Genomic DNA, 54,726 nt, shown 5'->3' on the forward strand with positions numbered 1-54,726 from the left:
TAAGTTATAACAGCTTTTTCTTAAAAGAGAAGGACGTTGAGTGATTGATTTCACGATTTTTTAACGTAAATTATTTAATTAATTACGGCTGAAATTTAAGTTAAGGTTAGATTAAATTTATTGCGTCTGCGATTATCTGTTCCTTAAGCCATTATTTGAACCTGTGCCTGGATGATTGAGACCCGCAACGGGCGCAGGTATAGTACATCACTCAGATGTAGCCGGAGGATTTCCATGAACCCTGACGACAAATCACTTTTTCTTGACGCCATGGAGGATGTCCAGCCGCTCAAACGCTGCGCGGATATTCACTGGCAGCAGAGCCGCAACACGCGGGCGCGTCAGGAAATAGATACTGAGCAGCTCGATAACTTTCTGACGCTGGGGTTTCTGGAACTGTTGCCCCTTGCCGAGCCGCTCATGTACCAGCGCGAAGGGGTACAGCAGGGGGTATTTGATAAGCTGCGTTCCGGCAAATATTCCCGTCAGGCCAGCTTAACGCTGTTACGCCAGCCTGCGGAGCAATGCCGCCAGCTGGTCTATTCCTTTATTCGCCAGGCCGGACGTGACGGGCTACGCAACCTGATCATCGTGCATGGTAAAGGGCGTGCACAGCAGTCGCATCCTAACGTGGTGCGCAGCTATCTTGCGCGCTGGCTGACCGAGTTCGACGAAGTACAGGCCTTTTGCGAAGCGCAGCCGCATCACGGCGGCAGCGGAGCATGCTATGTCTCGTTGCGTAAGTCAGAGGATGCGAAGCGAGATAACTGGGAGCGCCACGCCAAGCGCAGCCGCTAATCAGGAAGGCGGGCGAGATGCCCGCCTGTCACTCAGAAGGTTTCCCAGTTCGCGTCAGCTGTATTCGCGCCTGCCGCTGACGGGCGCAGCAGTACGGGCGTTTTCACGTTTTTAGGGCGAGCCGCCAGCGATGCCTGAGCGTTCAGCCGGAATGCCGCCACGGCCTGACGCAGCTGTTCAGACTGATCTTCCAGCGCTGCCGCCGCCGTTGCCGACTCCTGTACCAGCGCGGCGTTTTGCTGCGTGACGCTGTCCATCTGCGAGACCGCCAGGCTGACCTGCTCTATACCGCGGCTCTGCTCGTCAGACGCCGAGGAAATCTCAGCCATAATATCGGTTACGCGCGTCACGGCCGCGACGATCTCTTTCATGGTCGCACCCGCCTCGCTCACCTGTTCCGAGCCGGTATTCACTCGGCTGACAGAGTTCTCGATAAGCCCTTTGATCTCTTTTGCCGCCTGCGCGCTGCGGCTGGCCAGCGTCCGTACTTCACCTGCCACGACCGCAAAGCCGCGACCTTGTTCCCCGGCACGGGCGGCTTCAACCGCCGCGTTGAGCGCCAGAATGTTGGTCTGGAAGGCAATGCTATCGATAACGCCGGTGATATGCGCAATTTGCTGAGAACTGTCGGCAATGTCATTCATGGTACGCACCACGTTATCCACCACCTGACCGCCGCGAGCGGCGGTTTCAGACGCATTCTTCGCCAGCAGCGTCGCCTGACGGGCGTTATCCGAGTTCTGTTTCACCGTGGCAGTCAGCTCTTCCATACTGGCGGCGGTCTCTTCCAGCGAGGCTGCCTGCTGCTCGGTTCGCGCGGAAAGGTCGTTACTCCCGGCGGCAATTTCTCCTGCGCCCGTGTAGATCGAATCGGTGCTGCCGCGCACGGCGCTGACGGTGCTCACCAGCGACTGCTGCATCTCGTGCAGACCAGCAGCCAGCTGGCCCATCTCGTTGCGCCCGGTAATCGCGACATTTTGCGTCAGATCGCCGCTCGCGATGGTGCGAATATGGTTCATGATGGCGTTGAGCGGTTTCAGGAGCAGGTGCTGTAAACCCTGCCAGATCACCACCAGCACGGCGATCACAGTCAGGAAGATCGCCGCCAGCGTCCACTGCATCTGGGTAAAGCTGCTCTGATTCTCTTCGGCGGCGGCTTTCAGAAGCACGTTGTTTTCAGCGCGCCAGCGGGTATAGACCGCCTCCATCTCATCCTGCGCCTGCTGGGCGTCCAGGTCGCCATAGGCCTGATAGTTATCGGCGCGCAGATACTCAATGGACAAGCGCATCACCTCGTGCATTTGCTTCCAGGCTTTCTGCATCTCTTCGGTGAGCGCGGCATTCTGGCCCTTCACCTGCGAAATCGCCTGCCAGTTTTTGTAATAGTCTTCGGCTTTGGTCAGCGAACCGTTCGCGGTGCCCAACAGCGTGTTGATTGCTGCGAGAGAGGCCGGATCGCGCTGGTTTTTCAGGTAGCGGATCGCCACGCGGGTGACGGTAACGCGCGTTTTCACCAGCGTGTTCACGCTGTCGCTCAGGCTCTCCTGTTGGGCATTGAGTAACCCGGAGTTCTGAAAGTTGTGACGATCGTTATTAACGGCAGAGTAGAACAACCCTCCCGTGACAACTTGCAGCAGACAGAATATGGTGAGGGCAAAGATAATACCGGTAATCACGTGCAGATTTTTCAGCATGGCGGTCATCCGTAAGAGAAGAGGCAGGGTTACATCAATACTATCGTCGTAGCGAATTTAAACTTTAATTTTACTATTGCTTAACTAATGGTTTCGTTGCGGAACCTGTTGTAAATCCGGATCATTTTTTATGAGGAAGGTCAGCATGAGCAGCATAGATAAAAGCGGAACGTTCACGCTCGGAACGCGTACGGTTAAACGATTTGGCTATGGCGCGATGCAGCTTGCCGGGCCTGGCGTTTTTGGTCCGCCAAAAGACAAAAATGCGGCGCTGGCGGTGCTGCGTGAAGCGGTGGCGTCGGGTGTGAATCACATTGATACCAGCGATTTTTACGGACCTCATGTGACCAACCAGCTTATCTGCGAGGCGCTTCATCCGTACCGGGACGACCTTACGATTGTGACCAAGATCGGAGCCCGACGCGGCGAGGATGCCTCCTGGCTGCCGGCGTTTTCCGCGCAGGAGCTGACGCAGGCGGTGCATGACAACCTGCGTAACCTGAAGCGGGATGTGCTGGACGTGGTTAACCTGCGGATCATGTTTAGCGCCCATGGACCGGCGGAAGGCTCGATTGCCGCGCCGCTGAGCACCCTTGCGGAGCTGCAACAGCAGGGGCTGGTTCGCCATATTGGGCTGAGCAACGTCACCGCTTCGCAGGTCGCTGAAGCGCAGAAGATGGTTTCCGTGGTGTGCGTACAGAACATGTACAACGTTGTGAATCGCGGTGACGATGCGCTGGTCGATTCGCTGGCGCAGCAGGGGATTGCCTGGGTGCCGTTCTTCCCGCTGGGCGGTTTCACGCCACTGCAATCTTCCGGACTACAGGCGGTGGCGGATTCACTGGGCGCGACGCCGATGCAGGTGGCGCTGGCATGGCTGCTGCAACGCTCGCCAAATATCCTCTTGATCCCGGGAACCTCGTCGGTGGCGCATCTGCGTGAAAACCTGGCGGCAGCCGATCTGGTATTGCCGCCTGAGGCGCTGGAGACGTTAAATTCGCTGGTGGGGTAATCCCGATGGCAGCAAAAGCCCGGAGGATTTTTCGGGCTTTTGCTGTTTATGATCCAATCTGACTTCTTTGGCGGTGAAGCGCTAATGCTTCCGCCACGATTTCCTGCTTACTTTTCCGTGTTTCATACGCAGTAATGCGGATGTACTCCATCAGCGCAGGATCGATGCGCGCGCTTAACATCCTGAGTTCGGCCTCCTTTGCGACACCGCGAGCAACACGCTTATCGGGATAATCACGGGCGGGCATAGAAAACGTCCTCCAAAAATTGTCTTGTTAATTTGTGCTGTAAAATATGCGCCAGTCTAAATAGAAAGTCAACGGATAGTGATTATGCAGTGATGCTAAGTTGTTTTTTGTGTATTTAGAAGTCATTAGTAAGTGATTTGATAGTGATGTTTTATGACGCGTTAAGCTTGCCCATACGTAAAAATTTACAAAGCAAATAATCTTCATTGCTATAGGGGGTTATAAGCGAAGCGGTTAAGGCGTAGCCAGCCGCTTACGCTGACATGGCTTGATCGATACCTCAGTTAAAACTACTGTATATAAAAACAGTGTGGAGGTGTTTATCATGATCTTTTTCAGACCCGCAGAGTTGCGTGAAATCGTTGCTATTCCACTTTTCAGCGACTTAGTACAGTGCGGCTTCCCCAGCCCGGCAGCGGATTATGTAGAGCGGCGTATCGATTTAAACGAGTTATTAGTCGCCCATCCCAGCTCCACTTACTTTGTCAAAGCCGCCGGTGACTCGATGATAGAAGGGGGGATTAATAACGGTGATTTGCTGGTGGTAGACAGTTCCCGCAAGCCTGAGCATGGCGATATCGTGATTGCGGCGGTAGAGGGCGAATTTACCGTGAAGCGCCTCCAGTTGCGTCCCAATATTCAACTCAACCCCATGAACAGCGCCTATTCACCGATTATTGTCGGCAGCGACGATACGCTCGATATCTTTGGTGTAGTGACGTATATCGTGAAATCCGCGAGCTGATCGTGTTTGTGAAGCTTAATTAATAGGCAATAAGTTAATTCTCATCATGCAAAAATCTTACGTTATCCGGGCTGTCTTGTCGGCAAACCTGATATTCATCGCATAAGCCGGAACTGACTGGTCAAATATTCTGGTATTGGCGAATTACAGAGTGATATCCCATTTTTTTATTTTGTTATGTTCCTGCACTTTAGTGAGTTTTCTTTTCTTCCGACAGAATACATTTTGTCTACATTATAATTTTAATTTATGATTCGCACACGAACAATTGATGTTATGCAGGGTTTTAGCATCGTGGCAGTCAATAAAACCCTGCTGTTATAAAGTAATCAGGAGATTCATTTTTATGTCAGACAATAATCCCCGCCCATCCGGCTGGTTAGGCCCGTGGTGCCTGCTGGTGGGTGTGATACTTCTTGTAACGGGGCTCTTTTTTGCCATCGGCGGTTTTAAACTGGTTTCCCTGGGGGGGAGTTGGTATTTTCTCATCGCCGGGGTTATCACTCTGCTCTCTGCGATTCAGTTCTTCCGCCGCAAGTCCTCTGCCGTGGGGCTGTTTGCCCTGGTGTTTCTTGGTACCCTGATTTGGGCATTTTTCGATGCCGGGCTCGACTTCTGGCCGCTGGTTTCCCGTTTAATGGTACCCGCCGGGCTGATGGTGCTGGCAGCCGCCACCTGGCCTGCATTGCGTAAACGTGAAGGAAAACCGTCCTGCGCAAAAGGAGCCGTGGGGGTCTGCGCGGTCCTTATTATCGCCATGGGCGTCACCTTTGTTCAGATGTTTCAACCCCATCCGACCGTGCCGTTTAGCGGTGAAAAACGCCCGCTGGTGCCGGTAAAAGATGATGCGAAACAGCAGAACTGGGATCACTACGGTAATACGGCTGGCGGTAGTCGCTTTGTGGCGCTGGACCAGATAACCCGTGACAACGTGAAAAACCTGAAACCGGTCTGGACCTACCATACCGGTGACGTACCGGAAAGTCCGGACGGCAATGGCGCAGAAGATCAGCAAACGCCGCTACAGGTTGGCGATCGTGTCTTTCTCTGTACGCCGCATAACAACGTGATTGCCGTGGATGCCGATAGCGGGAAAGAGATCTGGAAAGCGGAAATCAACGCCAAGTCTGCAATCTGGATGCGCTGCCGTGGCCTGGCGTACTTCGATGCCACCAAACCGCTGGCACAGCCAACGGTAGCTGGCTCCACGCCGGTCCTGCCAGCGCAGGTGGCACCGGGCGCTGCATGCCAGCGCCGTATCCTGATGAACACCATCGACGGTAAGCTGATCGCGTTAGACGCCGATAACGGCAAGTTCTGCCCGGACTTCGGTACTAACGGCAGCGTTAACCTGCATGAAGGGATGGGCGACGCGTCAGATCCCACCTACGTGCTGACGTCGGCCCCGACGCTGGCGGGTACGACGGTTGTCGTTGGCGGCCGCGTTGCGGATAACGTCAGCACCGATATGCCGGGAGGCGTTATACGTGGTTATGACGTGATCACCGGCCAGCTGCGCTGGGCGTTCGACCCGCGTAATCCGGATCCGAACTATGTTCTGAAGCCGGGCGAACACTACAAACGTAGCTCTGCAAACTCCTGGGCCCCTATGTCCTGGGATGCGTCGATGAATACCGTGTTTATCCCGATGGGAAGTTCCTCTGTCGACCTGTGGGGCGCTGACCGTATTCCGGAAGATCACAAATACGCCACCTCAATCCTCGCGCTGGATGCGACTACCGGGAAAGAGAAGTGGGTATACCAGACCGTGCATAACGACCTCTGGGATTTCGATATCCCGATGCAGCCGAGCCTGGTTGATTTCCCGACAAAAGAGGGCAACAAGCCCGCGGTGGTGGTGGGCACCAAAGCGGGGCAAATTTACATTCTTGATCGCCTGACGGGTAAACCGCTCACTGAAGTGAAAGAGGTTCCGGTAAAACCAGCGGATATTCCACGTGAACAGTACCCGGCAACGCAGCCGCGCTCTGTGGGGATGCCGCAGATTGGCGCGGAAACCCTGAAAGAATCGGATATGTGGGGGGCGACGCCGTTTGACCAGCTGGCCTGTCGTATCAGCTTCAAATCAATGCGTTATGACGGTCTGTACACGATGCCGGGAACCGATATTTCCCTGAGCTTCCCGGGCTCGCTGGGGGGAATGAACTGGGGTAGTCTGTCCACGGATCCGAACAACCAGTACATCTTCGTCAACGACATGCGTCTGGGTCTGTGGGTCCAGCTGATTAAACAAGATCCGCAGAGCGCGGTGGCAAACACAGGCGGTGAAGCCGTGAACGCCGGGATGGGCGCCGTTCCGATGAAAGGAACGCCGTATTCGGTCAACAAAAACCGTTTCATGTCACCGCTGGGCATTCCGTGCCAGAAACCACCGTTTGGTTCCCTCTCCGCCATTGACCTGAAAACGCAGAAAATCGTCTGGCAGGTGCCGGTCGGTACCGTTCAGGATACCGGTCCGTTTGGGGTAAAAATGCGTATGCAGATGCCTGTCGGTATGCCGACGCTGGGCGGTACGCTGGCCACGCAGGGCGGTCTGGTCTTCATTGCGGGAACCCAGGATTACTACCTGCGCGCCTTTGATTCTTCTACGGGGGAAGAAGTGTGGAAAGCGCGTCTCCCGGTGGGTAGCCAGGGCGGACCTGTCAGCTATGTATCACCGAAAACCGGCAAACAGTACATTCTGATCTCTGCCGGCGGTGCACGCCAGTCGCCGGATCGTGGTGACTACGTGATTGCCTACGCGCTGGATAAATAACAGCGAAATAAGCAGCCCGGCCCCGTCGTAGTACGGGGCTTTTTTTTGACTGAAAACCACGCACAGGAAGAAAGCGTCGGTTCTGGTCAGCCCGTGAAAAGCACCCGCCAGCGTCGGCGACGGCGAGTCATTTCGCGCCATAGCGCGATTATCTCGTCAGGTTGCAGGGCATCAATAGCCTGCGGCGTTAACACCGGCAAACCATAGCGCTGGCGCAGGGCGGCCACTGCCGTGGCGCTGGCATCCATCGGTGAGCGGATCTGCGTCGCCAGCTGCTGTCGCAACACGCTGAACGCTGCCTCATCGCACGGCGTCAGCTCACGCAAAAATCGTTTGCAGCAACCCAGCAGGTTCACGGGAGAACGGTCAGGCGACTGTAACGCCAGCAGCAGGCCATCGCGATCGGCAATACGCTGATAACGACAGCTGACCACGTAGCCAATCTGCTGTTCCACGCGCAGGCGCTGGAAAAATTGCGGTTCGCAGCATAACGCCAGCAGCCGCAGCGCGGCGAGCGACGCGCCCGGCGGCAGGGGAATAAACACCAGCAGCGCCGAATCCGCGCTGGCGTGCGGAATGTGTTCGATCCCGCCGGGACAACCGCTTAACGGCAACGGCGTAGCGTTAACCGGCGTCCGGAGCAGGCCAAGCTGCCGGGCTAACCCGTGTGCGTGTCCGGCGCTGCCGCCAACTAACGCCGCCAGCCAGCCGTCCCGTGGCGGGTCCGATGCCAGACGTTCAGGCAATTGCTGAAGCAGCTCACGGATGGCAATGCCTTCTGGCGCTGGCGTAATAGCAGGAGCGGGGTGGGAGAGGCGATCGATTATCGCCCCGATGATGGGTTCCGCCGTCACCATGGCGTCAGGAAGCCGCAGGGTGAGCTGCCAGCTACCGTCAACCGTTTGCCACTCGCCGCTGCCGTCGATATGGCGCAGTTCAGCAAGAAGAGGGCGTAACTGCTTGCCCATCGCCACCCCCTGTGACCTGTCCACGCGCGAATAAAAAGGCCTGCGCAGGATCAGCGTTGGCGGTTGTGTCTGCGCCGACAAATGCAGCAGTGGAGCGGCTTCTGACGCCGGGGCTGGCGCAGCATACCTGGCAGTCTGCGGGTAGAAGGAAAACGCGATGGGGCTATTATCTGCAACCGGCTGGCGACGCCAATGGCTAAGCGGCAGGGCAAAACCCTGGCTGGCGATAATTTCAGCGGTTTCCATTTTTTTGCAGGCCAGATACGAGGTGGGCGCCGTCAGTAAATCGGCACAAAAGGCGGAGAAGCCCACGGGCGCCGCGCCGGGCGCAAAACCAAATGCCCGCTGGCGCAGCTGCTCCAGCGTCGGCAGGGCGCAGAAACGCTGCTGTGCCAGCCGATAATAATGCCGCTGCTGCTCATCCGTCGTTTGCTGTAGCGCCCGTAGCCAGTGGGTAATATGCGGGTCAATATCCTCGGGCCGTTCGCTATCAACCGTCAGCGCCAGCCAGCCGTAATCGTCATCCTGATAAAGCCAGTTCAGGGCGACTTCTTCTGCCAGTCCACGCGCCCGTAGCCCGGCAATCAGGCTTCCGGGGGCGTCGTCCAGTAAAAACTCCCGAAATAAAGTGACGTTGTCACTTTTTCGGATTAACGGACAACGCCACAGTGCGGGTCGCTCCGTTACCGCCAGCTGATAATCTGCTTCAGCGCTGAGACGCAACGGGGGAGCGGTTTCAGGCATGCCTCCTGACGCAAAATCTGACGCAAACGTATGGGCAAGCTCGGCCAGCGCATCCAGCGTTTGCGGCCCTTGCAGCCACAATTGCAGGTGTCCTGCCACATAATAGCGACGATGAAAGTCGCGCAACGCGGCTTGCAGCGATCCCGGGTCCTGCCCGAGAGACTCCTTGCTACCCACCTGAAAACGGCGAAAAACCGCGGGTTCTTCCATCGCGTGGCGCGCCGCCGCTTCGCGCCGGGCGGAATCATGTTGCTGGATGAGCCGGTTTTCCGCATCAATGACCGCCACTTCGCGCTGTATGTCATGCGGTGAAAGCAGCGGCGCCTGCAACATATCCCGCAGCCGCGCGACGCCGTCGGACAGGTTATCGGCGGCAACGTCGAAGAAAAAAGCGCTGTGGCGAGCCAGCGTGGTGGCATTGACGCTGCCGCCCTGGCGCTGGACCCAGGCCATGAGTCGATCATCGCCCTGATAGCGCTGGCTACCGCGGAACAGCAGGTGCTCAAGCAAATGCGCAAGACCGGCGAAGCGCGGTGGCTCGTGATGGCTTCCGGCACTCACGCGCGCCAGCGCCGCCGCGCGTGTCGCCTGCGGCTGATGCACCAGCGTTGCGCGTAAACCGCCTGCCAGTTCCACGATGCGGGTGGTCATTATCGTTACAGTTCCCGGGTTTTATAGATAAGCTGAGAACGGGTACGGTTGCGGAACTGAAGTTGACCGATCTTCATATCACTACAGGCTGCTTCGCGTCGCGCCTCGAGGATTTTATGATGATGCGGCGATTTGCTGCACACCGGATCGGCGTTATCCGCATTCCCGGTGAGCATAAAGGCCTGACAGCGGCAGCCGCCGAAGTCCTTCTCCTTTTCATCGCAGGAGCGGCACGGCTCCGGCATCCAGTCAAACCCGCGATAGCGGTTGAAGCCGAAAGAGTCATACCAGATCGATTCCAGGCTCTGCTCAAGCACCGACGGGAAATCCACCGGCAGCTGGCGCGCGCTGTGGCAGGGCAGCGCCGTGCCTTCCGGGGTCACGCTGAGGAAAATCGACCCCCAGCCGCCCATACAACCTTTTGGCCGCTCTTCGTAATAATCGGGGGTGACGAACAGCAGGTTGGTCAGATTGCCGCTGGCGGCCATTTTTTGCCGATATTCGGCAACCACGCGTTCCGCGCGGGCGATCTGTTCCCGCGTCGGCAGAAGCCCCTGACGATTAAGGAACGCCCAACCGTAGAACTGGCAGGTGGCAAGTTCGACGTCGTCGGCGTCCAGTTCGATGCACAGCTCGATGATTTTATCGATCTGATCGATATTATGTCGGTGCAGGACGAAATTCAGCACCATCGGGTAATCACGGGCTTTGACCGCTTTGGCCATCGCCAGCTTCTGCTGGAAGGCTTTTTTATTTCCCGCCAGCGCAGCGTTGAGCACTTCATCGCTGGCCTGGAAGCTAATCTGGATATGGTCCAGACCGGCCTCGCTGAACGCGTCGAGCTTGCTTTCCGTCAGGCCAATTCCCGAGGTGATCAGGTTGGTATAAAAACCGAGATCGCGGGCGGCGCGGATCAGCTCCGGCAGATCTTTACGCGTCAACGGTTCGCCGCCGGAAAAACCTATCTGCACGCTGCCCATCGCCCGCGCCTGGCGGAAAACCTCAATCCACTGTTCGGTGGTCAGCTCCTGATCCTGCCGGGCAAAGTCCAGCGGGTTAGAGCAGTAAGGACACTGTAGCGGACAGCGATAGGTCAGCTCCGCCAGCAGCCACAGCGGTGGATTGACGGCGGGTTTATTCTGGCTCACGGAAAATAATCCACTTCTGTTGATAAGCGATTTGCAGGAATTCTACGACGTCGTCATCCACGCCGCCGGCTTCCGGGAACCGTTCGTTGAGTATGGCAATGATGGCCGCCGCGTCGCGTTGGCCATCGACCAGTTCGAGGATCGCGGCCGCGGTCTCATTGAGTTTAGCCATGCCTTCCGGATAGAGGATGACATGGCTGTCCTGAGCGGCTTCCCATTGCAGGCGATAGCCGCGACGAAAGGCGACGATGGAGTTTTTTTGCATGCTTATACCAGTCGGGTTGTGTGCCAGGCCGCTTTGTCGGTGACCGTGTGATAAGGCGGACGCTGTAGCGCGTAGGCCATGGTCATCGCGTCGAGCATCGACCACAGGATATCGAGTTTGAACTGAAGGATCTCCAGCATCCGATTCTGCTTTTCCGCGCTATCGCAGTAACGCTTCGCCAGCTCCAGACCGTGTTCAACGTCGCGTCTGGCCTGGCTGAGGCGGCTGCGGAAATAAAAATAGCCTTCCTCTTTGATCCACGGGTAGTGCTGTGGCCAGCTGTCGAGACGCGACTGATGGATTTGCGGGGCGAACAGTTCGGTGAGCGAGCTGCATGCCGCCTCCTGCCAGTTGGCGCGGCGGGCGAAGTTAACGTAAGCGTCGACGGCGAAACGGACGCCGGGCAGCACGTGGCGTTCGCTGATTAAGTCCTCGCGGCTGAGCCCCACGGCTTCGCCCAGCTGTAGCCAGGCTTCGATACCGCCGTCATGACCGTTGCTGCCGTCGTGATCGAGGATCCGCTGCACCCATTTGCGACGCGTGTGCGGATCCGGGCAGTTCGCCATAATTGCCGCGTCTTTCAGCGGGATCGTCGTCTGGTAGTAAAACCGGTTCGCCACCCAGCCCTGGATCTGCTCGCGGCTGGCCTCGCCGTTATGCATCGCGATATGGTACGGATGGTGAATATGATAGTAGGCGCCTTTCGCCCGGAGGGCGTGCTCAAACTCTTGCGGTGAGAGCGTTTCGCGAATGTGCATAGTTAGTCCTGAAGCGTGATGTTCATCCCGTCCCAGCTCACTTCTATTCCCTGCTGCGCAAGGGCGTGACGCTGCGGCGACTGCTCGTTAAGGATCGGGTTGGTGTTATTAATGTGGATCAGAATCTTGCGCTTTGCCGGCAGCGAGGCCAGCAGCGCCATCATGCCGTGTTCATCGCCGAGCGCCAGATGGCCCATGTCGCGGCCGGTATTGCGCCCGACGCCAGTGGCCTGGAGTTCATCGTCCTGCCAGACGGTACCGTCAATCAGCAGACAGTCCGCTTTTTTAAGCCACGGCAGGATGGTGTCATCGGGTTCACCGAGACCCGGTGCGTAGAACAGCGTCTGACCGTTGCGGCGGTTTTCGATAAACAGCGCCACGTTATGCCCCGGCAGCGGGCGGTCGCGCCACGGCGAATAGGGCGGTGCGTTACTGGCGATGGGGACAGCGGTAAACTGCAAATCAGGGCAGGCTTCCACGCTAAAGGCGGTGAGCGGCGCGATCGGGTGGTGAATCAGGCCACCGTTCCAGTGCCGGAGCATGGTAAAAATCGGGAATCCGCTGGAAAGATCTTCATGCACCTCCGGCGTACACCATACCTGATGCGGGCACCCCTCGCGCAGGCTGAGCAGCCCGGTGGTGTGGTCAATCTGGCTATCGGTGAGAATAATGCCGCCAATATGCGTGCCGCGCAGAACCTCTTTCTTATTCAGTTCTGGCGTATGGGCAATCTGCTGGCTGATATCGGGGGAGGCGTTACACAGCACCCACTCTTTGCCGTTATCGCTGACGATGATCGACGACTGGGTGCGAGGGGTCGCCTGAAGGGTACCGTCGCGCAAACCCTGACAGTTGGCGCAGTTACAGTTCCACTGGGGGAAACCACCGCCAGCGGCGGAACCGAGGACTTTTATAAACATGAAGATGGGCCAGGTAGTCAAACAAAAATGCCCGCACGGATGGCGGGCAGAGCGATTAGCGGTTGGAAATGTACAGGGTCACTTCCAGGCCAAGACGTAAATCAATAAAAGCAGGTTTCTTCCACATCGTTTTTTCCTCTTTAAAAATGCAGCACTAACGCCATTGTTTGTGCCAGTTTTGTGATGGTCATCAAATAATGCGTCACAGGAGGGCAAAGCTCAACCCGAAAGATGTAAGGAATTAACTTAATGTTTACAACGTAACCTATTGTTGCCAAACATTTTGCAATACCTTTTGCCAGTTGCCCCACAGCAGCTTATTCAGCACAAATTGATCATAGCCGCTGTCACGCAACGCGCTGATTAGCCGCGGTAAACCACTCACATCGTGTAAGTCATCAGGCAACGTAATGCCGTCAAAATCGGAGCCCAGCGCGACATGATCGTCACCCATGATGTTAATAAGATAGTCGATATGGCGAACAATCGTACTCAGCGGGGTATCGCTATCGCGTTTACCGTCGGCGCGCAAAAACGCGTTGCCGAAATTGATGCCTGCCACGCCGCCGCTGTCGCGGATAGCCAGTAGCTGCCGATCGGTCAGATTGCGCGGTTGCGGGCACAGCGTATGGGCGTTGGAATGGGTGGCGACCAGCGGTGAAGAGGAATGACGAGCGGTATCCCAGAACGCTTTTTCATTCATATGCGAAACGTCAATCAGCATGTTCAGGACGTTAGCGTGCTTAATGAGGGCGATACCCTCAGCGGTAAGCCCTGGGCCGCTGTCCGGGCTGCCGGGAAACGCCCCGTTAACGCCGGTGCCGAAACGGTTAGCAATGTTCCAGAAAGGCCCAATGCTGCGCACCCCGGCGGCATAGAAAGCCTGTAGATCGTCTCCCTCGCCGTCAAAACCGCCCGCGCCCTCAATATGCGCCACCATCGCCAGCACTTTATCCTGACGGCAGCGTTCGATATCCGCCGCGCTCAGGCACAATCGTGCCCGGCCATCGGAGTGTGCGACAAGCTGCTTAAGGATCGTCAACTGCTGCCAGAGAATGTCGACCGGCTGCCACGGCTCGCTGGCGTATTGTGGCGCCATGCGGGCGATATACTCCTGCGGCGGCACGAACAGCGCGAACAGCCCGCCGGAAAATCCGCCTTGCTGCATGCGTGGATAATCGAGGTGTCCGTTCTCAATGCCGGAGAAGAAGGCCGTTACCGGATCCTGGCGATGGTGAAGCCATAAATTAAGCAACAGGTCATTGTGACCATCAAAAATCGCCATAGCGTATCCCACTGTCTTTTATTGCTGCGAAAGTTGCCTGGCACGATAACCGATTTGTCCGGTCCGGCAAGGGGAAAATTACAACTTAGCAGCAATTGTTAATATCACTTAACAGTGAGGAGATCCGCAAAGCGGGTGGTGTAGCGGGGTGAAAGCATTTCCCGTTTCATCTGCCACGGCTGCTGTATACCCTGTCCCGCGAAGTAAAGCGTGCCACGGCCATTTTCAGCATTCAGATGGTCTAATACATCCATTAACTTTTGGCTGTTTTTCCTGGGTGCGTTGTCGTCAAACAGATTAAGTTGCGCGACGCCCTGGCTATAAAAATCTCCCAGCATCACTCCGGCTTTCTGGTACCGATGGCCGTTCTTCCAGACCGCATCCAGACAACGAACTGATGCGCCGATAATATCCCGGCTATCCTGGGTTGGGGTGAGCAGTTTTACCGACGCGCTATTGCCATAATATGGCTCGTTAAGCGCGAAGGGCGAGGTTTTAACAAATACGGAGATAAAGCGGCAATGCTGATGCTCATTGCGAAGTTTTTCTGCTGCCCGGGCGGCATAACTACAGATGGCCTGGCGTACATCGTCATATTCCGTGATGCGTTCGCCAAACGAGCGCGAACAGACGATTTCTTGCTTTACCGGGGCAAACTCTTCCAGTTCAAGACACGATTCGCCCCGTAATTCACGCACCGTTCTCTCCAGCACGACATTGAAATGTTTTCTTATGAACCGGATATCGGTGTCTGCCAGTTGCAGGACGGTCTTAATCCCCATCATCTCAAGCTTCTTCGCTATGCGACGTCCTACACCCCAAACGTCTTCGACGGGTAGCGCCGCCATCAGCTTTCTCTGACGATCTACATTGGATAAATCAACAACGCCTCCCGTCTGGCGCTGCCAGCGTTTCGCCGCGTGATTTGCCAGTTTCGCCAGCGTCTTTGTGGGTGCGATGCCCACCCCGACGGTCAGATGGGTGCGTTGCAGTACGGTCGCTCTCATTTCATGCCCAAAATCGGAAAGATCGCGACAATTACGCACGCCGGTAAGATCGCAAAAGATCTCATCAATTGAGTATATTTCGCTACGAGGCGACATCTCTTCAAGCGTGTTCATTACCCGGTTGGACATATCCGCGTAAAGTTCATAATTACTGCTGAAACAAACCACGCCATGATGCCTGAAGAGATCTTTCTGTTTGAAGTACGGTTCACCCATTTTCACAAAGGGTTTGGCTTCAGCGGAGCGAGAGATGACGCACCCATCGTTATTGGACAACACGACCACCGGTCGTCCCTTCAGGTCCGGGCGAAAAACCGTTTCACAGGAAGCATAGAAAGCGTTCACATCACACAGTGCAAACATGGTCAGCTCGCTCTGGTATCGCCAGGAGGGGTGAAAAACTGCATTATGATCACCGTTAATTAAGACTGTATTTATATACAGTATTGTATGTTGATAGCAAAGATCAAGGGGGGAACGAGGAGTGACGTCGTACGGGTGCAGGAGGGAGAGGGTTATGTTCAGAATGGCGGCGAGGCAAATCTGGCGGAAAGGGTATTTAATGAAATGTTTAAGGAATATAAGTGCCCATACGACAGGTATGGGCAGTGAAGCCGTCGATATTACTTCTTCTTGTTCATCATCGCCTTGAGATCGGCAAAGGGGTTAAACGTGGCGACACCCACGTCTTTTTGCGCATCCTCACCCGCGACAACGGTGGTGCCATACTGATCCGCTTCGGTGTACTTTGAGTGTTCGTGATCGTGACAAAACAGGCACAACAGCTCCCAGTTACTGCCATCTTCCGGGTTATTGGTGTGATCGTGGTCGATATGGTGAACCGTGAGTTCACGAAGATTTGAATAAACAAACTCACGCGAGCAGCGTCCACAAACCCAGGGGTAGATTTTTAGCGCTTTTTCACGGTAGCCGCTTTCCAGCCGTGCGTAGTTTTTGGGGATCAGAGCCATTGCTGATGTTACCTGTTAAAAAGAGAATAGTTCACACTATATCCCATTATGAGATGTCAGGAGAATGCCTCCTCTGCGGGAAGGCAGCGTGCGATTTGCGTATTTCTGTCAGTTTATTTGAAGCATTCCGTTAAATAATCACCATTTATTCTCATCCGTTAATGCGTAGAGTAGGGATAACGCAATGCTTTATCAGGATACTCCACTATGAAAAAGATCGGATTTTTGTCGTTTGGTCACTGGACGCCGTCACCCCAGTCCGGCACGCGAACCGCGGCTGACACGCTGCTACAGTCCATCGATCTGGCGGTCGCCGCCGAAGAGCTGGGCGCGGACGGGGCTTATTTCCGTGTGCATCACTTTGCCCGCCAGCTCAGTTCGCCATTCCCCTTGCTGGCGGCAATAGGCGCGAAAACCAAACGCATTGAAATCGGGACGGGCGTGATCGACATGCGGTATGAAAATCCGCTGTATATGGCGGAAGATGCTGGCGCGGCAGATCTCATCTCCGGCGGGCGATTACAGCTTGGTATCAGCCGGGGTTCCCCGGAGCAGGTGATTGATGGCTGGCGTTATTTTGGTTACGTGCCGCAGGAAGGGGAAAACGAATCTGATATGGCGCGCCGCCACACTGAGGTACTGCTTGACGTATTACGCGGTGAAGGGTTTGCAAAGCCTAACCCACAGCCGATGTTCCCAAACCCGCCGGGATTGTTGCGTCTGGAGCCGCATTCAGAAGGCTTACGCGATCGTATCTGGTGGGGGGCTGGCTCTAATGCAACGGCAGTATGGGCGGCAACACTGGGGATGAACCTGCAAAGCTCAACGCTGAAAGATGATGAAACCGGCGAGCCGTTCCATATTCAGCAGGCAAAACAGATCCGTGCCTACCGACAGGCCTGGGCTGAGGCAGGGCATACCCGTCAGCCACGCGTTTCGGTCAGCCGCAGTATTTTTGCCCTGATGGACGATCGCGACCGGATGTATTTCGGCTCAAGCCGCAATGAGAGCGACAGCGTGGGCTATCTGGATGAGAAAACGCGGGCCATTTTCGGACGCAGCTATGCCGCAGAGCCAGACAAGCTGATTGAACAGTTGAAAAAGGATGAAGCGATCGCGGAAGCGGATACGCTGTTACTTACCGTGCCGAATCAGCTGGGCGTGGAATACAACGCACATGTGATCGAGTCCATCCTGAAACATGTCGCACCGGAAATGGGATGGCGCGATCGCAATGCGTAATCTGGCCCTCTGGTATCGCCGGTTTGGTGAGCCTGAATCGGTACTGCAAGCGGAAACCACGCCATTGACGCCGCGACAGCCGGGAGAGATACGTGTGCGCATGCTTTTTTCCCCGGTGAACGCCTCCGATCTCATCCCCATCACCGGAGCATATCGCCATCGCACGCCGCTGCCTGCGATAGCCGGTTATGAAGGGGTCGGAATAGTGACCGAAACGCCCGCTGCTTATCCGGCGCTGTTGGGCAAGCGGGTCCTGCCGTTACGGGGGCAGGGAACCTGGCAGCGCTATGTCGACTGCCCGGCGGCGTATGCGGTTCCCGTCCCGGACGACGTCGACTCGCTTCTTGCCGCGCGGGCGTATATCAACCCGCTTGCCGCACAGATGATGCTGGACCGCTATCCTCCGGTCGGGAAAACGGTGCTGCTCACCGCTGCCGGTTCTGACTGCGCCGTTCTGCTCGGACAATGGGCACGCCAGGCGGGTGCAGAGGCGGTTTACGGGATCCATCGCTCGCCCGTGCACGCTCAACGTCTGGCTGAAATGGGGATCGTCCCGATTGCGCAACATGATACGGCCGCCGTCAATGCTGCCGCCGCGCAAGCGGAGGTGGTGTACGACGCCACGGGCGGCAGTCTGGCGGAGACGATCCTGAGCGTGATGCCTGAAACCGGCACCTTTGTCTGCTACGGGCTACTCTCCGGGCAGATCTTCCGGCAGCAGCGGCCGTTGCCGCGCGTGGCGTGGTTTCACATTCGTAACTATCTGGACGCGCTGAACGCTGAGGCGTGGCAGGCGGAGTTTCGGCGCATCTGGCCTAAACTGCGCGCCAGCCAGTGCAGCGATGTCACCCTCTACCCGCTGTCGGAATGGCAGCGGGCAGCAGGCAACTATCGCGAAGCGGGAAGAACGGGCAAGCCCATGCTGTCGATGGACAATTAGTCGGCCTTATGGCTCATGTCGCTCAGCAGTACAGCGATACTTTGTCCACCGGCAGTCTGCTCCAGGCCAATTTTGACAATAATTGTCAGTGGAACTGAGAGCAGCATGCCGACAGGCCCGAGCAGCCAGCCCCAGAAAATCAGGGACAGGAACACAACAAGGGTTGAAAGCCCCAGCCCGCGTCCCATGATCCGTGGTTCGAGAATGTTCCCGAAGACAAGGTTAATCACCAGATAGCCTGCCAGCAGAATCAGGGCATCATACAAACCGCTGAAAACCAGCACCTGAAGGATAGGGGGGATCGCCGCCAGCACGGAGCCGATGTTAGGAATATAGTTGAGCGCAAAGGCCAGCAGCCCCCAGACAAAGGCAAAACGCACATCCAGCGCGGCGAGCATCCCCCAGACCACTAATCCCGTCACCAGGCTGATGGCCGTTTTCAGCACCAGATAGCGTGAAACGCTGTCGAGCGCGCGCTGAATGGCGCCCATTCCCTCTACCGGACGCACCATGATGTGCTGGAGCTTTGCAGGCAGCTGTGGAACTTCCAGCAGCATAAACACAACCGTCAGGAACAGCAGGAAAATCGAGGTCATGGCGTTGGAGAGTTGTGCCAGCAGGCTGGTGACAATCGTCATGGCGGCATTCGGATCGATGTATTTAAGCAGTTCCTCAACCGAGACTTCGATACCCGCGCGTTGCAGCCAGGGTTCAATTTGCAGCAGCGGGGTCGCCAGGGAAGAGCGGTATGTCGGTAGCGTCCGCGCCAGCTCGTTCAGGGAGGTGCCCAGATAGGCGACTAACAGCACCATCGCAACGATAATAATACTGATAAGCAGGCTTATCGCCAGCACACGCGGGATGCGCAGCCGCACCATTCGCTGCACCAGTGGATTGAGGATCACCGCGATAAAAAGCGCCAGGATAAAAGGCACGATGATATCGGCCGCAAAACGAACGCCGGTCAGAATGATCACCAGCATGCCCAGCATGATGACGATCTTAAGCCCGTTGAGGGTGATAATAGGTTTGGCCATGGACGTTCCTGAACAGTTTTTTATTTATAATAGAGGGGAAAGCGGATTAAAAAAACTAACCAAAATCAAACAGACTGGGTAAAGAAATGAAAAGGCTTTGAGTAAATTCCTGGCTTATGATACAAATCAGGCGTGTTCAACTACCGAGGACAATTTTCATCCGCAAAGACGAGAAGCAACACCGCGGATAATTGTAATTTTATGGACAATTTGTTCAGGACGTATTTTTCAAACAACTCTGCTCTGTTTTCTACCTCCCTCTGCCTGCTTTCTGGTGAGCAACACTGGCGTTCCGCGCTATAGTCACGTCTTCTGCCTGAGCTGGCGCTATGCGCTTAGCTAACTGATTTAATTCCCAATTTTTTGGTTTGCTGTCCGCAGCGAGCCTCGATGGATTATATTCTCAAGCAGGAGAAAAACATGTTTTACTGGATTTTATTAGCTCTGGCGATCGTCGCTGAAATTACCGGCACCTTGTCGATGAAATGGGCAAGCGTGAGTGATGGCAGCACCGGTTTTATTTTGATGCTGGTCATGATTACGCTTTCCTATATTTTCCTCTCTTTTGCGGTTAAAAAAATCGCGCTGGGCGTGGCATACGCATTGTGGGAAGGTATTGGTATTTTATTGATTACGCTGTTTAGCGTCATGTTATTTGATGAAACCCTGACGACAATGAAAATTGCCGGGCTGACGACCCTGGTCGCAGGTATCGTGCTGATTAAATCGGGTACACGCAAACCGGCAAAACAGCAGAAGGAGCAGACCCATGCAGCAGTTTGAATGGATCCACGCGGCCTGGCTGGCTTTCGCCATCGTTCTGGAAATTATTGCCAACGTCTTTCTGAAGTTCTCCGACGGTTTTCGTCGTAAAGCCTACGGCCTGTTATCGATTGCCGCGGTTCTGGGGGCGTTTAGCGCCCTGTCACAGGCGGTGAAAGGCATCGATCTGTCCGTAGCCTATGCGCTGTGGGGGGGCTTCGGTATTGCCGCCACCCTGGCGGCAGGCTGGATTATGTTCGGGCAGCGTTTAAACAATAAAGGCTGGATAGGGCTGGTATTACTGCTCGCCGGCATGATCATGATTAAACTGGCCTGAGTGACCTACTGCTGCGCCAGGGCTTCCAGCCGGTCGCGAAAACCGGTCACCGACAACGCCCGGTTATCTGCGCGCCAGCGGTCTTTCGCCGCTGGCGCAGAACTCTGAACGCCAATCAGCTGCCAGCCGTTATCGGTTTTTAACATCAGGGGCGATCCGCTATCACCCGGTAGCGTATCGCACTGATGCGACAGTACGCTGTTTTGCGCCCAGCCCGTCACCACGCAGTCCGTATGGGTGTACAGCGAATCGAGGTGATCAACAGGATAACCTGATTGCGTCACTTTTCGATCGGCGGCTTTCAGGGCTGCGGTGAGCGCGGCCTTATCGCCATCAAAGAGCGGCAGCGGGGTGATCCCGGACGGCGGATAACGTAAAACGATCAGCCCGAAATCCCAGGGGGCCGCCCCGGGCGGCACAATCCAGCCATCGCCATCCGGTTTCAGGCGTTTGCCAAGCGACGGATCCACTCGCCCCTCAATACCGTGAATTTCGTAGCGCCATATTCCTTTTTGCGACACAAAGCGCAGGGCGATCGCTTTATCCGGTTTGCCTTCAGGCGGCATTAACAGGCAATGACCCGCCGTCAGCGCAAGGCGTGGCGTAATGAGGGTTGCGGTACATAAATTGCCGCTGGCGGTTTCCAGTTGCCCGATGGCATCCCAGGGCGATTCGGTAGGATCGGTGACACGCGTACGATCGTCATGACCAAAAAACAGCGTCTTTACCTCTTTGGCGCTAATGGCGTCATCGTCGCCATCATCCGCATGTGAAAAGCCAGCAAAAAGGCTAAACGTTCCCAGTAACAACACAACAGATTTACGCATATCACACTCTGGTGGGGGTAATTATGATTATTAAAAGTGAACCCTATGAAAATACTATAGACGCGACGGCGAGAAAGTGGGAGTAAAATCAGCGTGCTACATTCAGGAAAGATAAAAGTGGCTGGCGATGAGCGCGCATAAAATTAGCAGGATAAGAATGAACTCAAACCGATAGCGCCGCAGCATACGCCCTCCGGATAAAAAAACGGCGCTGACCGCAAACCCGTTCAGCGCCGGTTTACCAACGTGCCCCGAAGGGCACGGTTAAGCTTGTACTCTTACGCTGCTGGCTGTGCAGCAGGTTTAGCCGCTTCGTGTTTTGCCGCTTTTTTGTGATGTTTTTTAGCCGCCTGGGCTTTCTGCTCTACCGCAGGTTTTGCCGCTTTTTTATGGTGCTTTTTCGCGGCCTGCGCTTTCTGTTCTGCCGCTGGTTTAGCCGCTTTGTGATGTTTTTTATGGTGAACCGTTTTGGCCGGAGCAGCGGTGGATGCCGCAGGCGCTGCGGTGGCGGTAGTTTCAGCCGCGAATGCAGCGGAAGACAGACCCATAGCAGCGGCAACAACCAGAGCTAATACTTTTTTCATTTTCATACCCTCGAATTTGGTTTCTCATTTAACCCCACTGCGGGGCCGTTGAAATAACTATATCCCTGTAAATTCGGGGTTTCCGTGAGTGATTGGTATCGGCGTGTAACCATATGTACAACGCCAGGGTGGACCCCCGGCGCGTTCGGTTACAGGTAGCGGGACGTCAGGTGTTCGCGGAAGTAGCGGATATTCAGATCTTCACCCGTGGCCTGGGTGATGAGCTGCGACGTGCTGAAACGGCTGCCGTGCTGCCAGATATTCTGACGCAGCCAGTCAAACAGTGCTGAGAAATCGCCCCCGGCAATGGATGTCTGCAACCCGGGCAGCGCAGTTTTGGCGGCATGGAACAGCTGTGCCGCATACATTGCCCCCAGCGTGTAAGACGGGAAGTAGCCAAAACCGCCGTCGGTCCAGTGGATATCCTGCATACAGCCGTTGCGGTAGTTATCTTTGGTGGATAACCCAAGCCAGGCCTGCATTTTCTCATCCCATAACGCGGGAATATCATCGACTTCAATTTCGCCATTGATTAGCGCGCGCTCGATCTCATAGCGCAGCACCACATGCGCCGGATAGCTCACTTCATCCGCATCAACGCGGATGTAGCCCGGCTTCACGCGCTGGTTCCAGGCAATAAAATTCTCTTCGCTGAATGCCGCCTGGCTACCGAAACGGGCATGAACCGCCGGAAGCAGATGCTTCAGGAAAGCGTCGCTGCGGCCCAGCTGCATTTCAAAGAACAAGCTCTGGGATTCATGGATCGCCGTAGAGCGCGCCAGCGCAACGGGCTGGCCGGCCCACGCTCGCGGAAGGTTTTGCTCGTAGCGGGCATGTCCGGTTTCGTGGATCACGCCGAAAAGCGCGCTGAGCAGTTCATCTTCATCGTAACGCGTGGTGATACGCACATCTTCCGGCACGCCGCCGCAGAACGGGTGGGCGCTAACGTCCAGACGACCGCCGTTAAAATCGAAGCCAAGCATTTTCATCGCTTCCAGGCCCAGCTCGCGCTGCGTGGCGGTCGGGAAGGGACCCTGTGGCGGAACGAACGATCGTTGAGCCTGTTTTTCCACAACCTTTGCCAGCAGCTCCGGCAGCCAGGACTTCAGATCGCCGAACAGCACATCCAGGCGAGCGCTGGTCATGTCGGGTTCAAAGATATCCAGCAGCGCGTCGTAAGGCGTGCAGCCTTTAGCCTCAGCGCGCAGGCGGGCCTCTTCACGACTGAGTTTCACCACCTCTTTCAGGTTGGCTGAAAAGCCCTGCCAGTCGTTGGCCGGACGCTGAGTGCGCCACGCGTGTTCACACCTGCTGCCCGCCAGCGATTTGGCCTCCACCAGCGATTCCGGCAGTAAAGTGGCCTGCTGGTAGTGGCGTGTCATTTCGCGCAGGTTGGCTTGCTCAACGTCATTCAGATCTTCGTCTGCCGCCGCCGCCAGCCATTCACCCACTTTTTTATCGGTCAGGATCTGATGTTGCAGGACGCTCATCTCCGCCAGCGCTTCACCGCGCGCGGCGCTGCCGCCTGGCGGCATCATGGTGAACATGTCCCAGCTGGCGATGGAGGAGAGGTGCGAGAAGCGGGAGAGGCGCTGGAAGGTGCGGGTGAGTTGTTGATAGTTATTGTTTTTCATGAAGTCCTCGTGTCTGAATCAGCCGATGACAAAAATTAGCATCGGCTCGATTTAAACACGAAGAGGGCTGAATGTTAATGCAGTCGTTTATGCAGGCTCGCGCCCACCAGCAATGCCGCGCACAACATCAGCGCGATAAATCCGCCCACGCCGTTCCAGCCGTAGTTATGCCAGAACACCCCGCCGAGCGTACCGGCTATGCTGGAACCGAGATAGTAACTGAACAGATACAGTGACGAAGCCTGACCTTTGGCGCGGCGCGCGCGTGGGCCAATCCAGCTGCTGGCAACGGAATGCGCGGCAAAGAAGCCCGCAGAGAAGAGCAGCATTCCGGCAAAAATCAGCCACAGGGAAGAGATAAGCGTCATCAGCAGTCCGAACAGCATCACGGCGGTGGAAACCAGCATCACCGGACCACGACCGAAGCGCGCGGTCATGGCGCCCGCTTTTGGCGAACTCCATGTCCCGGTGAGATATGCCACAGAGAGCAAACCCACCAATGCCTGACTAAGATGCCACGGTGAAAGCATCAGACGATAGCCGATGTAATTAAACAGCGTCACGAACGAGCCCATCAGCAGGAAACCGGTCAGGAACAAACGGGGCAGCCCTTGATCGCGCCAGTGCAGACGAAAGTTGATAAATAACGTTTTCGGACGCAGGGAGGTCGGGCGGAAATGGCGCGATTCCGGCAGGATTTTCCAGAACATCAGCGCCGAAGCGAGGGCGAAGCAGCCGATAACGGCCAGCGCAATGCGCCAGTTAAAGAAATCAGTAAACACACCGCTGAGCAGGCGTCCGCTCATCCCGCCGATAGAGTTCCCGCTAATGTACAGCCCCATGGAGAAGGCCACGAAGCTCGGGTGGATCTCCTCGCTGAGATAGGTCATCCCGACCGCCGCCACGCCGCTGAGGGATAACCCAATCAGCGCGCGCATGACCAGAATGCCGTGCCAGCTGGTCATCATGGTGGACAGCAAGGTACACACGGAGGCCAGCATTAACGCCGTTACCATGACCTGCTTACGTCCGATGGCATCCGAAAGTGGCCCGGTGAACAGCAGACCGATCGCCAGCATCCCGGTTGAAATGGAGAGCGAAATACTGCTGCTGGCTGGCGACACGCCAAATTCATGCGACAGGACCGGCAGGATCGGCTGAACGCAGTAGAGCAGGGCAAAAGTGGCGAGACCCGCTGAGAAGAGCGCCAGCGTGACGCGCATAAACTGGGGGGTACCACGTTTAATAAACTGAACCGGCTGCGGTGCTGCGGGTAAATCATCGATGTCGCTGGCCGGCGCGATATCAACGGTCGTTGTACGGCTCACACATAATCCTTGCTTAAACATCCCCGTGGTTTCTGGTGACGGGTATGACCACAAGATTAGGGTAGGAAAATGTAAATATTCTGTCTAATATATTAATAATCTCAAATGATACTTTAAAAATATGAATATCGAGCTGCGCCATCTGCGCTATTTTGTCGCCGTCGCCGAAGAGCTGCATTTTGGTCGTGCGGCGGCAAGGCTGAATATCTCTCAGCCACCGCTAAGCCAGCAGATCCAGATCCTGGAGCAGCAGGTCGGGGCGCGTCTGCTGGCGCGAACCAACCGCAGCGTGAGCCTGACGGCGGCGGGAAAACAGTTTCTCGCCGATAGCCGGCAGATCCTGAGTATGGTGGAGGACGCCGCCGCCAGAGCGGAACGGCTTTATCTTGGGGAGACGGGGGAGCTGCGCATCGGGTTTACCTCATCGGCCCCCTTTATCAGCGCTGTTTCACAAACGCTATCCTCGTTTCGCCGTAACTTTCCGGATGTGCATATTCAGACGCGCGAAATAAATACCCGGGAGCAGATATCGCCGCTTAACGAAGGATCGCTCGACCTGGGGCTGATGCGTAACACGCAGTTGCCTGATACCCTGGCGTGGCAGGTGATCCTCCGCGAACCGCTGATGGCGATGATCCCCCGGGATCATCCGCTCGCCGCGCAGCACAGCGTCACGCTGGCTGAACTGGCGAAAGAGCCGTTTGTCTTTTTTGACCCACAGGTGGGTACCGGGTTGTATGACGATATTCTTGGTCTGATGCGGCGATATGGCCTTGTCCCGACTATCGCGCAGGAGGTGGGGGAAGCCATGACGATCATTGGTCTCGTTGCCGCAGGGCTTGGCGTATCGATTCTCCCGGCCTCATTTAAACGGGTACAACTGGCGGAAATGCGCTGGGTGAAGATAGCCGAGCAGGATGCAGTCTCAGAGATGTGGCTGGTGTGGTCTAAACATCATGAACAGAGCCATGCGGCACAGCGTTTCAAAGAACAATTAATTACCGCTTCTCGCGGGCATTATTTATAGGGAAAAGTGGGCGAAAATGTGCAGTAAATCACATGGCTAAGTAAAAATTTGACGTCAGCCATTGAAGTGCTTCACCATAGCCCTCAGTTTATTTCGAAGCTCGAAAATAAGGGAGTACGAGGTGGTTGCTGATAGTCAGCCAGGGCATATCGATCAGATCAAGCAGACCAACGCGGGTGCCGTTTATCGCCTGATTGATCAGCTTGGTCCGGTTTCGCGTATCGATCTTTCGCGCCTGGCACAACTGGCACCCGCCAGTATTACCAAGATTGTCCGCGAAATGCTGGAAGCCCATCTGGTTCAGGAAACAGAAATTCAGGAGCCGGGCAGCCGTGGCCGTCCGGCGGTAGGGCTGGTGGTGGAAACGGAAGCCTGGCACTACCTGTCGCTGCGGATTAGCCGCGGGGAAATCTTCCTCGCGCTGCGCGACCTCAGCAGCAAGCTGGTGGTGGAGGACCGGCTGGAACTCCCGCTTAATGCAGAGCAACCACTTCTCGATGCCATTCTGACCCACATCGACCAGTTCTTTATTCGTCACCAGCAGCGTCTTGAACGTTTAACGGCGATTGCGATCACCCTGCCGGGAATTATTGATACCGAAAATGGCATTGTTCACCGCATGCCGTTTTATGAAAACGTCAAAGAGATGCCGCTGGGCGACGTGCTGGAAAACCACACCGGTGTGCCGGTCTACATTCAGCATGATATCAGCGCCTGGACGATGGCGGAGGCATTGTTTGGTGCCTCCCGGGGCGCGCGCGACGTAATTCAGGTGGTGATTGATCATAACGTTGGCGCAGGTGTGATCACCGACGGGCGTCTGTTGCATGCTGGCAGCAGTAGCCTGGTGGAGATCGGCCATACGCAGGTCGATCCGTACGGAAAACGCTGCTACTGCGGTAACCATGGCTGTCTGGAGACGATTGCCAGCGTCGAAAGCGTGCTGGAGCTGGCGCAGGTGCGGCTCAGCCAATCGATGAGCTCCACGCTGCACGGTCAACCGTTAAGCGTCGAGGCACTGTGCGCTGCGGCAAGGCAGGGCGATCTGCTGGCGAAGGACATTATTACCGGCGTGGGCAATAATGTCGGGCGCATTCTGGCCATTATGGTGAACCTGTTTAACCCGCAAAAAATACTGATCGGCTCCCCGCTCAGTCAGGCGGCGGATATCCTCTTTCCGGCGATTTCCGCCTGCATCAATCAGCAGGCGCTTCCCGCGTACAGTAAAAACATCGTGGTCGAGAGTACGCAATTTTCCAACCAGGGTACGATGGCCGGCGCCGCGCTGGTAAAAGATGCGATGTACAACGGCTCGTTACTGATTCGTTTGCTACAGGGCTAACTCTTTTCCAGAGATGTACGAAAAATTGCGCTATCTCAAGCCCGGTAGCGCACGCATCCCGTAGACTTTCCCCACTGAATTATTTACCTGGTTTATATTTTGAAGCATACCCAAGAGGTGGAATGAGTCATGCTTAAGCGTTTCTTTATTACTGGTACGGATACGTCTGTCGGGAAGACAGTCGTATCCCGCGCGTTACTTCAGGCCCTGGCGGCAAGCGGTAAACGCGTTGCAGGATACAAGCCGGTTGCAAAAGGCAGTAAAGAGACGCCAGAAGGGCTGCGCAATAAGGATGCCCTGGTTCTGCAAAGCGTCTCGTCTCTGGAACTGCCTTATGATGCCGTTAATCCTATCGCCTTAAGCGAAGAGGAAAGCAGCGTCGCTCACAGTGGGCTTATCAACTACAGCCTGCTTTCTGATGGCCTGGCAAATCTGAGTGAAAAGGTTGACCACGTTGTCGTTGAAGGGACCGGCGGCTGGCGCAGCCTGATGAACGATTTACGTCCCCTTTCCGAATGGGTGGTGCAGGAGCAGTTGCCGGTGATTATGGTCGTGGGCATTCAGGAAGGGTGCATCAACCATGCCTTGCTGACGGCGCAGGCTATCGCTAATGACGGCCTGCCGCTGATTGGTTGGGTGGCGAACCGTATTAACCCGGGCCTTGCGCACTACGCTGAAATCATCGATGTGCTGAGCAAAAAGCTGCCTGGCCCGCTGGTGGGCGAACTGCCTTATCTACCCCGCGCCGAGCAGCGCGAATTAGCGCACTACATCGATCTCTCGGCTTTCGGCGGTATGCTGGCCGTAGATCGAGTCGTGGCGTAGCGTTCTCGACAATACCGACGCCACAACACAGGCAACCAGCAAACCGGGAAGTAAAAAATACTGCCCGGTCATCTCACATACCATCAAGGCCGACATGATTGGCGCATGCGTTGTGGCGGCGAGCAGCGTCGCCATACCCGCCAGCCCGAGCAGGATCGCCGTCTCAGAGCCAGGAAACCACAGCGCAAAGATCTGCGCAAACAGCATTCCCGTTGCCATACCGACAAACAAGGTTGGCGTGAACACGCCTCCCGGCGCGCCGGACCCGCTGCTTGCCAGCACCGCCAGCAGTTTGCAAATAAAGACGCCAGCAATCACCGACAGCAGCGGCGGCGACTGCAAAAACGCCTGAACCACGCTATAGCCATTCCCCCATACCTTCGGCGTCAGCAGCGACAGCAGCCCGACGATCAGACCACCCAGCGCCAGCTGCCACGGCGGTGAAAGTTTGAGACGCAGAAACAGCCTGTGGCTGGCCGCCATCAGCCACATCAGCAGCGGGCCGCAAACGCCAGCCAGCAGACCCACGCCAACGATCAGGAAATAATCCACCGCCGTAAGCATCTCGCTGAGATGGACATCATATAGCGTATTCGCGCCGGGACTTAACAGGCGCGTGGTCAGCAGGGCCACTACAGCAGCAATCACCACCGGGCCGAGGGAGGCCAGCATCAGCGTGCCAAACAGGATCTCTGCGATAAACAGGCTGCCCGCCAGCGGCGCATGATAGGCGCTGGCCATCCCGGCGGCGGCACCGCAGGCGATCCACAGTTTCCATTCGGATTTCGGCGTACAACGTTGTGCAAAAAAGGAGGCGGCGAGGGCGGCGAGCAGGATCATGGCGCCTTCACGGCCGATGGCGCTGCCGCTGGCGACCACCAGCAACGACGCGAGGGATTTCACCAGGCTGGCGCCGTAATCAAACTGGCCGTCACCCGTCTCAAGCGCTTCCATATAATCGGTGGGGGCGTGGGGACGTTGTGCCGTCATGCGCTGCCATCCCCACAGTAGCATTCCCGCGGCCAGACCACCCAGCGCAGGCGTCAGCGCCCGCCGCCAGGGTGATAACGCGGCTGCGGCGTTCACCAGACTTCCGCTTTCGTTGCTGAGAAATAGCCACTCCAGCAGATACATGCTGTGGCGGAACACCGCAACGGCCAGCGCCGCCAGCACGCCGGTGACGGTAGCAATCAGGAGACGACGAAACATCGCGCGGATGTCGGGGTAAGCGTGAAGACGTTGCATGAAGTCGTGATTTAACGGGGACGATACAATATTGTGGCGGTAAATCGGGAGGTTAGCAAAAGGTATGCGTGCGGAAAAAGGCCGGGCAGTACCCGGCCTGAATGCTTAACTCTCGCTATGAATATTCAACGCCCGGCGCGTACGCCCTGAGCTCAAATACTCCGCAATATAATCCTGGGATATTTCGCCGTTATAGCGTCCGTCCTCGTCCACAATCGGCATCCAGCTGGTGTTGCTCTCATACAGGCGAGAAAGCACCACGCGCAGGTTATCCTCGGCCTTACCGGTCATGCGGAACGGATGCAGAATATCCCCGCAGCTGCCGCTGGCGTTACGCGCTTCGCGGCGCTTCACAAAGCCGAGCGGTTTGCCGTGCTCATCAACCACGGTAATGGCGCGAATATCGTTGTCATCCATGGTGGCGAAGGCCTCCGGCAGCGGCGTCGATTCGCGTACCGTAATGGTAGGCTGCTGGTCGGTGACGTCGCCCGCCGATACCAGCAGCAGGCGTTTCAACGTCCGGTCCTGGCCAACAAACGAGCCAACAAACTCATTCGCGGGTTTCGCCAGCAGCTCGTCCGGGCTGGCGCACTGCACGATACGTCCCTGACGGAAGACGGCAATACGGTCGCCCAGCTTCAGCGCTTCGTCAATATCGTGGCTCACCAGCATCACGGTCTTTTTCAGCTTGCGCTGCATCTCCAGGAACTGGTTCTGGATCACCTCACGGTTAATCGGGTCGACCGCGCCGAACGGTTCATCCATCAGCAGGACCGGAGGATCCGCTGCCAGCGCGCGGATGACGCCGATACGCTGCTGCTGACCGCCGGACATTTCGCGCGGATAGCGGTGAAGGAATTTATGCGGATCCATTGCCACCATATCCATCAGCTCCTCGGCACGGGATTTACAGCGCGCTTTGTCCCAGCCCAGCATGCGCGGCACGACGGTAATGTTCTCTTCGATGGTCATGTTCGGGAACAGGCCAATTTGCTGGATCACGTAGCCAATGTTGCGACGCAGGGTCACAGTGTCCATTCCGCTGGTGTCTTCGCCGTTAATCAGGATCGTCCCGCTGCTTGGCGTAATGAGACGGTTGATCATCTTCAGGGTAGTGGTTTTCCCGCAGCCGGACGGGCCGAGCAGCACGCACATTTCCCCTTCAGGCACGTTCAGGTTGACGTTGTCGACGGCCTTAAACGTCTGGCCGTGTTTCTGTGAAAATTGTTTGGTGAGGTTTTCCAGTTTTATCATTATCGAATCCCCTTCGGAGTCAGTACCACCTGCAAACGGTGCAGCAACCAGTCGAGCACAATCGCTAAAAGACAAATCATCAGTGCGCCCGCAATCAACATACGAATATCACTCCCGCCAATACCGTTAAGCAGCAGAAGGCCCAGCCCGCCCGCACCGATCACGGCGGCAATCGCCATGACGCCGATGTTCATCACCACGGCGGTGCGGATGCCGCCAAAAATCACCGGCAACGCCATCGGGATTTCCACCCAGCGCAGACGCTGCCAGAAGGTCATGCCGATGCCGCGTCCCGCTTCACGCAAGCCCGGCGGCAGGCTGTCGAGTGCCGTGTGGGTGTTACGCACAATCGGCAGCAGCGAATAGAGGAACACCGCCGTAATCGCGGGCAGGGCGCCAATGCCCTGACCGATCAGCGAAAAGAGCGGGATCATCAGGCCGAAAAGCGCAATTGACGGGATGGTGAGCACAATGGTGGCAATCCCCAGCACCGGCGTTGCCAGCCATTTATGGCGGACAATTAAAATGCCCAGCGGCACGCCAATAATAATCGCCAGGCCCACGGCGAGCGCCACCAGCCACAGGTGTTGCAGCGTCAGGGTTAAGAGATAGTCCCAGTTGTCGAGAATATAGTGAATCGTCTCCATAGCGCCTCCTACAGCAACTGTTTGCTACGCAGGAAATCACGGGCGACCTGCTGCGGTGACTGATGGTCGATATCCACCTTCTTATTCAGTTCGGTGATAACGTCGTTATTGAGCTGGGCTGAAAGGGTGTTCAGCGCCTCCTCCAGCCCCGGATTAGCCTCCAGCGTGTCTTTTCGAACAACTGGCGTCACGGCGTAACTCGGGAAGAAGCCTCTATCATCTTCCAGCACTTTAAGATCGAAGCCCTTTACGCGCCCGTCGGTGGTGTAGATCAGCCCCGCATCGACAAACCCGTCGCGCACCGCGTTATAGACCAGGCCCGGATCCATCTGGCGGATCTGCGGGCGGTCCAGCTCCATGTTGTAGGCTGCCTGCAACGGTTTCATCCCGTCGCTGCGCCCGGCAAATTCCAGGTCAAGGCCCAGCAGCCAGTTGTTATCCGGATCGGTTTTACGGATCTGCTCAATCTTTGCCACCATCTCAGACATGGTATTGATATGTTCAGCCTCGGCGCGCTTGCGCTGCATGGCAAAGGCATAGGTATTGTTCATATCGGCAGGTTTAAGCCACACCAGACCGTGCTTCGCATCGAGGCGTTTCACCGTCTCGTACGATTCCTGCGGCGACATGCGTTTGTTGATGTGGTTGAAGATGATCAGCGAGGTGCCGGTATACTCCCAGGTCATATCAATCTGCTTGTTGATCATCGCGTTACGGGAAATCACCGTTGCAATATTGGTCTGAGGCTGTACCTGAAACCCTTTCTTTTGCAGATACTGCACGGTCATGGCCGAGAGAATGTGCTGCTCGGTAAAGCTCTTGGTGGCCAGGATCAGCGGCGCGGCGAGCGCCTGGCTGGTGAAGAGCGCGGCGGCGCATAGCGCCGTCAGCCCGGAAAACAGTCTCATAGAAGCTCCTTGTTATAATTATCGCGCGAGATGCGGGCTCAGTAATCGGCCCAGTGCCGCCAGCAGCGTATCCAGAATCAGGGCGAACAGGGCGGTGGCCGCCGCGCCCAGGATCAGCGTCGGAAAATCATTCAGATAGATCCCCGGGAAAATCAGCTCGCCGTAGCTGCTGGCGCCAATCAGGAATGCCAGCGGTGCGGTACCGACGTTAATCGCAGTGGCAATGCGAATACCAGAAAGCATCACCGGCCACGCGTTAGGGATCTCAACCTGACGCAGGCGCTGCCATTTGGTCATGCCGATACCGTTTGCCGCTTCCAGCAACGACGCGGGAACAGAGCACAGCCCGGCATAGGTGTTACGCACAATCGGCAGCAGAGAGGCCAGAAAGAGGGCGATAATGGCCGGTTTATCACCGATGCCAATCACCACCATCGCCAGCGCCAGAACGGCCAGCGGCGGCAGGGTGTTGCCCACGTTAAAGATTTGCATCACATATTCGGCGATACCACGTGCGGCCGGACGGCTCAGCAGAATACCGCTTGGAATGCCCACCAGCAGGGCAAAGAACATGGATGAAAAGACCAGAATCAGGTGCTGTTGCCCGAGGTAAATCAGGTCAACCTGGCGCGCCTTAATCGTTTCCAGTCCTATTCCCCAGGTGAGGAGAGCGAGAACCACGATAATCGCGCCGACAAAAAGCAGCGAACGTTTAAGTAATGGGTGCATTGCGGTGTGTCTCCCTGTGCGCATGCGTTATAGCAACCACCGGTTGCCTGTTGTTATGCCATGTTTCGGCAGGGGTACTTCACCTATAGCAAGCGAAACGGAAGGGTTCCAGCGAAGGGGGTAAATCAGTAACCCTATGAAATTAGTGACAACCTGAGTGAAGCCTTATGGCATAAGGGCTGTCAGTGGGCAGGCAGAATAGTCTTAAAGAAGCACGCCTTACGTGACAACGTCACATAAGGCGTGCTGATTATACCTGTCGACTGAGCGCGGCGCGCACCTTGCGTACGCGCCACGAAATGCGGACGATAGAGAAGGCGGCGACGATTACCAGCAACAGGCCCAGCGCCAGCATCGCGTGGAATCCAAACTCTCTGAACAGGATCAGCCCCGCGATCCCGCCGCTGATAAAGGAGAAAAGGGTAGTTAAATGGGTTTTGAGCTGACTCTTTTGCGCGGCCGTATCTTTGGAGTAATCCCGGCGCAGCATGGCGACCATAACGGAGGCCAGCGAAATGCCCGCATCGGTCAGCGTGCCGGTGATGTGCGTGGATCTCACCCGACCGCCGGATAGTTGAGTGGAGGTGGAATTATGAATTCCCATCAACCCGCACAGGAAAATAATAATCTCCTGATTCGTGGCGAAGGAGTGAAAATACATTTCGTACAGGGATACCCCGGCCAGTAATAGCCCTTCAACAAACAGAACCTGGCTGAATACCAGCCTGACGTTATGGATAATCCCCCAGATAACAATAATCCGCGCAGCGATGGCACCTGAGACAAACGAAAGAATAATGGCACCAAAGAAAAGAATATCGCTGAGATCGGTGGAGGAAACTTCGCTGGATAGCTGCGAGGTATTGCCCGTCATATGCGAGGGAAAAAAACCGAACGCGCCCAGCGCAATGGCATTCAGCAGTCCCGCGGAGGTCGCCAGCCAGAGGGCAAGACGACGATCCTCCTGATGCGTTCGTTCTTTCTTTAATTTAATCAGCAAAGAATACCTCCGGTTTGAGCTTTGCCTGAACGCTCAAGCTAACAAAGCGATGTCGCTGGCTGACCAGGATATTGCTTAATTATTATTTCAACGGGAGGTGAGCGAGGTTTTGTAATTAAATAAAACAACCCTGTTAATATAATGCCTTATTTCCGATGGCGCGACGTCGTAAAAGTCAGCCCCCCTGCACTCAGGAGTAATATGCTGCTTAAAGCGAATGTGCTCTGCCAGCCAAAGGTATCAAACACCACGCCACCCGCCGTTGAGCCAAGCGCAATGGAGAGTTGGATCACCGCGACCATTAGCCCGCCGCCAGCCTCGGCATCTTCCGGTAACGTACGGGCTATCCACGTCCACCAGCCGGTGGGGGCCGCAGTTGCCAGCATTCCCCAGAAACCTAACAGCAGGGCCACGATCCACAGGCTGTCCCCGGTGAGCATTAATACCCCTGCAATCAGCGCCATAAGCAGCGGTATGGCCATTAAGGTGAGGTAAAACGCGGCATTCAGGACCAGCGCGACGATCAGCGTGCCGATGAAACCTGCGATACCGATAGTGAGCAGGATCAGCGATAAGCCGGAAGGACTGACGTGGGTGACGGTTTCGAGGAAGGGGCGCACATAGGTAAATAACGCAAACTGTCCCATGAAGAACAGGCCGCACGCCATCAGACCCACCGAAACCGCAGGCTGGTGGAGCAGGCGAAATACGCTTTTATGTGGCGACGGCCGCTGGTTCCCGCCCATGTTGGGCAGGCTAAAATATTGCCAGATGAACGCCACAATCGCCACGGGAACCAGGCAAAGAAACGCGCCGCGCCAGCCAATGGTCGAGCCGAGATAACTGCCCAGCGGGGCGGCGACCACCGTCGCCAGCGCGTTGCCGCCGTTAAAAATCGCCAGCGCACGAGAGACCTGATGCTGAGGCACCAGCCGAATGGCGGTGGCAGCAGACATCGACCAGAAACCGCCGATGGCGATGCCGATCAGCGCCCGGCCTGCCATATACATCAAAGCGTTTGGGGCGAAGGTGATAATGATCCCTGACAGCGCCATCAGGACGGTCATGCCTGAAAGAAGATGTTTGCGATTCATATTCCCGGCAAGCCGGGAAAGAAAAAGGCTGGTCAGGACAGCCAGCGCACCAGAGAGGGCGATCCCCTGGCCAGCCGTCCCCTCTGTCACCCCTAAATCTCTGGCGAGGGGCGTGAGCAGACTGACGGGCATAAATTCCGAGGCAATGAGGACAAAAACGCACAGGGTCATGGCAAAAATACCGCCCCAGTGTGCACGCTCAGCATCACGGGATGAGGTTTGATTCAGTGTGGACATAGGTGTAATTCACGGCGAAGAGAAGATAAGCCCCTGATTGCCGGGGCTAAGAGAATTAATCCAGACTGGTTTTGAAAAACTGCCCGAACTGCGCGAACGGGATTTTCCCTGCGACGTTATCGTAGAGATCAACGTGATTCGCACCGGGAACAATCACCAGTTCTTTCTGTTTGCTGCCGACAGCTTTAAACGCATCTTCCGCAAAATAACGTGAGTGCGCGTTTTCACCGGTCACAATCAGCGTTGGGATGGTGATCTCCCCGGCATAGCTCAGCAGCGGCATATTCATAAAGGACAACGGCATGGTCGCGGTCCATGCGCCGGTGGAGTTTACGGAACGGGCATGGAAGCCGCGCGGCATACGGTAGTAATCATAGAACTCTTTCAGTACCGGATGCGGATCGGCGGGCAATGCTTCCGGCAGAATACGCCCGGCCGCCGTTACCTTACCGTTTTCATCGACATAAATATCGTGGCCGCCATGGGCGAAGGTGCCGCTTTCAGCATCTTTCCAGCGTTGCGCGTTCAGATACTGCAACACGGCCCGGCGATCGGCCGCTGAATAACGATCTTTCCCGTCGCCCACGCCGTGACCCATCGCGCGGCTCATATCGTACATTACGCTGGTGGCTACCGCCTTCACGCGGGTATCCATGGATGCCGCGTTCAGCGCCATACCACCCCAGCCGCAGATCCCGAGAATGCCGATACGGTTACGGTCGACTTCTTTCTGTAATCCGAGGAAATCCACTGCGGCGCTAAAGTCTTCGGTGTTGATGTCAGGGGAGGCAACGTTACGCGGCTGGCCGCCGCTTTCACCCGTGTAGGATGGGTCGAAGGCCAGGGTCACGAACCCCTGTTCAGCCAGAGTCTGGGCGTAAAGACCACTGGATTGTTCTTTTACCGCACCGAACGGTCCACTGACGGCAATCGCCGCCAGCTTCTGGTCGCCGCTGTTCCTGGGAATGTACAGATCGCCGACCAGGGTGATCCCGTATCGGTTCTCGAACGTCACCTTGCGGTGGTCGACTTTATTGCTCTCGGCGAAGGTCTTATCCCAGGTTGTCACCATCGAAACGGGGGCGGCAGGATTTCGTGTTTCTGCATAACTCATTGTTGTCACTCCACTTAATGATGCGCATAGCAGCAGCGCAACGGGTCGGGCTGGCACAATCCGGGATCAGTCGATCGGTTCGCGAGCTGGAAGAGCGGCTGGGCGTTCGGCTTCTGGTGCGTACAACGCGCAAACTGTCGCTGACCCACGCCGGGGAGCAACTTTACCAGACCGCTGGTTCAGCCTTTGATGCGCTCGATACCGGGCTGACCAGACTGGCGCATTACCGCCAGACGCCATCCGGCACGGTGCGCATTAATGCCAGCCAGCACGCCATCGAAAAATGCCTGCTGCCAAAGCTCGCTATCTTCAAACAGCGTTACCCGGATATCCGTCTGGAATTGATGAATGAGAGCCGGTTCGTGGATATCATTGCCGAGCGATTCGACGCGGGCGTCCGGCTTGGGCCGGAGGTGGGACAAGGAATGATTGCCGTGCGCATCACGCCCGATATGGAGATGGCTGTGGTTGCCGCTCCGGCGCATTTTCGGCGCTATGGTTTCCCGCAGACGCCCGCCGATCTGGATGCTCATCCCTGCATTGCCTACCAGTTTGCCGACGGTAACCACTATCAATGGGAGCTTGTTCAGGACGGGAAGCATGTTACTCACCGCCCGGAGGGACAATGGGCCTTTTCCGACAGCTACATGGAGGCCGAAGCGGCCCGGCTGGGACTCGGGCTGGCCTATGTCCCGGTTGAGCTGGTGGCTGACGATCTGGAGCGTGGCACGCTTATACGCGTCTTACAGCGCTACAGCCTGCGGATGGACGGACTGTACCTCTATTATCCACACCGCAACGTATCCCCGGCGCTGAGAGCGGTGATTGATACGCTGAAAATTTAGGGTGCCTCTTCGCTACGGTCTATACAGCCCCTACGTTTGTGATACGCTACTATTTTATATAGCGCAGCTCAACTAAGGCTCTGAAATGACAAAAATAATGCCAGAATATACGGTAGTTGACTTATCACGTTGGGCAAGAAAGGAACACTTTGAAGTATTTCAGGGCTTTGCTCAATCTACATTTAACCAAACGGTTCAGCTGGACATTACCGTGCTGCTAAAGCATATCAAAGAGGTTGGCTGGAAATTTTATCCTGCGATTATTTCCCTTATTTCTGACGTCGTAAACCGGCATCCGGAATTCCGTATGGCCATGAAGGATGATGAACTTGTAATATGGAATGAGGTTCATCCAAGCTATACCCTTTTCCATAAAGAAACGGAGACATTTTCATCGTTATGGAGTCATTACGATGGAAATATTCACCATTTTCAGCGCGTTTATGCAGAAGATGTTGCCCGCTATGGCAATATCCTTGCTTACTGGCCTAAAGAAGAGTCCCGGGAGAATATATTCTTCATATCGGATATTCCGTGGGTCAGCTTTAGCAGTTTCAACGTCAACGTCGCTAACATGCGGAATTTTTTTGCGCCCATGTTCACGTTTGGAAAATACTATAACCAGGATGGAAAGGTCTTGTTGCCTTTCGCCGTTCAGGTCCATCATTCTGTCTGTGACGGTTTCCATGTGGCCAGGCTGATCAACGAGTTACAAGAGTTGTGTGATAATTTACCGCACCATTCAGAGGCGCTCAACGTGTGATTCACGTGTTTTTAACATACCCCTGACGAGGGGAAATAATGGAACCGAATTTTACGCCAGAACAGATTGAAATGATTAACCGCATTGTTTTCGAGCAGATCGAGATCATGCATGAGAAAGTAGTTGAAATAATCGCAGATACAGAGACGGTGGCGCATCAGCGCCTGAAGGATAACGGGATCACTACGACAGATTTCTATCCTGCAAATAAAAACTTCCTGATGATGACCCTTGTACAGGATCTGATAGATAAAGTGCACGGGGGCGATAAGGACCTGGCCAAAACAATGATAACCATGGAAGCAAAAAGGCTGAATATCAGCGTAAACGTTGAGGCGGACAAATCAAGATAACAGGACGTATTTTCAGGGTTACGGTTGATGAATATAAGGTTCAGCCGACCTTAATAAAGCCGCGAGCCGTTTCCGGCCCGCGGCGGCAGGACAGGTGATGAGACGTTCTGACAATCAGGCGGCTTTGACGGCCCGGATTTTTTTGCTGCTGTCCGCATCTGATGCTGTTTTATCCGTTTCAGCATTGAGCTCGGGAAGCTTGCTGGTACGCAGGATATGCTGCACGGACTCTTTCTGCTCGGCGAGATAAAGACCTAGGTTCTCCGCCTGCGTTTCATCCATCTGCATTCCGCTTTGCAACAGCCAGTCGGTAAACGCTTCTGCCATATCGAGCAGCTTGTCGTGAGCGTCAGCCTCTTTCTTACTGGCAAATGTCATTTTTTCTTCACCTTTTCGTACGACAACAAATTTTGTTTCAACAGCCATTGTGCACCCCTTTATACTGTAATTATATACAGTATAGCAGTTGTGACGTTGTGTTGCAGCAAAAATGTGCGAGCCTGGCCTGCACAACGGGTGGACAAGCCAGGTGCTGTTATCGGTACAGCGTTTTTTCGACAATCGGGATCAGCAAAGTGGACTGCCATTCCGCCAGCGTCAGCTGGGCAAGTTTACCCAGCGCGGTGTAGAACGGATGGGCCGCGTTTTCAACGAATACGCTAAGGAAACGCGTGCTCCATGGCAGCAGATGCCAGGCAAGAAGCTGGTCGCGTTCTGTTTCGCGACCGTTCTCGGCAAGCCATGCCGCCAGCATCAGCAACGTTCCGAAATGATCTTCGGGCTCATTCTGTTGCATCTCAAAGGCGATATGGTTTTCACGCATCCACTGACGCAACGCGAGGGTCGAATCGCCAAACAGCACGGACTCGCGATCAAGCCAGACCGAGCCCCACGGGGGGGCGGGCAGGGCATACGGGCCAATAAACAGACGCTGCCAGGCGTCTTTCAACGCTTCATCCGATGGGGTCTTAAACATACTGGCGACAGGCAGCAGATTTTCCTCCGCCAGCGGCCAGTCCTGAACCCAGTCACCTGCGGTCAGGGCACTCACCAGCGGCGCGGTCTGCTCGCTGTCTGGAGCGAAATAAAACAGCGCGCCCAGTACCCGGGCGCTGAACGCGAACGATTCGCGGTGTGAGACGTCATTCATTACAACTTTCCTTACTTGCGCGCGGGTAGCCCCGCGCACCTGTGTTAACCTGCAATTGCTAACCCTGCGGTCATATGCAGACCATAAAATAGCCCACGGCCAATCAGTTCACCCAGCGCCACCAGCACGACACCTGCAAACAGGCCGAGCGTTTTTGGCTCCTGACGACGAATCAGCGGGCAGATCCAGCAGCCTAAACCCGCCGCCAGCAACGCGATGCGCCATACCTGAAGCGAACCATAATCCGTAAGCAGGGCGTTAGCCTGCTGGATGGAACTCTGTATTGTCCCCAGCGTATTGCTTTGCAACACGATGACCGCCACGCAGACGATAAGTGCCAGTGCGCTGACTGACGCGGCAAGAGTACCTTTGAATGTCACGTTTGCGACGCGCAGCAGCAGCGCGGCCAGCAGAGGACCAGCCAGAACCATCGTCAGGAAGAAGCTCAGCGTGGTGTAACCCGTATACCAGGTCGGGACAGTCTCAATCTGATAGACCCGGGTCATCGCCCAGACAAAAACGATGCCCAGGATCTGGCTGACAACCAGCCAGATTTTGCCCAAAGCTGGGGGCATTTTACCGATAACCGACACCAGCCACCAGAAACCGCCCACGGCAAAGAAGATCGAACCCGCCGCGATCTCATTACTCAGCGCTGACGCGCCCACGCGGTTAAGCGAGTTGAAGGCACGCAGCGGGGAGCCAAGATGCAGTACCGAGGCCATAAACCCAATACCCATTACCAGCCAGAGAAAAAACAGGCTGCGCACGATGCGCATGCTGGCCTTGTCATCATTTTCCTTAAGCCAGACGAAGCCCATCACGATTAACGCGCCGGCCACGCACTGCCCGAAAACGGTGAAGATCACCAGCGGCCATTCATGCCATCCACTTCCCATCTCACACCTCCTTCGGGTTTGCCAGGTAGCCGGTGGTGTCACCCGTCGGACGGCTGTTGGCGTTAGGTTTAATCACAATACTCGGCTTCGTGAAGTGCGCAGACGGCAGCGGCGCGACGGCAGCAAGCTGACCGTGTTTTTTGCGCAGCTCCTCAATCGGGCCAAAGTCCAGCGCGCGCAGCGGGCAGGATTCGACGCAGATGGGCTTTTTGCCGTCCGCCACGCGGCTGTGGCAGCCGTCGCACTTGGTCATGTGGCCTTTGGCGGCATTGTACTGCGGCGCGCCGTACGGGCAGGCCATGTGGCAGTAGCGACAGCCGATGCAGACATCCTCGTCCACCACCACAAAACCGTCGTCGCGCTTGTGCATTGCCCCGCTCGGGCAGACCTTGGTGCAGGCCGGATCTTCGCAGTGGTTGCAGGCAATCGACAGGTAATAGGCGAAGACATTCTGATGCCAGACGCCGTTGTCCTCCTGCCAGTCGCCGCCCGCGTATTCATAAATACGCCGGAAGCTGACGTCCGGGGTCAGGTCTTTGTAATCCTTGCAGGCCAGCTCGCAGGTTTTACACCCGGTGCAGCGGCTGGAATCAATAAAAAATCCATACTGGGTAGTCATCGGTTAATCCTTATGCCTTCTCGATCTGCACCAGGTTCGTGTGCTGCGGGTTGCCTTTCGCCAGCGGTGACGGGCGGTGCGTGGTCAGGGTATTGATGCAGGAGCCGTGATCGACACGATCGCCGTTCATGTTGGCGTCATGCCAGGCGCCCTGGCCCATCGCGCTTACGCCGGGCATGATGCGCGGGGTGACTTACGCGGCAATACGCACTTCGCCGCGGTCGTTGAAGACGCGCACCATATCCCCGTTTTTGATTCCACGTTGCTCCGCATCCACAGGGTTAAGCCACACCTCCTGGCGACAGGCGGCCTGGAGCACATCCACGTTGCCGTAGCTGGAGTGGGTACGGGCTTTAAAGTGGAAACCGAACAGTTGCAGCGGGAACTTGCTGCGCTCGGGCGCGTCCCAGCCTTCAAAGGTTGAGGTATAGACCGGCAGCGGGGTGATGGTCTCGTCTTTTTGCAGTTCCCAGGTTGCCGCAATATCCGCCAGCTTGCTGGAGTAGATCTCGATTTTGCCCGACGGGGTTTTCAGCGGATTGGCATCCGGATCGTCACGGAATTTTTTATAGGCCACGAAATGTCCGTTAGGATCTTTGCGCTTATAAATACCCATTTTTTTCAGCGCGTCGTAGGACGGCAGCAGCGGATCTTTGGCGACCATTTTGGCGTACAGGTAGCGCAGCCACTGCTCCTGCGTACGGCCTTCAGTGAATTTCTGATGGATATCCGGTCCGAGGCGTTTCGCCACTTCACTCATGATCCAGTAGATGGGCTTGCGCTCGAACTTCGGGGCGGTAACCGGCTGGAGAAAAATCAGGTATCCCATGTTGCCGGCGTAATCGTTGGGAATGATATCTTCCTGCTCGACGGTCATCAGATCCGGCAGAACAATATCGGCATACTTCGCGGACGAGGTCATAAAGTTGTCGATGACGACGATCGTTTCGCACTTGCTCTCATCCTGCAAAATGTCGTGAGTTTTGTTGATATCGGAGTGCTGGTTGATGATGGTATTACCCGCGTAGTTCCAGATGAACTTGATCGGCACATCGAGCTTATCTTTGCCGCGTACGCCGTCGCGCAGGGCGGTCATCTCCGGTCCACGGGCAATGGCATCCGTCCAGCTGAAGCAGGAGATTTGCGTTTTCACCGGATTTTCCGGCAGCGGCATGCGTTCGATGGTGATGGTGTAGGTCGATTCGCGCGCGCCGCTGTTGCCGCCGTTAATGCCGACGTTGCCGGTCAGGATCGGCAGTATGGCGATGGCGCGGGACGTTTGCTCCCCGTTAGCCTGACGCTGTGGGCCCCAGCCCTGGCAAATGTAGGCCGGTTTCGCCGAACCGATTTCACGGGCCAGCTTAATGATGCGATCGGCAGGGATGCCCGTTATGCGAGACGCCCACTCAGGGGTTTTCGCGGTTTTGTCATCACCCTGGCCGAGAATATAGGCTTTGTAATGACCATTAGCCGGTGCGCCTTCCGGCAGGGTTTTTTCGTCATAACCCACGCAGTATTTATCGAGGAAAGGTTGATCGACCAGATTTTCATTAATCAGCACCCACGCAATACCTGCCACCAGCGCGGCATCGGTGCCCGGACGAATCGGGATCCACTCGTCTTCACGCCCTGCGGCAGTGTCGGTATAGCGCGGATCGATAACGATCATCTGCGCGTTAGACCGTTCGCGCGCCTGCTCAAGGTAGTAAGTGATCCCGCCGCCGCTCATGCGCGTTTCCGCCGGATTATTGCCGAACATCACGACCAGTTTGGTGTTTTCGATATCCGATGTGCTGTTGCCGTCGTTGCTGCCGTAGGTGTAGGGCATTGCGCAGGCGATCTGCGCGGTGCTGTAGGTGCCGTAGTGGCTGAGGAAGCCGCCGTAGCAGTTCATCAGGCGCGCGACCAGCGAGGCATAAGGGGAGGATCGGGTGATGTTGCCGCCTACAATTCCGGAGGAGTAGTTAATGTAGACCGCTTCGTTGCCGTATTTTTCGACCACGCTTTTCAGGCTCGCGGCGATGGTGTCCAGCGCTTCTTCCCAGGTGATACGCTCAAACTTGCCTTCTCCGCGTTTGCCCACGCGTTTCATCGGATAGTTCAGACGGTCTGGGTGATTAATGCGACGGCGAATTGAACGGCCTCGCAGACAGGCGCGAACCTGATGGTTGCCGTAAATATCCTCGCCGGTATTATCCGTTTCAACCCAGTAGACTTCGTCATCGCGAACGTGCAGACGTAGCGCGCAGCGGCTACCGCAGTTTACCGAGCAGGCGCCCCAGACAACTTTGTCTTCTGCGGGCTGAATAGCGGACTGCACAGCGGCGGCGGCGCTTTTCAGACCAAAAGGTAATGCGATCCCACCGGCGGCAAGCGCAAGGGATCCTATGGCAGTAGATTTAACCAGAGTTCGACGGCTTATACCGCCGTGATGTTCAACTTCGGACATAACTCACCCCATCATTGTTAATAATTATTTTCACCCGTGACTACAACCGGGCTAATGATGGGGGGAGTGTTACTTATTTAGAGGTATTAAATATTAATCCTCGTCAAATCAGGGGAATTGAGTGGGAAAATCATTGCGGCTCAGCGGGCGCATTCTCTTGCGTACCTGCGCCGCTCACCGGGTAGTTGCCGCTACTGGTGCGGGTGTACAAAATTTTGAAAGTATCGTTGGCACAATGCCCAACGACCTGCGCATCCGGCTGATTGGCCTGATCGTTCGGGACGATGTTCAGGGTAAAGCCAGACTCCGGTACGCCGTTGTTGATAATCTTCTGCTGAATGTCGCTTTTCACGCGCTCGCAGGAGTCCGGGGCCGCAAGAAGAGCGGGTGAAGCACTCATTAACAGCAGGGCGGTAATCCAGGGTAACCGTTTCATCTGTAGCTCCTTTTCACTGTGTAGACTGTAAGCATAGCAGGGTTAGGGTAAGCTTTTGTTTTTGGACCTGTCTTTCTGAATTGTCCTGGAGCCGTAATCATGTTGAAGAAGGTTAGATTACCCTTTGCCCTGATCGATTATTTGATTCAATAAAGGAGTTATGGCTCTTCGATAACGGTGGCGAAGCTTTGCAGCTAACGGCCTTTCCCGCATAAGTAAATTCCAAATTTTTTTCTTTTTGGCATCCAGCATGGCATCACCTTTTGATTCATTAATTGTTGAAACATTGGCTTCTTCGGAAAGGCGTACTGGATAAGGTACTATAGAGTGAATTTTAGCCAGTGATAGGTCTTCGAATAAACTCCATTTATCGGCAACCATCCATACAGGATAAAGGTTATCCAGAAGGCTTCTAGCAGCTTTTTGATTGATAATGTATGCATGAGTAGTCGTGGCATGCTGAGTCTTATGTATATTATATGAGCCGAAAATGTGTTTGAACGGTTTTTTGTAATATTTATTGACCCGACTCAGAAGAAGAATCTCAGGTTTTGTTTTGCTGAGCGTAACGCTATTAAGTATCTCACGCAGATCGCTGTTTAGTACAACATCATCCTCAAGGATAAGAGCGGCGTCGATATTTTCATCTATTATTCTTTTGTATATTTTTTGATGGCTTAATGCACAACCCACTTCTCCCGGGAGAAAAGCATAATTTGTCTCCCGTGTGACATTTCTTAGTTCAGTTTCAGTCATTTTTCGACCATCTACTGCTTCAATAAACTCGTATGCAATGTTCAATTCGGACAATTGACATTCCATTTTCGCACGACGTTCGAGCGAGTGTTTGAGATTGACTATAAAAGTTCTCATCCTTTTAGCGTTCCTTAAAGACTTAATAGCTGGGCCAAATTCATACATTTTACCAGTATTCGAACCAATTCAACATCGCTACCATACTATTTGCTACTATGAGTGCCACAATCCTTTCATTCTTTTGGTAAATGATGTGAATAAATACGCAGCGATAACGCTACTGGCAACGGTACTGGTGGGATGCGACAACAACACCGCGCCGCTGTCATTTACGCCGGAGATGGCGAGTTTTTCGAACGAGTTTGACTTTGATCCTCTGCGCGGGCCGGTGAAGGATTTTACCCAGACGCTGTTCAACGATAAGGGTGAAGTCTCTAAACGTGTGACCGGCACGATGTCAACGGAAGGGTGTTTCGATACGCTTGAACTGCACGATCTCGACGCTAATACGGGCGTTGCGCTGGTGCTGGATGCTAACTACTACGTCGATGCGGAAACCCAGCAGCAGAAGGTAAAGTTGCAGGGAAAATGTCAGCTGGCGGAACTGCCGTCTGCCGGCCTGACGTGGGACACCGACGATAACGGGTTTGTGGTTGCCGCGCACAGCAAAGAGATGGAAGTGAAGTACCAGTATGACGCCGACGGCTACCCGCTGGGTAAAACTACGGTTTCCGGCGACAAGCGTTTATCGGTCAAGTCGGTGCCGTCGAAAGATCTGCGCAAGCGCATGGATTATACGGCGGTAAGCCTGTTGAACGATAAACCGATGGGCAATGTAAAGCAGAGCTGTGATTACGATCGCCATAATAACCCGGTGAGCTGTGAGCTGGTGATCACCGATGACAGCGTCAAACCTGCCGTTGAGCACAAGTACACCATCAAAAACAGCATTGAATATTATTGAGAATAAAACCGCGCAGGTTACTGCGCGGTGGGTTTAAGCAGGCTGGCGGAGGAGGACTTATGCCCGGCCAGATGCTGATGCTGGAAAATGCACATGCGGATGGTGTTACGGTATTCGCCGTTAATAAAGAACTCATGGATCAGTTCACCTTCCACCATAAAGCCCAGCTTACGGTAGATATGAATCGCTTTTTCGTTCTCTTTGTCGACGATAAGGTAAAGCTTGTAGAGATTCAGGACGTTAAACCCGTAATCCATCGCCAGCTTTGCCGCCCGCGACGCAAGACCTTTCCCCTGGTGCTCCGGTGAAATAATGATCTGAAATTCCGCTCGACGGTGAACGTGGTTGATCTCAACCAGTTCAACCAGCCCGGCTTTCTCACCTTCGCACTCCACCACAAACCGGCGTTCACTCTGATCGTGGATATGCTTGTCGTAGAGATCGGACAGCTCGACAAACGCCTCATAAGGCTCTTCAAACCAGTAGCGCATCACGCTGGCATTGTTGTCGAGCTGGTGAACAAAGCGTAAATCTTCGCGCTCCAGCGGACGGAGCTTAACGTCACACGGCGTCGACATTACGGTGCTACCGTGCGGCCAGTGCGACGATCCAGACAGCGCAGGGTGTTAGGCTCCCAATAGGCGTTGACGTTGGCACTTTGCTGGCATTTGTCGCGGGCATCAAACGCGACGTCTTCTTTATCCCACTCTTTTTCCACGCGCTTATTCACTTTCTGACGCAGGCTGCGGGTGTCATTCCATTGTTCTTTGTCCATGGCGGCGTTCTGCCGGCTTTGCGCGCTGTCACCAGACTCAATGATGAGTTTGCTGGTTTCGGCTGATGCCGTTGCGGCGAAGGCGAACGATGACAGCGCCAGTACGGCTGTCAGACAAAGGCGTTTGCTTAATGTAGTCATAGCGTTTCCTTTAAACGGGTGCAGACAATCGGATTACCCCGTTGGATTCTACACCAATCCGAAAGGGTGTCATACGCGCGCGGCAGGTATGGGAACGATGTGAACATTATCGCGTATGATGTCTAAATCAATCCTCACGAAACGAGAAAAATGTTCAAAACGACGCTGCTTTTTTTCGCGACCGCGCTGTGCGAAATCATCGGATGCTTTTTGCCGTGGCTCTGGCTAAAGCGGGGCGCTTCCGCGCTGCTGCTGATCCCGGCGGGTGTGTCCCTGGCCCTTTTTGTCTGGCTGCTCACCCTGCATCCGGCCGCCAGCGGGAGGGTATATGCGGCCTACGGCGGAGTGTACGTCTGTACCGCGCTGCTGTGGCTGCGCGTTGTCGATGGCGTCAGGCTAAGCCTGTATGACTGGGCAGGCGCGCTGATTGCCCTGTGCGGCATGTTGATCATCGTGGCCGGTTGGGGACGCGCATAAGCGTCCTTATAGTGTGATCGCCCGCTGATTTTACGATCATTATACTTGTATGGTAGTAGTGTAGTTGCGTAAATTTCCTGCATCACAACGAGCGATGTAAGGAAATGGATTATGAAGATTGTCGGGGCTGAAGTATTTGTCACCTGCCCGGGGCGTAACTTTGTCACCCTTAAAATCACCACCGATGAGGGCATTGTCGGCCTGGGTGATGCCACGCTGAACGGACGTGAACTTTCCGTTGCCTCCTACCTGAAAGATCACCTGTGCCCTCAGTTGATTGGCCGCGATGCGCACCGCATCGAAGATATCTGGCAGTTCTTCTATAAAGGCGCTTACTGGCGTCGTGGTCCGGTCACCATGTCAGCGATTTCTGCCGTGGATATGGCGCTGTGGGACATTAAGGCGAAAGCCGCGAACATGCCGCTCTATCAGCTTCTGGGCGGAGCCTCCCGGGAAGGGGTGATGGTTTATTGTCACACCACCGGGCACACCATTGACGACGTGCTGGAAGATTATGCCCGTCATAAAGAGATGGGCTTCAAGGCAATTCGCGTGCAGTGCGGCGTGCCGGGAATGAAAACCACCTACGGCATGGCAAAAGGAAAAGGGCTGGCGTATGAGCCAGCGACCAAGGGCGCCTGGCCGGAAGAGCAGCTGTGGTCCACTGAAAAATACCTCGACTTCACGCCGAAACTGTTCGACGCAGTGCGCAGTCAGTTCGGCTTCAATGAACATCTCCTTCACGACATGCACCACCGTCTGACGCCCATCGAAGCGGCGCGATTCGGCAAAAGCATTGAAGAGTACCGTCTGTTCTGGATGGAAGATCCGACTCCCGCTGAAAACCAGGAGTGTTTCCGCCTGATCCGCCAGCACACCGTCACGCCAATTGCGGTGGGGGAAGTGTTCAACAGCATCTGGGACTGCAAGCAGCTGATTGAAGAGCAGCTCATTGACTATATCCGCGCCACCATAACCCATGCGGGCGGCATCACCGGGATGCGTCGCATTGCGGACTTTGCCTCACTTTATCAGGTGCGTACCGGCTCACACGGCCCGTCGGATCTGTCGCCGATTTGCCACGCCGCGGCGCTGCATTTTGACCTGTGGGTACCGAACTTTGGCGTGCAAGAGTATATGGGGTATTCGGAGCAGATGCTGGAAGTGTTCCCGCACAGCTGGCGCTTCGATAACGGCTATATGCACCCGGGCGACAAGCCAGGGCTGGGCATTGAGTTTGATGAGAAGCTGGCGGCGAAATACCCGTACGATCCGGCTTATCTGCCGGTGGCTCGTCTGGAAGACGGCACCCTCTGGAACTGGTAAACGAGGAGCGAATGATGAAAAGCGTAGTGATCCAACAGCCGGATGTGCTGGTGATTGAAGAGCGTCCTCTCCCGTTGCCGGGCGCAGGCGACGTCCGCGTCAAAATTAAGCTCGCCGGTATTTGCGGTTCAGACAGCCATATCTATCGCGGGCATAACCCGTTTGCAAAATACCCGCGGGTAATCGGTCACGAGTTCTTTGGCGAAATAGACGCGGTTGGCGAAGGCGTGGAGGGCACCCGACTGGGCCAGCGCGTTTCGGTTGATCCGGTGATCAGCTGCGGGCACTGCTACCCGTGTTCCGTTGGAAAACCGAACGTTTGTACTTCGCTGGTGGTGCTGGGCGTCCACCGTGACGGCGGCTTCAGCGAATACGCCGTGGTGCCGGCGAAAAATGCCTGGCGCATTCCGGATGCGATCCCTGACCACCACGCGGTGATGGTTGAGCCATTCACCATTGCCGCCAACGTGACGGGGCAGGCGAAACCCACCGAACAGGATGTGGCGCTGATTTACGGCGCAGGCCCGATGGGGCTGGTCACCGTGCAGGCGCTGAAGGGCGTTTACAAGGTGAAGCAGGTCATCGTGGTGGATCGCATTGATGAGCGGCTGGAGATGGCGCAACGCAGCGGCGCAGACTGGGTCTTCAACAACGGCGAGCATTCTTTACAGGCCGCGCTGGATGAAAAAGGCATCAAGCCGACGTTAATCATCGATGCTGCCTGTCATCCGTCCATTTTACAGGAAGCGATTACGCTGGCGTCTCCGGCGGCGCGCATCGTGCTGATGGGCTTCTCCAGCGACCCGAGCCAGATTGTGCAGCAGGGGATCACCGGCAAAGAGCTGTCGATCTTCTCTTCGCGCCTGAATGCCAACAAATTCCCGGTGGTCATTGACTGGCTGGAAAAAGGGCTGATCGACCCTGAAAAACTGGTCACCCATACATTTGACTATCACCACGTTACAGACGCCATCGAACTGTTTGAAAAAGACCAGCGGCAGTGCTGCAAAGTCTTGCTCACGTTCGACCAATAATAATTCACGCGGTTAAGAGCCTGCGAAGACAGGCTCTCAGTGGTACGCATCTTACCTTGCAGAGATAGCCATTATGACTCAAGCACAACCTCAAAGAAGTACGTCAGATCTGGTGAAAGCCGCCGTATCTGGCTGGCTGGGCACCGCCCTGGAGTTTATGGATTTTCAGCGCTACAATTGGTATGTATAGGATATACTAAGATATTATGCAGCAGGCCTGTTGCTGTGGGGCATCGTTGGGGCAAAGTCGCTTAATTTTGAGCTCAACAATGCTATCTGGTCCAGGTTGTTTTCCTCCATCCACTTTCCGTAAACCTGAAAAACCATTTGAGCATCGGCATGGCCCATCTGGTTAGCAATGAAGTTCGGGTTTGCTCCTGCCGAAAGTGACCAGCATGCATAGGTGTGTCTCGACTGATAAGATTTCCGGTGGCGAAGCCCGGCTCTTTTCATCGCTGCATCCCACGAATTCCCTATGGAATTGATGGAGAAGTGCTTGCCGTAATTCCCGGCCCTGGCTGTCAGCGACGGCAGGAAGACGAACGTGCACTTACTGAATTCTTTCTTTCCGTACTCCCTCAGCTTAACGGCTACGTTATGCTCCTGAGAGAGGCGGGTCATTTCATACTGGCTTTTGAACGCCTCGAGTGCAGGCTCGATCAGGTGCACAACCCGGTTAGTGCCAGCATTGGTTTTCGGCAGAGTGAATATCCCTTTCTGAGTCAGGCTCCTTCTTACTGTGAGAGTCCCCGCCTTTAAGTCCACATCCTCCCAGGCAAGCCCGCATAGTTCACCCGGCCGCAATCCGGTGTAAACGGCGATAGCCCAAAGATTTTTACTCTGCTGATGATGGCAGGCGTCTATCAGGCGTGGGAATTCTTCTCTGGTGATAGGATCAGGATCCGGGCGTGACTCTCGCAGTGGTGCAATTCCCGTCATCGGTGACCTTGAGATATACCCGTTTTCAACTGCAAACTGGAATATGCCAAACAGCACGGTCATATAGTTGTTCACCGTGACAGAGGATCGACCCCTCTTTGCCGTTTTATGTCCCTTCTTCATGACCTGATAACCGGTCAGCAATTCCTTTCTAACTTCCAGCATGCTCTCTTTTGTTATTGAAGAAAGAAGGGCGCCATGGCCAATGATAGCCATGACATTAGCAATCACGCGAGCATAAGTATTTAGCGATGATTCAGCCACCTCCATTTCTTTCAAAGCGAGCCACCTTCCAGCAAGCTCTCCGATCGTCACCTCCTGCCTTGATTCTCCAAAGCGTTGTAGGTTTTTAGAGTTAGGAAACTGAGACGAATAGATGAAGGTGCCGGTCTTGATCGCATAGCATATTGATGTGCGAAGCTCGCCAGCAACCTTCCTGTTTTTCGGTGTGTCCGGAACACCAAGGCCTTCCCTGACCCTGACCCCTTTATAGGTAAACCACAGCCGCAATGTGCCGCCGTGGTTCTCAACCCCGGTTGGATATTTAGACATGCCTTTTCCTCTCTGTTAAAGGTATGGCTATTTAAGCAGATTTCTGGCGGGGGATCGCCGGGCGCTGACGCTCTACCCAGTTATCGACCTCGTGGCGGTTATAGAGGATAGGGGAGTTATCCTTCGGCTGGCAGTCGCCGGAGTAGTGCTTGTACTCGCGCCCCTCCATCCATGACAGGGTGCGGGCTGACTTAATCGCGTTCTTTGTCAGGCCGGTCAGCGCGATCAGCAACTCCTCAGAAACCCATTTGTTTGGTACCAGATGAATAATGTCGCTCATGGTTTTCTCCAGGCAAAAAGAAGCCGCCCGTAGGCGGCAATAACATCAAGGGATGTGAGGCGGTGCATTCGCACCCAATAGCCAGCTCATAACTGGCTATCAGTTGCGTCACGGTTTGATGTGGAGGCGTGGCTCGCCGTCTTTCGGCTCCGGCCACTGGCGCGCCATATTCACCTTCAGCTTTTCTTCCAGCGCCGCGGTGATTTGCTCATCGGTGATACCGGCGCGCCGCTGCGCGTCCCATAGCAGGAACTGCATATCAGCCCATTCGCTGAGGTCGCCGGGATCGGCGGCAGCTTCCAGCGCTTCTTTAGAAAGGTGTTTCAGCGGTCCGATAGGGCCGACATTACCGAAGGTCTTTTCTGACCATTCAGCGTGGCGCCGCCGGATCAGGTTTCTGGTGAACTGTGATTTCTTCGATTCGTAAGGTTTCACGCTCTCTCCTCATGCCGCACGCTGGGCGCGCAGCTTCTTCAGGTGTTCTGCTGTTTCGATTTCTTCGGCGATCCGCTCGGCCTGTGCTTTGGTGAGCGGCTCGAATTCATGCTGAAAGCGGCCCATGCTGGCAATGCAGGTGCGACCGTTGCGGATGTAGTGGATGACTTCGTGGGTAGTTCGGAGAATTTTGCATGGCGCGCCGTGGGGATCGGCGTACCAGGTATTAGGCTGGATTATCCTGAACATTGGGCACCACCTTAAATTCGATAACCCAGACCCATGGGTTGGCCTTCCAACTCTCCTCGCCGTAGATTGATTCCCACAGGTACTTAAATGCGCCTGTTGCCGTTGGTCTTCCGGTCATATTGTGGCCTGCAATGCAGTCGTAACAGTCCTGTGAGTCAGCAAGTGCATCCATGTCGATGCCTTCCGCTTCTGCATCCGTTTCACTGATGCCATTCAAGCGCTCAATCCGTACACCGGTAATCTCCAGCAGAATGCGACAGGCTGCGCGAGGCATGTGGATAGATGGTTTCCAGCACGAACGGCCATCTTCATAGCCATCGTCATCACCCCAGGTAAAATCCCCGTCTGCTGCGTAGATAGCGTGACCAGAGTAGAAACCATTACCAAACGGCATTTCGTTAATGGCTGTGGCAGGACGATCAGGACTCCATGGCTGAATGCGACCGTCTTCATCCAGTTCATGACTCACTACGCCCCACGTTTCCCGCACCCAGATGCGATCGCCAACCAGACCGAAAGGACAATTACTGGCAAGACTGTGCCCTGGAATTGCAGGAACAGATTTCATGCTCTGGACCCATCCAGCACCGTATACCTCATAAAAACTACCATTGAGGACAGGCTGTACCTTCATAATCCTGCGCGTCTGCGTCTTCCGGCCGTTGAGGATGGCACGCACCATCTCGCCATTAAAAATCATTCCGCGCTCTTTCACTGGATCCCCCTTTGCTTATTCCTCAATTCGATAACACCCTGGCACTCCGCACACGTTTGGCAGCCGGGAACGGCAGCGCGCCGCGGAGCCGGGATGTCTTCCCCGCATTCGGCGCAATGCTCAGCCGATACGGCGTTTCTGTTCAAACGGTGAGCGGAAAGGGCCGCGTTACGCTGAAGCTCTTCAATCTCTGCTGCGGTATCGATGATGTCCATGGTCAATACTCCCGGAACTGTCGGTTAATTCGGTTGAAGGTGAACGCCAGCAATAAAAAAGGAGCCTTAAGCTCCTGAGTGATTAGTTCCTTCATGCTTCACCGCCTTCATTCTTCTCGGCTTCGACGGCCATCTGCTCAAGCCGTCGCGATAACTCGGCGGCCAGCGTCTGGAATTCTTCCTCGGTCGCCACCGGGATCGGCACAAAGCGAATCCCGATGTGCGCCAGGTGGTTGGCAATTTCGATGCTTTTTCTCAAATCAACGGGCGAGGCTTTGTTCATGCGGCGTTCTCCCCGGGTAATGGTTTCAGACCATCATTCAGCGTGCGCTCAAGGTTGGACAATATTCCTCGCAACCTCTTTACCTCTTCATCCTCTGTCAGTCGGCGCGTTGCTTCCCATAGCGTCCTTGTCAGTACATAGATAGGGACATTCGGGTCGAGGCCAAGCGCTTTCGCCAGATCTTGCTGAGCGTCGGTTAACCTTTCCTCAGATTCCTCCCGGCGCTTACGTCGGCGTTGCAACTCCTCTTCACTTTCCTGGCGCAGGTTCTTCAGCCTTTCATCGTTATCCCTAATGTGCTGCTCAAGGCGCTCCTTTGATCGATGTGCTCGGCAAACAAGATCGGCGATTTCGTTGCCATGTCGCTTCATTAGTTTTTGGTCGCTGAGGTAGGTGTTGATTACGCGGCTTTTTATTTGGGTTCTCTCTGCCTGCCGGGTCATGCCGTCCATAAGCAGCTTCATCCAGGCATCGCGAGGAAGGGTATCAATCTGGCGCATGGTCGGCCCCTTGAGGGTATGCCATCCAGATTCCTTCCGGATCATCAAGCCACAACCATCTGGAATGTCGCTTTTCTTGAGCATGCCTTCAGGAACAGCAAAAACAACGCCGCCTGCGTAGTTGAAGTATTTGGTGTATTTGCCTGCTGTAACGTCAGCACGGAAATCACTTACGCTTACTTTTACCTCATAGACGACAGGGCAGAATTTGCTGTAGCTGTGAGCAATAGAGTAGACATCCGGTCGACACGTACCGGCGGGCCCTAGCTGCATGTCCTCCCAGCAGATGCGCGCTGTGTTCTGGCGCAAATGCTCTGCAAGGTCATGAGCAAGCTCGTTATGACCCCATTTTTTTGTTGTCATTGTTCGGCTCCAAATCGCCCGTTAAGGCGGCCAGTTTTGACGACGAACTCCAGAAGGATAACTCCCAGAGCTTCAATTTTCTTGTGATGCTTGTTGATGATGGGTGGCACCGTTTCGTTCCAGTTAGGCTTTGTCTTCTTGCGCATGGCCTGCTGGATTTCCTCGGTGCACCGGCGGCAGGCGGCGCGGATGGCGTTTTCATTTGCTGGCGTCATGCTGCCTCCGTTTTCATAACATCGATGGCGCAGCCAGGCAGTAGTTCTACCGCGGCGGTAGCGCACTGATTTCCCCAGTGATCCCAGCCCGGCGCTGCGCTACGGCTAAATAACTCAATGCGCGGCACATCGCCGTATAGCAGTTCCAGCCGGTGGCGCACTTCCCACGGCTTTTCGCTGTGCGCGCCGAGCGGGCTGTAGACAACCTGCTTAATCCCGGCGTGCTTTCGTTCCAGCCCGGCGCCGCGGGTAGCAATCAGCAGATCTTCGGTATTGGCCCGGGTGTGGTTGCCGCCGTTCATGCGCGTCTCGGCGTTAAGCAGATCGAGGAAGTCGTAAAAGTCGGTTACTTCACCCTCGGCCAGCGCCTTATTGATGCGCAGTTCGGCATTCTGATTCAGCTTCACCCAGGTAAACCCTTTCATCGTGCGAACGGTAAAACCCCAGGCCTCGGCCAGTTCGATTGCCTCCTGGTTATGCGTTCCGGTGTACCACATCGCCAGCACCGAGTTTTCGGCGGCAATTTCCCACACTGGAAGGCGCTTGATGTCGATTAACCTCATGGTGGAGTAGTGATCGGCGGCGGCGCCGTTACTGATTGTATTGCCGTAAGACCAAGGGGGATCGACATACAGAAGTGAGTATTTCGCTGTCATGCCGCCTCCTGCCTTTCCCGATATTCCTCAGCGAGCCGCTGCGCCTTTAATGGATTGCTGACAACTTCACCCCATGGCATTAGCCAGCCGTTACCAATGAAGGGAAGGCACAGTGTGCCAACCCTGATGTCGTCGTGAGCGTGAGTCATTAGTCACTCCTTGAAGCACCGCCAAGACCTTTGCGGTTGTCATTCAGATATGGATCACATGGCCTGTAAGTCGATGGTTTTGCCGG

At 55.3% G+C, this 54,726-nt stretch carries 62 protein-coding genes and 2 pseudogenes; 19 read left to right on the forward strand and 45 right to left on the reverse strand.

Going from position 1 to position 54,726, the window contains the following annotated elements:
* Window positions 1-234 precede the first annotated feature (234 nt).
* Window positions 235-798, forward strand: a complete 564-nt coding sequence (gene smrA / locus ACOTX5_RS13250; RefSeq protein ID WP_045911679.1) for a DNA endonuclease SmrA — start codon at window positions 235-237, stop codon at window positions 796-798.
* A 32-nt stretch (window positions 799-830) separates the two neighbouring features.
* Here smrA and tcp read toward each other — a convergent pair whose 3' ends face one another.
* On the reverse strand, window positions 831-2,492 hold the full coding sequence (tcp, locus tag ACOTX5_RS13255; RefSeq protein WP_017384568.1) for a methyl-accepting chemotaxis citrate transducer: 1,662 nt from the start codon (window positions 2,490-2,492) through the stop codon (window positions 831-833).
* Between the two features lie 145 nt (window positions 2,493-2,637).
* Between tcp and ACOTX5_RS13260 the strand changes: the two genes are divergently transcribed.
* On the forward strand, window positions 2,638-3,504 hold the full coding sequence (locus tag ACOTX5_RS13260; protein WP_045142525.1) for an aldo/keto reductase family oxidoreductase: 867 nt from the start codon (window positions 2,638-2,640) through the stop codon (window positions 3,502-3,504).
* Between the two features lie 46 nt (window positions 3,505-3,550).
* On the opposite strand, the gene ACOTX5_RS13265 is transcribed toward ACOTX5_RS13260, so the two are convergent.
* The gene (locus tag ACOTX5_RS13265; RefSeq protein WP_003857516.1) at window positions 3,551-3,751 is read right to left on the reverse strand and encodes a hypothetical protein; all 201 of its coding nucleotides are present in this window, start codon (window positions 3,749-3,751) and stop codon (window positions 3,551-3,553) included.
* Window positions 3,752-4,076: 325 nt separating this feature from the next.
* On the opposite strand from ACOTX5_RS13265, the gene ACOTX5_RS13270 reads away from it, so the two are divergent.
* Window positions 4,077-4,496 carry a translesion error-prone DNA polymerase V autoproteolytic subunit gene (locus ACOTX5_RS13270; RefSeq protein WP_003857514.1) on the forward strand — a complete coding sequence of 140 codons (420 nt, stop codon included), beginning with the start codon at window positions 4,077-4,079 and terminating at the stop codon, window positions 4,494-4,496.
* Window positions 4,497-4,842: 346 nt separating this feature from the next.
* Window positions 4,843-7,272, forward strand: a complete 2,430-nt coding sequence (locus ACOTX5_RS13275) for a glucose/quinate/shikimate family membrane-bound PQQ-dependent dehydrogenase (protein WP_045911680.1) — start codon at window positions 4,843-4,845, stop codon at window positions 7,270-7,272.
* Between the two features lie 86 nt (window positions 7,273-7,358).
* Here the strand turns inward: ACOTX5_RS13275 and pqqF are convergent, their stop codons facing one another.
* The 9 genes from pqqF to yajD all read right to left on the reverse strand — a co-directional run bounded on the left by pqqF (window position 7,359) and on the right by yajD (window position 15,989).
* A complete protein-coding gene (gene pqqF / locus ACOTX5_RS13280) occupies window positions 7,359-9,635 on the reverse strand; it encodes a pyrroloquinoline quinone biosynthesis protein PqqF (RefSeq protein ID WP_045911681.1) in 2,277 nt (758 codons plus the stop codon).
* Window positions 9,636-9,640: 5 nt separating this feature from the next.
* Window positions 9,641-10,783 (reverse strand): pyrroloquinoline quinone biosynthesis protein PqqE, encoded by a 1,143-nt coding sequence (pqqE, locus tag ACOTX5_RS13285; RefSeq protein ID WP_022651046.1) that lies wholly within the window; start codon window positions 10,781-10,783, stop codon window positions 9,641-9,643.
* Window positions 10,770-11,048: a pyrroloquinoline quinone biosynthesis peptide chaperone PqqD gene (pqqD, locus tag ACOTX5_RS13290; protein ID WP_003857508.1), complete on the reverse strand. Its 279-nt coding sequence runs from the start codon at window positions 11,046-11,048 to the stop codon at window positions 10,770-10,772. Before pqqD ends, pqqE begins: the two co-directional genes overlap by 14 nt.
* 2 nt (window positions 11,049-11,050) lie before the next feature.
* Window positions 11,051-11,806, reverse strand: coding sequence for a pyrroloquinoline-quinone synthase PqqC (gene pqqC, locus ACOTX5_RS13295; RefSeq protein ID WP_023296520.1), 756 nt, complete (start codon window positions 11,804-11,806; stop codon window positions 11,051-11,053).
* A gap of 2 nt (window positions 11,807-11,808) precedes the next feature.
* Entirely contained in the window at window positions 11,809-12,726 is a 918-nt protein-coding gene (gene pqqB, locus ACOTX5_RS13300) for a pyrroloquinoline quinone biosynthesis protein PqqB (RefSeq protein ID WP_017384563.1), read from the reverse strand.
* A gap of 55 nt (window positions 12,727-12,781) precedes the next feature.
* On the reverse strand, window positions 12,782-12,853 hold the full coding sequence (gene pqqA, locus ACOTX5_RS13305) for a pyrroloquinoline quinone precursor peptide PqqA (protein ID WP_002905689.1): 72 nt from the start codon (window positions 12,851-12,853) through the stop codon (window positions 12,782-12,784).
* 138 nt (window positions 12,854-12,991) lie between these two features.
* Complete coding sequence (locus tag ACOTX5_RS13310) at window positions 12,992-14,011, reverse strand: dipeptidase (RefSeq protein ID WP_032670022.1); 1,020 nt, start codon at window positions 14,009-14,011, stop codon at window positions 12,992-12,994.
* A 104-nt stretch (window positions 14,012-14,115) separates the two neighbouring features.
* Window positions 14,116-15,381: a Y-family DNA polymerase gene (locus ACOTX5_RS13315; RefSeq protein WP_032609083.1), complete on the reverse strand. Its 1,266-nt coding sequence runs from the start codon at window positions 15,379-15,381 to the stop codon at window positions 14,116-14,118.
* A 260-nt stretch (window positions 15,382-15,641) separates the two neighbouring features.
* Window positions 15,642-15,989 carry an HNH nuclease YajD gene (gene yajD, locus ACOTX5_RS13320; RefSeq protein WP_006808895.1) on the reverse strand — a complete coding sequence of 116 codons (348 nt, stop codon included), beginning with the start codon at window positions 15,987-15,989 and terminating at the stop codon, window positions 15,642-15,644.
* 207 nt (window positions 15,990-16,196) lie between these two features.
* Here yajD and ACOTX5_RS13325 point away from each other — a divergent pair, with 207 nt between their 5' ends.
* Together ACOTX5_RS13325 and ACOTX5_RS13330 are read left to right on the forward strand one after the other, a co-directional pair.
* Window positions 16,197-17,231, forward strand: a complete 1,035-nt coding sequence (locus ACOTX5_RS13325) for an LLM class flavin-dependent oxidoreductase (RefSeq protein WP_017384559.1) — start codon at window positions 16,197-16,199, stop codon at window positions 17,229-17,231.
* The gene (locus ACOTX5_RS13330) at window positions 17,224-18,171 is read left to right on the forward strand and encodes a zinc-dependent alcohol dehydrogenase family protein (protein WP_045911682.1); all 948 of its coding nucleotides are present in this window, start codon (window positions 17,224-17,226) and stop codon (window positions 18,169-18,171) included. The genes ACOTX5_RS13325 and ACOTX5_RS13330 overlap by 8 nt, the downstream gene beginning before the upstream one ends.
* Here ACOTX5_RS13330 and ACOTX5_RS13335 read toward each other — a convergent pair.
* Window positions 18,168-19,208, reverse strand: a complete 1,041-nt coding sequence (locus ACOTX5_RS13335) for an AI-2E family transporter (RefSeq protein WP_003857467.1) — start codon at window positions 19,206-19,208, stop codon at window positions 18,168-18,170. The two genes, ACOTX5_RS13330 and ACOTX5_RS13335, sit on opposite strands and share 4 nt — an antisense overlap.
* 132 nt (window positions 19,209-19,340) lie before the next feature.
* Here ACOTX5_RS13335 and ACOTX5_RS13340 point away from each other — a divergent pair, with 132 nt between their 5' ends.
* From ACOTX5_RS13340 to mdtI, 3 genes are all read left to right on the forward strand, one after another.
* Window positions 19,341-19,511, forward strand: a complete 171-nt coding sequence (locus ACOTX5_RS13340; protein WP_006808891.1) for a hypothetical protein — start codon at window positions 19,341-19,343, stop codon at window positions 19,509-19,511.
* A 117-nt stretch (window positions 19,512-19,628) separates the two neighbouring features.
* Complete coding sequence (gene mdtJ, locus ACOTX5_RS13345) at window positions 19,629-19,991, forward strand: multidrug/spermidine efflux SMR transporter subunit MdtJ (protein ID WP_015570633.1); 363 nt, start codon at window positions 19,629-19,631, stop codon at window positions 19,989-19,991.
* Window positions 19,978-20,307: a multidrug/spermidine efflux SMR transporter subunit MdtI gene (gene mdtI / locus ACOTX5_RS13350; protein WP_003857463.1), complete on the forward strand. Its 330-nt coding sequence runs from the start codon at window positions 19,978-19,980 to the stop codon at window positions 20,305-20,307. Before mdtJ ends, mdtI begins: the two co-directional genes overlap by 14 nt.
* A 5-nt stretch (window positions 20,308-20,312) precedes the next feature.
* Here mdtI and ACOTX5_RS13355 read toward each other — a convergent pair whose 3' ends face one another.
* From ACOTX5_RS13355 to ACOTX5_RS13375, 5 genes are all read right to left on the reverse strand, one after another.
* Window positions 20,313-21,134, reverse strand: coding sequence for a trypsin-like serine peptidase (locus ACOTX5_RS13355; protein WP_045347995.1), 822 nt, complete (start codon window positions 21,132-21,134; stop codon window positions 20,313-20,315).
* 102 nt (window positions 21,135-21,236) lie between these two features.
* Window positions 21,237-21,320: a hypothetical protein gene (locus tag ACOTX5_RS13360; RefSeq protein ID WP_057979992.1), complete on the reverse strand. Its 84-nt coding sequence runs from the start codon at window positions 21,318-21,320 to the stop codon at window positions 21,237-21,239.
* Between the two features lie 92 nt (window positions 21,321-21,412).
* Window positions 21,413-21,718, reverse strand: a complete 306-nt coding sequence (gene asr, locus ACOTX5_RS13365) for an acid resistance repetitive basic protein Asr (RefSeq protein WP_003857459.1) — start codon at window positions 21,716-21,718, stop codon at window positions 21,413-21,415.
* A gap of 149 nt (window positions 21,719-21,867) precedes the next feature.
* Window positions 21,868-23,352, reverse strand: coding sequence for a carboxypeptidase M32 (locus tag ACOTX5_RS13370; protein ID WP_045911683.1), 1,485 nt, complete (start codon window positions 23,350-23,352; stop codon window positions 21,868-21,870).
* 74 nt (window positions 23,353-23,426) lie between these two features.
* On the reverse strand, window positions 23,427-24,680 hold the full coding sequence (locus tag ACOTX5_RS13375) for an MFS transporter (protein WP_045340297.1): 1,254 nt from the start codon (window positions 24,678-24,680) through the stop codon (window positions 23,427-23,429).
* Window positions 24,681-24,801: 121 nt separating this feature from the next.
* Here ACOTX5_RS13375 and ACOTX5_RS13380 point away from each other — a divergent pair, with 121 nt between their 5' ends.
* The 3 genes from ACOTX5_RS13380 (at window position 24,802) to bioD (ending at window position 27,874) form a co-directional block, all read left to right on the forward strand.
* Complete coding sequence (locus ACOTX5_RS13380; protein WP_017694088.1) at window positions 24,802-25,707, forward strand: LysR family transcriptional regulator; 906 nt, start codon at window positions 24,802-24,804, stop codon at window positions 25,705-25,707.
* 121 nt (window positions 25,708-25,828) lie between these two features.
* Entirely contained in the window at window positions 25,829-27,049 is a 1,221-nt protein-coding gene (gene mlc / locus ACOTX5_RS13385; RefSeq protein WP_003857451.1) for a sugar metabolism global transcriptional regulator Mlc, read from the forward strand.
* 129 nt (window positions 27,050-27,178) lie between these two features.
* Window positions 27,179-27,874, forward strand: a complete 696-nt coding sequence (gene bioD, locus ACOTX5_RS13390) for a dethiobiotin synthase (RefSeq protein ID WP_015570628.1) — start codon at window positions 27,179-27,181, stop codon at window positions 27,872-27,874.
* Here bioD and clcB read toward each other — a convergent pair.
* The 8 genes from clcB to ACOTX5_RS13430 form a co-directional block, all read right to left on the reverse strand.
* On the reverse strand, window positions 27,809-29,119 hold the full coding sequence (gene clcB / locus ACOTX5_RS13395; protein ID WP_023296525.1) for a voltage-gated ClC-type chloride channel ClcB: 1,311 nt from the start codon (window positions 29,117-29,119) through the stop codon (window positions 27,809-27,811). The genes bioD and clcB overlap by 66 nt on opposite strands.
* Before the next feature lie 105 nt (window positions 29,120-29,224).
* Window positions 29,225-30,373, reverse strand: coding sequence for an osmoprotectant ABC transporter ATP-binding protein OsmV (gene osmV / locus ACOTX5_RS13400; protein ID WP_003857446.1), 1,149 nt, complete (start codon window positions 30,371-30,373; stop codon window positions 29,225-29,227).
* Window positions 30,373-31,020 (reverse strand): osmoprotectant ABC transporter permease OsmW, encoded by a 648-nt coding sequence (gene osmW / locus ACOTX5_RS13405; RefSeq protein WP_006808875.1) that lies wholly within the window; start codon window positions 31,018-31,020, stop codon window positions 30,373-30,375. The genes osmV and osmW overlap by 1 nt, the downstream gene beginning before the upstream one ends.
* An 8-nt stretch (window positions 31,021-31,028) precedes the next feature.
* Window positions 31,029-31,928: an osmoprotectant ABC transporter substrate-binding protein OsmX gene (gene osmX / locus ACOTX5_RS13410; RefSeq protein ID WP_017384554.1), complete on the reverse strand. Its 900-nt coding sequence runs from the start codon at window positions 31,926-31,928 to the stop codon at window positions 31,029-31,031.
* 18 nt (window positions 31,929-31,946) lie between these two features.
* On the reverse strand, window positions 31,947-32,657 hold the full coding sequence (gene osmY, locus ACOTX5_RS13415) for an osmoprotectant ABC transporter permease OsmY (RefSeq protein WP_003857442.1): 711 nt from the start codon (window positions 32,655-32,657) through the stop codon (window positions 31,947-31,949).
* Window positions 32,658-32,907: 250 nt separating this feature from the next.
* Entirely contained in the window at window positions 32,908-33,657 is a 750-nt protein-coding gene (locus ACOTX5_RS13420) for a YoaK family protein (protein ID WP_017384553.1), read from the reverse strand.
* A gap of 146 nt (window positions 33,658-33,803) precedes the next feature.
* Window positions 33,804-34,988, reverse strand: a complete 1,185-nt coding sequence (locus ACOTX5_RS13425; RefSeq protein WP_047727398.1) for an MFS transporter — start codon at window positions 34,986-34,988, stop codon at window positions 33,804-33,806.
* Window positions 34,989-35,043: 55 nt separating this feature from the next.
* Window positions 35,044-36,102, reverse strand: coding sequence for an alpha/beta hydrolase (locus ACOTX5_RS13430; RefSeq protein ID WP_223832645.1), 1,059 nt, complete (start codon window positions 36,100-36,102; stop codon window positions 35,044-35,046).
* Window positions 36,103-36,119: 17 nt separating this feature from the next.
* On the opposite strand from ACOTX5_RS13430, the gene ACOTX5_RS13435 reads away from it, so the two are divergent.
* The 3 genes from ACOTX5_RS13435 (at window position 36,120) to ACOTX5_RS13445 (ending at window position 38,063) form a co-directional block, all read left to right on the forward strand.
* Window positions 36,120-36,947, forward strand: a complete 828-nt coding sequence (locus tag ACOTX5_RS13435) for a LysR family transcriptional regulator (protein ID WP_063438932.1) — start codon at window positions 36,120-36,122, stop codon at window positions 36,945-36,947.
* A gap of 85 nt (window positions 36,948-37,032) precedes the next feature.
* Window positions 37,033-37,710 carry a type A chloramphenicol O-acetyltransferase gene (gene catA, locus ACOTX5_RS13440; protein ID WP_015570622.1) on the forward strand — a complete coding sequence of 226 codons (678 nt, stop codon included), beginning with the start codon at window positions 37,033-37,035 and terminating at the stop codon, window positions 37,708-37,710.
* A 38-nt stretch (window positions 37,711-37,748) separates the two neighbouring features.
* On the forward strand, window positions 37,749-38,063 hold the full coding sequence (locus ACOTX5_RS13445; RefSeq protein ID WP_045911687.1) for a hypothetical protein: 315 nt from the start codon (window positions 37,749-37,751) through the stop codon (window positions 38,061-38,063).
* Between the two features lie 114 nt (window positions 38,064-38,177).
* On the opposite strand, the gene ACOTX5_RS13450 is transcribed toward ACOTX5_RS13445, so the two are convergent.
* The 7 genes and pseudogenes from ACOTX5_RS13450 to ACOTX5_RS13480 all read right to left on the reverse strand — a co-directional run bounded on the left by ACOTX5_RS13450 (window position 38,178) and on the right by ACOTX5_RS13480 (window position 44,537).
* Window positions 38,178-38,489 carry a YebG family protein gene (locus ACOTX5_RS13450; RefSeq protein WP_017384548.1) on the reverse strand — a complete coding sequence of 104 codons (312 nt, stop codon included), beginning with the start codon at window positions 38,487-38,489 and terminating at the stop codon, window positions 38,178-38,180.
* Between the two features lie 109 nt (window positions 38,490-38,598).
* A complete protein-coding gene (gene dmsD, locus ACOTX5_RS13455; protein ID WP_017384547.1) occupies window positions 38,599-39,213 on the reverse strand; it encodes a Tat proofreading chaperone DmsD in 615 nt (204 codons plus the stop codon).
* A 44-nt stretch (window positions 39,214-39,257) separates the two neighbouring features.
* A complete protein-coding gene (locus ACOTX5_RS13460; RefSeq protein ID WP_045911688.1) occupies window positions 39,258-40,112 on the reverse strand; it encodes a dimethyl sulfoxide reductase anchor subunit family protein in 855 nt (284 codons plus the stop codon).
* A gap of 1 nt (window position 40,113) precedes the next feature.
* Window positions 40,114-40,731 carry a DMSO/selenate family reductase complex B subunit gene (locus ACOTX5_RS13465; RefSeq protein WP_017384545.1) on the reverse strand — a complete coding sequence of 206 codons (618 nt, stop codon included), beginning with the start codon at window positions 40,729-40,731 and terminating at the stop codon, window positions 40,114-40,116.
* Window positions 40,732-40,741: 10 nt separating this feature from the next.
* Window positions 40,742-43,180: pseudogene (gene ynfE, locus ACOTX5_RS13470) on the reverse strand (selenate/tellurate reductase subunit YnfE).
* A 130-nt stretch (window positions 43,181-43,310) separates the two neighbouring features.
* Complete coding sequence (locus ACOTX5_RS13475) at window positions 43,311-43,616, reverse strand: DUF1161 domain-containing protein (RefSeq protein ID WP_045911696.1); 306 nt, start codon at window positions 43,614-43,616, stop codon at window positions 43,311-43,313.
* A 117-nt stretch (window positions 43,617-43,733) separates the two neighbouring features.
* The gene (locus ACOTX5_RS13480; RefSeq protein WP_080340108.1) at window positions 43,734-44,537 is read right to left on the reverse strand and encodes a glycosyltransferase family 25 protein; all 804 of its coding nucleotides are present in this window, start codon (window positions 44,535-44,537) and stop codon (window positions 43,734-43,736) included.
* An 88-nt stretch (window positions 44,538-44,625) separates the two neighbouring features.
* On the opposite strand from ACOTX5_RS13480, the gene ACOTX5_RS13485 reads away from it, so the two are divergent.
* The gene (locus ACOTX5_RS13485) at window positions 44,626-45,336 is read left to right on the forward strand and encodes a YnfC family lipoprotein (protein WP_017384542.1); all 711 of its coding nucleotides are present in this window, start codon (window positions 44,626-44,628) and stop codon (window positions 45,334-45,336) included.
* Between the two features lie 17 nt (window positions 45,337-45,353).
* Here ACOTX5_RS13485 and speG read toward each other — a convergent pair whose 3' ends face one another.
* Window positions 45,354-45,914, reverse strand: a complete 561-nt coding sequence (speG, locus tag ACOTX5_RS13490; protein WP_003857416.1) for a spermidine N1-acetyltransferase — start codon at window positions 45,912-45,914, stop codon at window positions 45,354-45,356.
* Window positions 45,914-46,252: a DUF1283 family protein gene (locus ACOTX5_RS13495; RefSeq protein WP_006808856.1), complete on the reverse strand. Its 339-nt coding sequence runs from the start codon at window positions 46,250-46,252 to the stop codon at window positions 45,914-45,916. Before ACOTX5_RS13495 ends, speG begins: the two co-directional genes overlap by 1 nt.
* Window positions 46,253-46,402: 150 nt before the next feature.
* Here ACOTX5_RS13495 and ACOTX5_RS13500 point away from each other — a divergent pair, with 150 nt between their 5' ends.
* From ACOTX5_RS13500 to ACOTX5_RS13510, 3 genes are all read left to right on the forward strand, one after another.
* Entirely contained in the window at window positions 46,403-46,729 is a 327-nt protein-coding gene (locus ACOTX5_RS13500; protein WP_003857412.1) for a YnfA family protein, read from the forward strand.
* Between the two features lie 111 nt (window positions 46,730-46,840).
* Complete coding sequence (gene manD / locus ACOTX5_RS13505) at window positions 46,841-48,055, forward strand: D-mannonate dehydratase ManD (RefSeq protein WP_017384541.1); 1,215 nt, start codon at window positions 46,841-46,843, stop codon at window positions 48,053-48,055.
* A 14-nt stretch (window positions 48,056-48,069) separates the two neighbouring features.
* Window positions 48,070-49,089 (forward strand): Zn-dependent oxidoreductase, encoded by a 1,020-nt coding sequence (locus tag ACOTX5_RS13510; RefSeq protein WP_023296536.1) that lies wholly within the window; start codon window positions 48,070-48,072, stop codon window positions 49,087-49,089.
* Between the two features lie 204 nt (window positions 49,090-49,293).
* Here ACOTX5_RS13510 and ACOTX5_RS13515 read toward each other — a convergent pair whose 3' ends face one another.
* From ACOTX5_RS13515 to ACOTX5_RS13565, 11 genes and pseudogenes are all read right to left on the reverse strand, one after another.
* Window positions 49,294-50,580, reverse strand: a complete 1,287-nt coding sequence (locus tag ACOTX5_RS13515) for a tyrosine-type recombinase/integrase (protein WP_049133016.1) — start codon at window positions 50,578-50,580, stop codon at window positions 49,294-49,296.
* A gap of 31 nt (window positions 50,581-50,611) precedes the next feature.
* Window positions 50,612-50,860 carry an excisionase family protein gene (xisR, locus tag ACOTX5_RS13520; protein WP_049133014.1) on the reverse strand — a complete coding sequence of 83 codons (249 nt, stop codon included), beginning with the start codon at window positions 50,858-50,860 and terminating at the stop codon, window positions 50,612-50,614.
* A 114-nt stretch (window positions 50,861-50,974) separates the two neighbouring features.
* Window positions 50,975-51,247 (reverse strand): annotated as a pseudogene (locus ACOTX5_RS13525) (DUF550 domain-containing protein); the annotation flags it as partial.
* A gap of 57 nt (window positions 51,248-51,304) precedes the next feature.
* Entirely contained in the window at window positions 51,305-51,544 is a 240-nt protein-coding gene (locus tag ACOTX5_RS13530; protein WP_032608690.1) for a DUF4222 domain-containing protein, read from the reverse strand.
* A complete protein-coding gene (locus ACOTX5_RS13535) occupies window positions 51,522-52,259 on the reverse strand; it encodes a hypothetical protein (protein WP_234101330.1) in 738 nt (245 codons plus the stop codon). The genes ACOTX5_RS13530 and ACOTX5_RS13535 overlap by 23 nt, the downstream gene beginning before the upstream one ends.
* Window positions 52,256-52,474 carry a TraR/DksA family transcriptional regulator gene (locus ACOTX5_RS13540; protein WP_108648033.1) on the reverse strand — a complete coding sequence of 73 codons (219 nt, stop codon included), beginning with the start codon at window positions 52,472-52,474 and terminating at the stop codon, window positions 52,256-52,258. Before ACOTX5_RS13540 ends, ACOTX5_RS13535 begins: the two co-directional genes overlap by 4 nt.
* Window positions 52,475-52,565: 91 nt before the next feature.
* A complete protein-coding gene (locus tag ACOTX5_RS13545) occupies window positions 52,566-52,757 on the reverse strand; it encodes a DUF1382 family protein (protein ID WP_234101331.1) in 192 nt (63 codons plus the stop codon).
* Window positions 52,754-53,620 carry an MmcB family DNA repair protein gene (locus ACOTX5_RS13550; RefSeq protein ID WP_063945255.1) on the reverse strand — a complete coding sequence of 289 codons (867 nt, stop codon included), beginning with the start codon at window positions 53,618-53,620 and terminating at the stop codon, window positions 52,754-52,756. The genes ACOTX5_RS13545 and ACOTX5_RS13550 overlap by 4 nt, the downstream gene beginning before the upstream one ends.
* Window positions 53,617-53,835, reverse strand: coding sequence for a hypothetical protein (locus tag ACOTX5_RS13555; RefSeq protein WP_063945256.1), 219 nt, complete (start codon window positions 53,833-53,835; stop codon window positions 53,617-53,619). The genes ACOTX5_RS13550 and ACOTX5_RS13555 overlap by 4 nt, the downstream gene beginning before the upstream one ends.
* Window positions 53,832-54,491, reverse strand: a complete 660-nt coding sequence (locus ACOTX5_RS13560; RefSeq protein ID WP_063945257.1) for an MT-A70 family methyltransferase — start codon at window positions 54,489-54,491, stop codon at window positions 53,832-53,834. The genes ACOTX5_RS13555 and ACOTX5_RS13560 overlap by 4 nt, the downstream gene beginning before the upstream one ends.
* Window positions 54,488-54,640 (reverse strand): DUF1317 family protein, encoded by a 153-nt coding sequence (locus tag ACOTX5_RS13565; RefSeq protein WP_006809793.1) that lies wholly within the window; start codon window positions 54,638-54,640, stop codon window positions 54,488-54,490. Before ACOTX5_RS13565 ends, ACOTX5_RS13560 begins: the two co-directional genes overlap by 4 nt.
* Between the last annotated feature and the right edge of the window lie 86 nt (window positions 54,641-54,726).

The sequence above is a fragment of the Enterobacter cloacae complex sp. IR5441 genome (genome assembly GCF_049238215.1).
GTDB classification, from domain to species: domain Bacteria; phylum Pseudomonadota; class Gammaproteobacteria; order Enterobacterales; family Enterobacteriaceae; genus Enterobacter; species Enterobacter hormaechei_C.

Bases quoted from the DNA above. Each gene is read 5' to 3' on its own strand.
- ACOTX5_RS13360 (WP_057979992.1), bottom strand. From the start codon at position 21,320: ATGCTGCGGCGCTATCGGTTTGAGTTCATTCTTATCCTGCTAATTTTA.
- ACOTX5_RS13565 (WP_006809793.1), bottom strand. From the start codon at position 54,640: ATGACTCACGCTCACGACGACATCAGGGTTGGCACACTGTGCCTTCCC.
- ACOTX5_RS13370 (WP_045911683.1), bottom strand. From the start codon at position 23,352: ATGAAAAACAATAACTATCAACAACTCACCCGCACCTTCCAGCGCCTC.
- dmsD (WP_017384547.1), bottom strand. From the start codon at position 39,213: ATGAATGACGTCTCACACCGCGAATCGTTCGCGTTCAGCGCCCGGGTA.
- asr (WP_003857459.1), bottom strand. From the start codon at position 21,718: ATGAAAAAAGTATTAGCTCTGGTTGTTGCCGCTGCTATGGGTCTGTCT.
- osmY (WP_003857442.1), bottom strand. From the start codon at position 32,657: ATGCACCCATTACTTAAACGTTCGCTGCTTTTTGTCGGCGCGATTATC.
- ACOTX5_RS13530 (WP_032608690.1), bottom strand. From the start codon at position 51,544: ATGTTCAGGATAATCCAGCCTAATACCTGGTACGCCGATCCCCACGGC.
- tcp (WP_017384568.1), bottom strand. From the start codon at position 2,492: ATGCTGAAAAATCTGCACGTGATTACCGGTATTATCTTTGCCCTCACC.
- smrA (WP_045911679.1), top strand. From the start codon at position 235: ATGAACCCTGACGACAAATCACTTTTTCTTGACGCCATGGAGGATGTC.
- pqqC (WP_023296520.1), bottom strand. From the start codon at position 11,806: ATGCACATTCGCGAAACGCTCTCACCGCAAGAGTTTGAGCACGCCCTC.
- ACOTX5_RS13480 (WP_080340108.1), bottom strand. From the start codon at position 44,537: ATGTATGAATTTGGCCCAGCTATTAAGTCTTTAAGGAACGCTAAAAGG.
- ACOTX5_RS13430 (WP_223832645.1), bottom strand. From the start codon at position 36,102: ATGAGTTATGCAGAAACACGAAATCCTGCCGCCCCCGTTTCGATGGTG.
- ACOTX5_RS13425 (WP_047727398.1), bottom strand. From the start codon at position 34,988: ATGTCCACACTGAATCAAACCTCATCCCGTGATGCTGAGCGTGCACAC.
- bioD (WP_015570628.1), top strand. From the start codon at position 27,179: ATGCTTAAGCGTTTCTTTATTACTGGTACGGATACGTCTGTCGGGAAG.
- osmX (WP_017384554.1), bottom strand. From the start codon at position 31,928: ATGAGACTGTTTTCCGGGCTGACGGCGCTATGCGCCGCCGCGCTCTTC.
- yajD (WP_006808895.1), bottom strand. From the start codon at position 15,989: ATGGCTCTGATCCCCAAAAACTACGCACGGCTGGAAAGCGGCTACCGT.
- pqqB (WP_017384563.1), bottom strand. From the start codon at position 12,726: ATGTTTATAAAAGTCCTCGGTTCCGCCGCTGGCGGTGGTTTCCCCCAG.
- ACOTX5_RS13265 (WP_003857516.1), bottom strand. From the start codon at position 3,751: ATGCCCGCCCGTGATTATCCCGATAAGCGTGTTGCTCGCGGTGTCGCA.
- ACOTX5_RS13500 (WP_003857412.1), top strand. From the start codon at position 46,403: ATGTTCAAAACGACGCTGCTTTTTTTCGCGACCGCGCTGTGCGAAATC.
- ACOTX5_RS13445 (WP_045911687.1), top strand. From the start codon at position 37,749: ATGGAACCGAATTTTACGCCAGAACAGATTGAAATGATTAACCGCATT.
- ACOTX5_RS13515 (WP_049133016.1), bottom strand. From the start codon at position 50,580: ATGTCTAAATATCCAACCGGGGTTGAGAACCACGGCGGCACATTGCGG.
- manD (WP_017384541.1), top strand. From the start codon at position 46,841: ATGAAGATTGTCGGGGCTGAAGTATTTGTCACCTGCCCGGGGCGTAAC.
- ACOTX5_RS13555 (WP_063945256.1), bottom strand. From the start codon at position 53,835: ATGACGCCAGCAAATGAAAACGCCATCCGCGCCGCCTGCCGCCGGTGC.
- ACOTX5_RS13510 (WP_023296536.1), top strand. From the start codon at position 48,070: ATGAAAAGCGTAGTGATCCAACAGCCGGATGTGCTGGTGATTGAAGAG.
- ACOTX5_RS13545 (WP_234101331.1), bottom strand. From the start codon at position 52,757: ATGAACAAAGCCTCGCCCGTTGATTTGAGAAAAAGCATCGAAATTGCC.
- ACOTX5_RS13275 (WP_045911680.1), top strand. From the start codon at position 4,843: ATGTCAGACAATAATCCCCGCCCATCCGGCTGGTTAGGCCCGTGGTGC.
- ACOTX5_RS13435 (WP_063438932.1), top strand. From the start codon at position 36,120: ATGATGCGCATAGCAGCAGCGCAACGGGTCGGGCTGGCACAATCCGGG.
- ACOTX5_RS13450 (WP_017384548.1), bottom strand. From the start codon at position 38,489: ATGGCTGTTGAAACAAAATTTGTTGTCGTACGAAAAGGTGAAGAAAAA.
- ACOTX5_RS13475 (WP_045911696.1), bottom strand. From the start codon at position 43,616: ATGAAACGGTTACCCTGGATTACCGCCCTGCTGTTAATGAGTGCTTCA.
- ACOTX5_RS13540 (WP_108648033.1), bottom strand. From the start codon at position 52,474: ATGGACATCATCGATACCGCAGCAGAGATTGAAGAGCTTCAGCGTAAC.
- clcB (WP_023296525.1), bottom strand. From the start codon at position 29,119: ATGCAACGTCTTCACGCTTACCCCGACATCCGCGCGATGTTTCGTCGT.
- ACOTX5_RS13325 (WP_017384559.1), top strand. From the start codon at position 16,197: ATGAAAAAGATCGGATTTTTGTCGTTTGGTCACTGGACGCCGTCACCC.
- mdtI (WP_003857463.1), top strand. From the start codon at position 19,978: ATGCAGCAGTTTGAATGGATCCACGCGGCCTGGCTGGCTTTCGCCATC.
- pqqD (WP_003857508.1), bottom strand. From the start codon at position 11,048: ATGCAAAAAAACTCCATCGTCGCCTTTCGTCGCGGCTATCGCCTGCAA.
- ACOTX5_RS13465 (WP_017384545.1), bottom strand. From the start codon at position 40,731: ATGACTACCCAGTATGGATTTTTTATTGATTCCAGCCGCTGCACCGGG.
- ACOTX5_RS13495 (WP_006808856.1), bottom strand. From the start codon at position 46,252: ATGACTACATTAAGCAAACGCCTTTGTCTGACAGCCGTACTGGCGCTG.
- ACOTX5_RS13330 (WP_045911682.1), top strand. From the start codon at position 17,224: ATGCGTAATCTGGCCCTCTGGTATCGCCGGTTTGGTGAGCCTGAATCG.
- ACOTX5_RS13460 (WP_045911688.1), bottom strand. From the start codon at position 40,112: ATGGGAAGTGGATGGCATGAATGGCCGCTGGTGATCTTCACCGTTTTC.
- ACOTX5_RS13315 (WP_032609083.1), bottom strand. From the start codon at position 15,381: ATGTTTGCACTGTGTGATGTGAACGCTTTCTATGCTTCCTGTGAAACG.
- mdtJ (WP_015570633.1), top strand. From the start codon at position 19,629: ATGTTTTACTGGATTTTATTAGCTCTGGCGATCGTCGCTGAAATTACC.
- ACOTX5_RS13560 (WP_063945257.1), bottom strand. From the start codon at position 54,491: ATGACAGCGAAATACTCACTTCTGTATGTCGATCCCCCTTGGTCTTAC.
- catA (WP_015570622.1), top strand. From the start codon at position 37,033: ATGACAAAAATAATGCCAGAATATACGGTAGTTGACTTATCACGTTGG.
- ACOTX5_RS13260 (WP_045142525.1), top strand. From the start codon at position 2,638: ATGAGCAGCATAGATAAAAGCGGAACGTTCACGCTCGGAACGCGTACG.
- speG (WP_003857416.1), bottom strand. From the start codon at position 45,914: ATGTCGACGCCGTGTGACGTTAAGCTCCGTCCGCTGGAGCGCGAAGAT.
- ACOTX5_RS13270 (WP_003857514.1), top strand. From the start codon at position 4,077: ATGATCTTTTTCAGACCCGCAGAGTTGCGTGAAATCGTTGCTATTCCA.
- osmW (WP_006808875.1), bottom strand. From the start codon at position 31,020: ATGGAGACGATTCACTATATTCTCGACAACTGGGACTATCTCTTAACC.
- ACOTX5_RS13310 (WP_032670022.1), bottom strand. From the start codon at position 14,011: ATGGCGATTTTTGATGGTCACAATGACCTGTTGCTTAATTTATGGCTT.
- ACOTX5_RS13335 (WP_003857467.1), bottom strand. From the start codon at position 19,208: ATGGCCAAACCTATTATCACCCTCAACGGGCTTAAGATCGTCATCATG.
- ACOTX5_RS13355 (WP_045347995.1), bottom strand. From the start codon at position 21,134: ATGCGTAAATCTGTTGTGTTGTTACTGGGAACGTTTAGCCTTTTTGCT.
- osmV (WP_003857446.1), bottom strand. From the start codon at position 30,373: ATGATAAAACTGGAAAACCTCACCAAACAATTTTCACAGAAACACGGC.
- xisR (WP_049133014.1), bottom strand. From the start codon at position 50,860: ATGAGCGACATTATTCATCTGGTACCAAACAAATGGGTTTCTGAGGAG.
- ACOTX5_RS13550 (WP_063945255.1), bottom strand. From the start codon at position 53,620: ATGACAACAAAAAAATGGGGTCATAACGAGCTTGCTCATGACCTTGCA.
- ACOTX5_RS13380 (WP_017694088.1), top strand. From the start codon at position 24,802: ATGAATATCGAGCTGCGCCATCTGCGCTATTTTGTCGCCGTCGCCGAA.
- pqqF (WP_045911681.1), bottom strand. From the start codon at position 9,635: ATGACCACCCGCATCGTGGAACTGGCAGGCGGTTTACGCGCAACGCTG.